Annotated in this window: 58 protein-coding genes and 1 riboswitch (2 of these 59 cut by a window edge); of the genes, 5 read left to right on the forward strand and 53 right to left on the reverse strand. The window is 54.5% G+C overall.

What is annotated here, in order from left to right; translation table 11 throughout:
- The 16 genes from nusB to ACULM0_RS01520 all read right to left on the reverse strand — a co-directional run.
- Positions 1 to 334, reverse strand: the 5' portion of a protein-coding gene (gene nusB / locus ACULM0_RS01445) for a transcription antitermination factor NusB (protein WP_463678681.1). It extends 47 nt beyond the left edge of the window; the window shows 334 of its 381 coding nt (coding positions 1-334); it begins with the start codon at positions 332 to 334; the stop codon falls past the left edge of the window.
- Between the two features lie 61 nt (positions 335 to 395).
- Entirely contained in the window at positions 396 to 782 is a 387-nt protein-coding gene (locus ACULM0_RS01450; RefSeq protein ID WP_463678682.1) for an Asp23/Gls24 family envelope stress response protein, read from the reverse strand.
- 95 nt (positions 783 to 877) lie between these two features.
- Positions 878 to 1,435: an elongation factor P gene (gene efp, locus ACULM0_RS01455; protein ID WP_463678683.1), complete on the reverse strand. Its 558-nt coding sequence runs from the start codon at positions 1,433 to 1,435 to the stop codon at positions 878 to 880.
- A 30-nt stretch (positions 1,436 to 1,465) separates the two neighbouring features.
- Positions 1,466 to 2,527, reverse strand: coding sequence for a M24 family metallopeptidase (locus tag ACULM0_RS01460; protein ID WP_463679839.1), 1,062 nt, complete (start codon positions 2,525 to 2,527; stop codon positions 1,466 to 1,468).
- Positions 2,521 to 2,958: a type II 3-dehydroquinate dehydratase gene (locus tag ACULM0_RS01465; RefSeq protein ID WP_463678684.1), complete on the reverse strand. Its 438-nt coding sequence runs from the start codon at positions 2,956 to 2,958 to the stop codon at positions 2,521 to 2,523. The genes ACULM0_RS01460 and ACULM0_RS01465 overlap by 7 nt, the downstream gene beginning before the upstream one ends.
- A gap of 31 nt (positions 2,959 to 2,989) precedes the next feature.
- Entirely contained in the window at positions 2,990 to 3,487 is a 498-nt protein-coding gene (locus tag ACULM0_RS01470; protein WP_463678685.1) for a shikimate kinase, read from the reverse strand.
- Positions 3,484 to 3,747: a late competence development ComFB family protein gene (locus ACULM0_RS01475; protein WP_463678686.1), complete on the reverse strand. Its 264-nt coding sequence runs from the start codon at positions 3,745 to 3,747 to the stop codon at positions 3,484 to 3,486. Before ACULM0_RS01475 ends, ACULM0_RS01470 begins: the two co-directional genes overlap by 4 nt.
- Positions 3,748 to 3,783: 36 nt before the next feature.
- Positions 3,784 to 4,443 (reverse strand): prepilin peptidase, encoded by a 660-nt coding sequence (locus ACULM0_RS01480; protein WP_463678687.1) that lies wholly within the window; start codon positions 4,441 to 4,443, stop codon positions 3,784 to 3,786.
- Between the two features lie 19 nt (positions 4,444 to 4,462).
- Positions 4,463 to 5,221, reverse strand: coding sequence for a prepilin peptidase (locus tag ACULM0_RS01485; RefSeq protein ID WP_463678688.1), 759 nt, complete (start codon positions 5,219 to 5,221; stop codon positions 4,463 to 4,465).
- 9 nt (positions 5,222 to 5,230) lie between these two features.
- Entirely contained in the window at positions 5,231 to 7,045 is a 1,815-nt protein-coding gene (locus ACULM0_RS01490) for an S-layer homology domain-containing protein (RefSeq protein ID WP_463678689.1), read from the reverse strand.
- Between the two features lie 13 nt (positions 7,046 to 7,058).
- A complete protein-coding gene (locus ACULM0_RS01495) occupies positions 7,059 to 8,243 on the reverse strand; it encodes a hypothetical protein (protein ID WP_463678690.1) in 1,185 nt (394 codons plus the stop codon).
- The gene (locus tag ACULM0_RS01500) at positions 8,240 to 8,794 is read right to left on the reverse strand and encodes a PilN domain-containing protein (protein WP_463678691.1); all 555 of its coding nucleotides are present in this window, start codon (positions 8,792 to 8,794) and stop codon (positions 8,240 to 8,242) included. Before ACULM0_RS01500 ends, ACULM0_RS01495 begins: the two co-directional genes overlap by 4 nt.
- A 9-nt stretch (positions 8,795 to 8,803) precedes the next feature.
- On the reverse strand, positions 8,804 to 9,871 hold the full coding sequence (pilM, locus tag ACULM0_RS01505; RefSeq protein WP_463678692.1) for a type IV pilus assembly protein PilM: 1,068 nt from the start codon (positions 9,869 to 9,871) through the stop codon (positions 8,804 to 8,806).
- A 25-nt stretch (positions 9,872 to 9,896) separates the two neighbouring features.
- Positions 9,897 to 10,949 (reverse strand): type IV pilus twitching motility protein PilT, encoded by a 1,053-nt coding sequence (locus tag ACULM0_RS01510; RefSeq protein WP_463678693.1) that lies wholly within the window; start codon positions 10,947 to 10,949, stop codon positions 9,897 to 9,899.
- A gap of 35 nt (positions 10,950 to 10,984) precedes the next feature.
- Positions 10,985 to 11,452, reverse strand: coding sequence for a PilW family protein (locus tag ACULM0_RS01515; protein ID WP_463678694.1), 468 nt, complete (start codon positions 11,450 to 11,452; stop codon positions 10,985 to 10,987).
- 17 nt (positions 11,453 to 11,469) lie between these two features.
- Positions 11,470 to 12,954 (reverse strand): YCF48-related protein, encoded by a 1,485-nt coding sequence (locus ACULM0_RS01520; protein WP_463678695.1) that lies wholly within the window; start codon positions 12,952 to 12,954, stop codon positions 11,470 to 11,472.
- Between the two features lie 183 nt (positions 12,955 to 13,137).
- Here ACULM0_RS01520 and ACULM0_RS01525 point away from each other — a divergent pair, with 183 nt between their 5' ends.
- On the forward strand, positions 13,138 to 14,607 hold the full coding sequence (locus ACULM0_RS01525) for a DDE-type integrase/transposase/recombinase (RefSeq protein WP_463678696.1): 1,470 nt from the start codon (positions 13,138 to 13,140) through the stop codon (positions 14,605 to 14,607).
- A 157-nt stretch (positions 14,608 to 14,764) separates the two neighbouring features.
- On the opposite strand, the gene ACULM0_RS01530 is transcribed toward ACULM0_RS01525, so the two are convergent.
- The 23 genes from ACULM0_RS01530 to ACULM0_RS01640 all read right to left on the reverse strand — a co-directional run bounded on the left by ACULM0_RS01530 (position 14,765) and on the right by ACULM0_RS01640 (position 37,784).
- The gene (locus ACULM0_RS01530; RefSeq protein ID WP_463678697.1) at positions 14,765 to 15,874 is read right to left on the reverse strand and encodes a DUF7305 domain-containing protein; all 1,110 of its coding nucleotides are present in this window, start codon (positions 15,872 to 15,874) and stop codon (positions 14,765 to 14,767) included.
- A gap of 40 nt (positions 15,875 to 15,914) precedes the next feature.
- The gene (locus ACULM0_RS01535; RefSeq protein ID WP_463678698.1) at positions 15,915 to 16,283 is read right to left on the reverse strand and encodes a type II secretion system protein; all 369 of its coding nucleotides are present in this window, start codon (positions 16,281 to 16,283) and stop codon (positions 15,915 to 15,917) included.
- Positions 16,284 to 16,314: 31 nt separating this feature from the next.
- Positions 16,315 to 18,159 (reverse strand): O-antigen ligase family protein, encoded by a 1,845-nt coding sequence (locus ACULM0_RS01540; protein WP_463678699.1) that lies wholly within the window; start codon positions 18,157 to 18,159, stop codon positions 16,315 to 16,317.
- A 232-nt stretch (positions 18,160 to 18,391) separates the two neighbouring features.
- Entirely contained in the window at positions 18,392 to 18,751 is a 360-nt protein-coding gene (locus tag ACULM0_RS01545; protein WP_463678700.1) for a competence type IV pilus major pilin ComGC, read from the reverse strand.
- Between the two features lie 56 nt (positions 18,752 to 18,807).
- On the reverse strand, positions 18,808 to 20,022 hold the full coding sequence (locus ACULM0_RS01550; protein ID WP_463678701.1) for a type II secretion system F family protein: 1,215 nt from the start codon (positions 20,020 to 20,022) through the stop codon (positions 18,808 to 18,810).
- 15 nt (positions 20,023 to 20,037) lie between these two features.
- A complete protein-coding gene (locus ACULM0_RS01555) occupies positions 20,038 to 21,096 on the reverse strand; it encodes a type IV pilus twitching motility protein PilT (RefSeq protein WP_463679840.1) in 1,059 nt (352 codons plus the stop codon).
- Positions 21,097 to 21,105: 9 nt separating this feature from the next.
- On the reverse strand, positions 21,106 to 22,785 hold the full coding sequence (locus ACULM0_RS01560) for a GspE/PulE family protein (protein ID WP_463678702.1): 1,680 nt from the start codon (positions 22,783 to 22,785) through the stop codon (positions 21,106 to 21,108).
- Between the two features lie 59 nt (positions 22,786 to 22,844).
- Positions 22,845 to 22,934: riboswitch (cyclic di-GMP riboswitch) on the reverse strand.
- A gap of 98 nt (positions 22,935 to 23,032) precedes the next feature.
- Positions 23,033 to 23,857, reverse strand: coding sequence for a shikimate dehydrogenase (gene aroE / locus ACULM0_RS01565; protein WP_463678703.1), 825 nt, complete (start codon positions 23,855 to 23,857; stop codon positions 23,033 to 23,035).
- A gap of 97 nt (positions 23,858 to 23,954) precedes the next feature.
- Complete coding sequence (gene udk, locus ACULM0_RS01570) at positions 23,955 to 24,575, reverse strand: uridine kinase (RefSeq protein WP_463678704.1); 621 nt, start codon at positions 24,573 to 24,575, stop codon at positions 23,955 to 23,957.
- A gap of 3 nt (positions 24,576 to 24,578) precedes the next feature.
- Positions 24,579 to 25,808 carry a peptidase U32 family protein gene (locus tag ACULM0_RS01575; protein ID WP_463678705.1) on the reverse strand — a complete coding sequence of 410 codons (1,230 nt, stop codon included), beginning with the start codon at positions 25,806 to 25,808 and terminating at the stop codon, positions 24,579 to 24,581.
- Complete coding sequence (locus tag ACULM0_RS01580; protein WP_463678706.1) at positions 25,805 to 26,464, reverse strand: O-methyltransferase; 660 nt, start codon at positions 26,462 to 26,464, stop codon at positions 25,805 to 25,807. Before ACULM0_RS01580 ends, ACULM0_RS01575 begins: the two co-directional genes overlap by 4 nt.
- A gap of 14 nt (positions 26,465 to 26,478) precedes the next feature.
- Positions 26,479 to 27,483 carry an endolytic transglycosylase MltG gene (mltG, locus tag ACULM0_RS01585; RefSeq protein WP_463678707.1) on the reverse strand — a complete coding sequence of 335 codons (1,005 nt, stop codon included), beginning with the start codon at positions 27,481 to 27,483 and terminating at the stop codon, positions 26,479 to 26,481.
- 42 nt (positions 27,484 to 27,525) lie between these two features.
- Entirely contained in the window at positions 27,526 to 29,190 is a 1,665-nt protein-coding gene (locus tag ACULM0_RS01590; protein WP_463678708.1) for a ribonuclease J, read from the reverse strand.
- Between the two features lie 39 nt (positions 29,191 to 29,229).
- Positions 29,230 to 29,673, reverse strand: coding sequence for a Fur family transcriptional regulator (locus ACULM0_RS01595; protein WP_463678709.1), 444 nt, complete (start codon positions 29,671 to 29,673; stop codon positions 29,230 to 29,232).
- A gap of 14 nt (positions 29,674 to 29,687) precedes the next feature.
- Positions 29,688 to 29,927 (reverse strand): DUF1292 domain-containing protein, encoded by a 240-nt coding sequence (locus ACULM0_RS01600; protein WP_463679841.1) that lies wholly within the window; start codon positions 29,925 to 29,927, stop codon positions 29,688 to 29,690.
- Positions 29,928 to 29,940: 13 nt separating this feature from the next.
- Positions 29,941 to 30,384, reverse strand: a complete 444-nt coding sequence (gene ruvX, locus ACULM0_RS01605; protein WP_463678710.1) for a Holliday junction resolvase RuvX — start codon at positions 30,382 to 30,384, stop codon at positions 29,941 to 29,943.
- Positions 30,381 to 31,319, reverse strand: a complete 939-nt coding sequence (locus ACULM0_RS01610) for an aldo/keto reductase (RefSeq protein ID WP_463678711.1) — start codon at positions 31,317 to 31,319, stop codon at positions 30,381 to 30,383. The genes ruvX and ACULM0_RS01610 overlap by 4 nt, the downstream gene beginning before the upstream one ends.
- Position 31,320: 1 nt before the next feature.
- Positions 31,321 to 31,569, reverse strand: a complete 249-nt coding sequence (locus ACULM0_RS01615) for an IreB family regulatory phosphoprotein (protein WP_463678712.1) — start codon at positions 31,567 to 31,569, stop codon at positions 31,321 to 31,323.
- A gap of 45 nt (positions 31,570 to 31,614) precedes the next feature.
- Positions 31,615 to 34,248 (reverse strand): alanine--tRNA ligase, encoded by a 2,634-nt coding sequence (gene alaS, locus ACULM0_RS01620; protein WP_463678713.1) that lies wholly within the window; start codon positions 34,246 to 34,248, stop codon positions 31,615 to 31,617.
- Between the two features lie 285 nt (positions 34,249 to 34,533).
- Entirely contained in the window at positions 34,534 to 35,640 is a 1,107-nt protein-coding gene (gene mnmA, locus ACULM0_RS01625; RefSeq protein ID WP_463678714.1) for a tRNA 2-thiouridine(34) synthase MnmA, read from the reverse strand.
- A gap of 62 nt (positions 35,641 to 35,702) precedes the next feature.
- Positions 35,703 to 36,158: a Fe-S cluster assembly scaffold protein NifU gene (gene nifU, locus ACULM0_RS01630; protein WP_463678715.1), complete on the reverse strand. Its 456-nt coding sequence runs from the start codon at positions 36,156 to 36,158 to the stop codon at positions 35,703 to 35,705.
- A gap of 13 nt (positions 36,159 to 36,171) precedes the next feature.
- The gene (gene nifS / locus ACULM0_RS01635) at positions 36,172 to 37,341 is read right to left on the reverse strand and encodes a cysteine desulfurase NifS (protein WP_463678716.1); all 1,170 of its coding nucleotides are present in this window, start codon (positions 37,339 to 37,341) and stop codon (positions 36,172 to 36,174) included.
- A 14-nt stretch (positions 37,342 to 37,355) separates the two neighbouring features.
- Positions 37,356 to 37,784 (reverse strand): RrF2 family transcriptional regulator, encoded by a 429-nt coding sequence (locus ACULM0_RS01640; RefSeq protein ID WP_463678717.1) that lies wholly within the window; start codon positions 37,782 to 37,784, stop codon positions 37,356 to 37,358.
- A gap of 257 nt (positions 37,785 to 38,041) precedes the next feature.
- Between ACULM0_RS01640 and ACULM0_RS01645 the strand changes: the two genes are divergently transcribed.
- A complete protein-coding gene (locus ACULM0_RS01645; RefSeq protein ID WP_463678718.1) occupies positions 38,042 to 38,893 on the forward strand; it encodes a hypothetical protein in 852 nt (283 codons plus the stop codon).
- 86 nt (positions 38,894 to 38,979) lie between these two features.
- Here ACULM0_RS01645 and ltrA read toward each other — a convergent pair whose 3' ends face one another.
- The 3 genes from ltrA to ACULM0_RS01660 form a co-directional block, all read right to left on the reverse strand.
- Positions 38,980 to 40,233, reverse strand: a complete 1,254-nt coding sequence (ltrA, locus tag ACULM0_RS01650; RefSeq protein ID WP_463676975.1) for a group II intron reverse transcriptase/maturase — start codon at positions 40,231 to 40,233, stop codon at positions 38,980 to 38,982.
- Positions 40,234 to 41,013: 780 nt separating this feature from the next.
- Positions 41,014 to 41,244 (reverse strand): YtxH domain-containing protein, encoded by a 231-nt coding sequence (locus tag ACULM0_RS01655; RefSeq protein ID WP_463678719.1) that lies wholly within the window; start codon positions 41,242 to 41,244, stop codon positions 41,014 to 41,016.
- A gap of 103 nt (positions 41,245 to 41,347) precedes the next feature.
- Positions 41,348 to 42,163 (reverse strand): carbon-nitrogen hydrolase family protein, encoded by an 816-nt coding sequence (locus ACULM0_RS01660; RefSeq protein WP_463678720.1) that lies wholly within the window; start codon positions 42,161 to 42,163, stop codon positions 41,348 to 41,350.
- Between the two features lie 106 nt (positions 42,164 to 42,269).
- On the opposite strand from ACULM0_RS01660, the gene ACULM0_RS01665 reads away from it, so the two are divergent.
- The 3 genes from ACULM0_RS01665 to ACULM0_RS01675 all read left to right on the forward strand — a co-directional run bounded on the left by ACULM0_RS01665 (position 42,270) and on the right by ACULM0_RS01675 (position 45,320).
- Positions 42,270 to 43,703, forward strand: coding sequence for an NAD-dependent succinate-semialdehyde dehydrogenase (locus tag ACULM0_RS01665; RefSeq protein ID WP_463678721.1), 1,434 nt, complete (start codon positions 42,270 to 42,272; stop codon positions 43,701 to 43,703).
- Positions 43,704 to 43,764: 61 nt separating this feature from the next.
- Positions 43,765 to 44,310 (forward strand): DJ-1 family glyoxalase III, encoded by a 546-nt coding sequence (locus ACULM0_RS01670; RefSeq protein WP_463678722.1) that lies wholly within the window; start codon positions 43,765 to 43,767, stop codon positions 44,308 to 44,310.
- Positions 44,307 to 45,320, forward strand: a complete 1,014-nt coding sequence (locus ACULM0_RS01675) for an oxidoreductase (RefSeq protein ID WP_463678723.1) — start codon at positions 44,307 to 44,309, stop codon at positions 45,318 to 45,320. The genes ACULM0_RS01670 and ACULM0_RS01675 overlap by 4 nt, the downstream gene beginning before the upstream one ends.
- A gap of 88 nt (positions 45,321 to 45,408) precedes the next feature.
- Here the strand turns inward: ACULM0_RS01675 and ACULM0_RS01680 are convergent, their stop codons facing one another.
- From ACULM0_RS01680 to ACULM0_RS01730, 11 genes are all read right to left on the reverse strand, one after another.
- Complete coding sequence (locus ACULM0_RS01680; protein ID WP_463678724.1) at positions 45,409 to 47,262, reverse strand: copper amine oxidase N-terminal domain-containing protein; 1,854 nt, start codon at positions 47,260 to 47,262, stop codon at positions 45,409 to 45,411.
- A gap of 142 nt (positions 47,263 to 47,404) precedes the next feature.
- Positions 47,405 to 48,739 carry a replication-associated recombination protein A gene (locus tag ACULM0_RS01685; protein ID WP_463678725.1) on the reverse strand — a complete coding sequence of 445 codons (1,335 nt, stop codon included), beginning with the start codon at positions 48,737 to 48,739 and terminating at the stop codon, positions 47,405 to 47,407.
- Positions 48,740 to 48,741: 2 nt separating this feature from the next.
- Positions 48,742 to 49,326 (reverse strand): DNA-3-methyladenine glycosylase, encoded by a 585-nt coding sequence (locus ACULM0_RS01690; RefSeq protein WP_463678726.1) that lies wholly within the window; start codon positions 49,324 to 49,326, stop codon positions 48,742 to 48,744.
- 57 nt (positions 49,327 to 49,383) lie between these two features.
- The gene (locus tag ACULM0_RS01695; RefSeq protein ID WP_463678727.1) at positions 49,384 to 49,836 is read right to left on the reverse strand and encodes a secondary thiamine-phosphate synthase enzyme YjbQ; all 453 of its coding nucleotides are present in this window, start codon (positions 49,834 to 49,836) and stop codon (positions 49,384 to 49,386) included.
- Positions 49,837 to 49,973: 137 nt separating this feature from the next.
- Positions 49,974 to 50,375 (reverse strand): MaoC family dehydratase, encoded by a 402-nt coding sequence (locus tag ACULM0_RS01700; protein ID WP_463678728.1) that lies wholly within the window; start codon positions 50,373 to 50,375, stop codon positions 49,974 to 49,976.
- Between the two features lie 11 nt (positions 50,376 to 50,386).
- Positions 50,387 to 51,394 (reverse strand): electron transfer flavoprotein subunit alpha/FixB family protein, encoded by a 1,008-nt coding sequence (locus ACULM0_RS01705; RefSeq protein WP_463678729.1) that lies wholly within the window; start codon positions 51,392 to 51,394, stop codon positions 50,387 to 50,389.
- Positions 51,395 to 51,409: 15 nt separating this feature from the next.
- Entirely contained in the window at positions 51,410 to 52,192 is a 783-nt protein-coding gene (locus ACULM0_RS01710; protein ID WP_463678730.1) for an electron transfer flavoprotein subunit beta/FixA family protein, read from the reverse strand.
- A 17-nt stretch (positions 52,193 to 52,209) separates the two neighbouring features.
- Positions 52,210 to 53,349, reverse strand: coding sequence for an acyl-CoA dehydrogenase (locus tag ACULM0_RS01715; protein ID WP_463678731.1), 1,140 nt, complete (start codon positions 53,347 to 53,349; stop codon positions 52,210 to 52,212).
- Positions 53,350 to 53,575: 226 nt separating this feature from the next.
- A complete protein-coding gene (locus ACULM0_RS01720; RefSeq protein WP_463678732.1) occupies positions 53,576 to 55,174 on the reverse strand; it encodes a sigma-54 interaction domain-containing protein in 1,599 nt (532 codons plus the stop codon).
- A gap of 186 nt (positions 55,175 to 55,360) precedes the next feature.
- Positions 55,361 to 56,719: a zinc ribbon domain-containing protein gene (locus tag ACULM0_RS01725; protein WP_463678733.1), complete on the reverse strand. Its 1,359-nt coding sequence runs from the start codon at positions 56,717 to 56,719 to the stop codon at positions 55,361 to 55,363.
- 14 nt (positions 56,720 to 56,733) lie between these two features.
- Positions 56,734 to 57,671: the 3' end of a zinc ribbon domain-containing protein gene (locus ACULM0_RS01730; protein ID WP_463678734.1), read on the reverse strand. 2,257 nt of this gene lie beyond the right edge of the window; the window shows 938 of its 3,195 coding nt (coding positions 2,258-3,195); its start codon lies off the right edge, out of view; the stop codon is at positions 56,734 to 56,736.

Raw genomic sequence — 57,671 nt, forward strand, 5'->3', positions numbered from 1 at the left:
CGAACTTGTGCGACTGGTCGTCGGAGTAGTGCTTGGCCAGTTCGACAGCCTCATTGAGGGTCACCTTTGGCGGGATATCGTCGAGATAGAGCATCTCGATAACGGCGAGTCGCATCACCGTGAGGTCGAGCTTCAAGATTCGTTCCAAACGCCAGTCGATGAGCTTTTCCTCGATTTTGCCATCGATCGTCGCCTTGTGGGCGTAGAAAGCGTCGATGACGCGGCGGACGTAGTCCGAGCCCTTGTCCTCGATACGCTCGCGCGGCAGCTCGTCCTGGACGGCGAGTTGGTAGAGCATCTTGAATGCGTGGTCACGTTCTTCTTTGCGGGTCATGTGATTGGTTCCTCCTTTGGTCTTTGCGAGCGGAAAAAACTGACTCCTGAAATGACGGGAGTCAGTCCTTCTTGTCCTCACCTTTTTTGGCCACGTTGATGCCCTGCACGTGAATGTTCACCTCACGTACCTTGAGTCCCGTCATGGTCTCGATGGCACTCTTGACGCCCTCTTGTACTTGCCATGCAATCTCCGGGATCTTGATCCCGTAGTCCACGATGATGTTCAAGTCCACGGCCACGGATTCCTCTTCTAGCGCCACCTGTACACCCTTCTGTAGATTCTTCTTCCCGAAGATCTCTGCCACGTTGTCGGTGAAGCCACCGCTGAGTCCCTCGACGCCGGCGATTTCCGAAGCGGCGATGGAGGTGATGATGCCGATGACCTCGTCGGAGATGTTCACATGTCCGTAGTCCTTGGCCTTCATTGTATGATTTTGATCTGCCATGTCAGATGCCTCCTGTTCATTGTTGTCTTCTCCACCTATTATACCATAAGTCGGGAGAGGGTAAAAAAGGAAAAGAAAGCACAAATCGTGCTTTCTTATACTCTCGAGAGATATTCACCCGTGCGGGTATCGATCTTGATCGTGTCGCCCTCATTGACAAAGAGGGGCACCTGGATCTCAGCTCCGGTTTCCACCACCGCTCGCTTGGTCACGTTGGAGGCGGTATCGCCTTTGATTCCCGGCTCGGATTCCGTCACCTGGAGTTCCACGAAATTCGGGGCTTCGACGTCGAAGACCTTCTCCTTGTAGAACTTGATCGTAGCGCTATCGTTCTCCTTGAGCCATTTGATGGCTTCTTCCACCTGCTCGTAAGAGATCGGTACCTGCTCGTAGGTTTCGTTGTCCATGAAATAGTAGAGGTCACCATCGGAGTAGAGGAACTGCATGTCCTTGCGCTCGATGTGGGCCTTGGGAAATTTCTCGCTGGGGTTAAAGGCATCTTCTCTGGTGGCACCCGTCGTGAGGTTCTTGTACTTGGTGCGCACGAAAGCGGCACCCTTGCCGGGTTTCACGTGTTGGAAGTCGAGAACCACATAGGGCTCTCCGTCCATTTCAAAAGTCATGCCTTTTCTAAAATCGCCTGCACTGATCATATTTTTTCACTCTCCAAATTTATTTTTTTACTAGAGTACAATGAGCTCTTTCGGTGAACGGGATAAGATCTCACACCCCTCATCCGTCACCAGCACCAGATCCTCTATGCGCACGCCGCCGAGATCCGGTACGTAGATGCCCGGTTCATCGGTGACAATCATACCTGCCTCCAGCTTGTCGTCGGCGCCCGGTGCGAGCCTGGGGCTCTCGTGCACCTCGAGTCCCACAGCATGTCCGAGGCCGTGGCCGAAGTGATCGCCGTGCCCGGCCTTCTCGATGATGTCGCGGGCCACCTTGTCCACACTCTCTCCGGTGACGCCGGCCTGGATGGCGGCGAGGGCCGCTTCTTGGGCCCCGAGCACCGTATGGTAGATGTCGCGCATCTCGTCGGAGACCTCACCCACGGCGATGGTACGGGTCATATCGGAGCAGTAACCGTCGTAGACGCAACCGAAGTCAAGGGTGACCAACTCGCCTGCCTCAATCACCTTGTCCGAGGCGATCCCGTGTGGGAGTGCGCCGCGTTTACCGGAGGCCACAATGCTCTCGAAGGATAGTTTGGTAGCCCCGAGTTTTTTCATCTGCATCTCGAGGGCCAGGGCCACTTCCCTTTCGGTGACGCCGGGTTTGATCATGGTCAGGACGTGGTCGAAGGCGCGGTCGGCTATCGATGCCGCCGTTCGGATCGCTTCGATCTCATCGGACCGCTTGATCTGCCGGATCTTTTCGATCCTGTCGCCGATGGGCACGAGGCTTGTGTCCTCGAGTTCGTCGGTGTAGGACCGGTAGTCTTTCACGGTCATGAAGCTGTCCTCGAAGCCGAGGCGCGAGAGCTTGAGCTCGGCAATCAGGTCGATTACCTTTTTCTCACGGTTGTGCAGCAGGATCTCAAAATCCTGGCACTCTTTCGCCGCCTGGTCCTTGTATCTGAAATCCGTGATGAACAGGTTGCGGTCTGCTGTGAGCAGGACGTGCCCGCTCGATCCGGTGAAGCCACTGGTGTATCGTCTGTTCTCGGGCCGCGTGATGAGGAGACCGTTCAGGTTCTCCTCCTTCATGAACGCCCGGAGTTGTTCAATGGTTGTCAAGATTCATCCCACCCCTTCAAATGTTGGATCAGCGCCTGCACACCGAGCACGTAGCTCTGCGCTTTGAAACCGGCGATCTGACCGATGCAGACCCCGGCGATGACGCTCTGTTGACGGAAATGCTCACGACGGTGGATGTTCGAAAGATGGACCTCCACCACCGGTACGGCGGCCATATCGATGGCGTCGCGCAGGGCGATGCTGTAGTGCGTGAAGGCACCGGCGTTGAGGACAACACCCACCTCGCGGTCGATCTCTTGCAAGCGGTCGATGAGATCACCCTCGTGGTTGCTTTGGTAAAAATCAAAGTCCACGGCCGGGAAGGTTTCCTGGAGAAGCCCCTCGATGGCATCGAGGGACAAATCCCCGTAATGCCCAGCATCTCGGAATTCCAAAAGGTTCAAATTCGGCCCGTTGAGCACCAGTATCGTCATGTCCGTTTCCCTCCGTTCATCATACCACAACTCATGCGTTGAGGCTAGTCAGTAGCGCGTCTACAGCCGCTTGGATTTTCATGTCGTCCACGTCGATCACGAGATCAGCACAGGCCTCGTAAAGGGCCGATCGTTCGGCGAGCAAGGGGTCGATGCGGTCGATGCCAGCGGCCAGGAGCGGTCGGTGGGCGGACTCCTTCGCCAGCCTCTTTTTCAGTATCTCGGCCCCCGCCCGTAGGTAGATCACCCGGCCGGTGGTGGCCATGCGGTGTCGATTCTCCTCGGAGAGGACGATGCCCCCTCCGGTGGCGATGACCAGGGGGGCGCCGGCCAGTCTTTGGAGCGCCTGGTGCTCAGCCAAGCGAAATCCCGCTTCTCCCCGCTCGGCAAAGAGCTCGCTGATCTTGCACCCTTCTCTTGCTTCGATCCGCTCGTCGAGATCGACGAACTTCATACCGAGTTTCTCAGCCAGGGGACGTCCCAGGGTGGTCTTGCCCGAACCCATCATGCCGATGAGATAAAGTGTCATGCGTCCTCCCGGGGGTGATTCTTGACCCGCTCGATGGCCCGGTAGAGGACGTTGGTCACGTCCACCTCGGCCTGGGTGGTCAGTTCCTCGAGCTTGGTGAAGAGCTCTCCCATCTCTGTATTCACGTAGTGGGGCTTGAGCTGGTTCAAGGCCAGGGCCTTGATGTCGTCCAGGTCGTGCTCTGAGGGATGGTAGCCGGGGAAATTTTTCAGTACCCTGGGCAGATAATAGTTCACCGTATCTTCCATAAAGTTTTTCATGTCCTATGTACCTCCTGAAAGTGTGTCGTGTCCTGTCTAGAGCAGGGATAGGATTTCCTCGGTAAAGAGGGCGGCGAGCCAGGTGCCGATCCCGAGGAAGGGGCCGAAGGGAATCTTGCTCTTGAGTCCCTTCTTACCCGTGACGAGGGAAAGGAGTCCGTAGAGACCCCCGAGGACGAACCCGATGTAGATGGCCACGAGCACCTGTCCGAGACCGAGCCAGATGCCCATGGCGGCCATGAACTTGATGTCCCCTCCCCCCAGCGGTCCGAAGTAGGCCACGATGAGAAGCAGGATGCCGGCGATGAGAAAGCCGAGGGCCATATCCAGCGGTCCCCTCTGTCGAAAGATCAGCTGGAAGATGAGACCAGTGACCAGCGCTAGGACCACCAGCTCGTTGGGGATGATCATGTGCTTGGCGTCGATAAAGACCATGGTCACCGCGATGCAGGCAAGCGTGCCGTAGAAAACCAGCAAGAATCCACTGATCCCAGCCGTGGCCATGAGCCCGAAGGCCAGGGCCGTAGCGATTTCCACCGTGGGCGTGCGCCATCCGCCGAAGAGGGTCAGGCTCAGCCAGTTCTCCCCGCTGGTCAAGGTCGTCTTGAAAAACGTGCGCTCCTGAGGTAGAAGGCAGATGGGGACGCGCAGGAGCGTGCCGATGAAAAAACCCAGCAGGGTGAGTAGGATCGTCATGTAGCGCCCCCTTCTTTTGTTAGAGAAATGTCTTTATATACCAGTATAACACGTCATGGCCGTACAATGCAGTGAGAAAAGCGGCCGTGGCCATGGCCGGCGCGAAGGGTATCTCCATCTTCCTGCCCACCGCCCCACCAGTAAATTTTTTGACGATCACCAGCACGAGGGCCACGTAGAAGGCTCCGATGCCAGCGAGGAGTGTCAGCGGCCAGCCGAGATAGAGTCCGATGGTGGCCATGAAGAGCACATCACCGAAGCCGAAGACCTCCTCCCCGTAGATGGCCCTGGCGATGAGGAAGATGAGCAGGTAGAGACCAAAACCAGTGAGGCCGCCCCAGATCATGCTACTGATGCCGAGGTGACCGGCGCCTGTGCTGGCTCCTGCCAGGGCGAAAAACAAGAGAACCCTGTCAGCGATGATCTTGTGATCGTGATCGATCAGGGCCGTGATAAAGAGCAGGGAAAAAAGCAGGGCCAGGTGGAGAAAACCGATTATCCCCTCACCATGGTGAAATGCCACGAGGAACAAAACCCCCGTTGCCCATTCCACCAGTGGGTAGCGCCGACTAATGGGCGCACCGCAGGTCCGGCAGCGCCCCTTGAGAAAGAGCCAGCTGAAGACCGGGACCAGGTCACGTGAAGAAAGGGGTCTTTCGCAGGCGGGGCAAAAGGAGCGGCCCCGCGCTATGGAAAGATCCCTTGGAATACGGTAGATCACCACGTTGTAAAAGCTGCCGAAGACCAGACCGTAGAGAAAAACAATAGCACGTATCAAAGCGTTCGCCTACCTCAGGGGTAAGGGGCCGTCGGCCGTCAGCTCGTGGAGCATATAGACGGTCTCGGCTCGGGTGATGGCCTTTTTCTGGCTGGAGAGCCCTGCGGACCGCTCGAACTTGTCGTAGAGCATGTCGCGCGCGAAGGTCGACCAGGTTTGTTTGTCTCGGCTGATATTGGTCATGATCATCATCATCTGTTCGTAGGTGATGGTGGCCCCTGCCCCGAAGGTATCGGTGCCGGTTCCGTTCATGTAGCCACGGCTGGCCACGAAATAGATGGCATCGGCGTGGGTCCCGAAGGTGTTTTCATCGGTGAAGGTCCGCGTCCGGATCACGCTGGGCGCGTAGGCCATCTCATAGAGGATCTGGGCGAATTCACCGCGGCGGATGGCACCGTCGGGATGGAAGCTCGAGCCGCCGGGTAGAAAGCCGCGCCGGAGGAAGGTGTAGAGCTCGTCGAAGGCCCAGTTGTACTGGATGTCCGTGTAGAGCGGGTAGCCTGAATCGATGAAGATAGCATAACGTCCCCCGTCGTAAGCACCTGCGGGGATGGCCATCTCGAGATAACCGTCGCCCTGGCGGGTCCGCTGGTAGAGCCAGCGGGTTCCTTCGAGCTTGTAGATCCCAGCGCGGTAATCGCCGTGGAAGACGAAGCGCAGGGTGATGGGACTACGGAGCGTGGCCGCGCTACCGAAACTGGTGGCGTGGACGCGGTAGACGGGGGTCACTTGTTCGTAGCTACTGGTGTAACGGCCGAGGGAGTTCTGCTCACGGGTGAGACCGAAGGTCGCCTCGCCGTATATGGTCCCCGCTGGGATCTCCAGGCGTACAGGCTGGGTCACGGCAGTGGAGGCGGATCCCCCGCTAAAGTTGGTGGCCACGTCGTCATAGGTTAAGGTGGCCTCGTTCATGGTCACGCGCTGGTAGTTAATGTTCTGGTCTTCCTGCTCGAGGTTGGCCAGCTGGAAGGCGTCTTTGTAGGCCTGGTGGAAGGCCGTGCGGAAGGCCTCGATGAAGTGGACGCGGTAGGCCGGTGCCTCGCGGTAGAGATGGTAACGCGAGAGGAGGTTGCCCTCCTTCTCATAGAGATTCAGCGCCCGGTGGGAGTCGTTGAACTGTCCGAGCTTGATATCGAGAATTGCGTGGAGCTCACCCTGTTTTTCACCCATCTCCGTACCGTGGTCGTTGGCATTGGTACGGTCGGCGTTCTGGTCCTGGGCGTTGGTCAGACGGAAGGCATCGAGATAGGCCTTCTCGTAGTTGATGCGGTAGCTCTTCAAAAAGGCATCCTGGTAGGCGCGGGTATCGTAATTCAGACGGTAGGTCAATACCGTGTCCGTGCGGGCTGGGTAATCCCGCTCCCACTTGGAGATCAGCTTCAAGTTGAAGTCGGCTCGACCGGCGCGGGCGCCGTCGAGGCTCCCGAAGAAGGCGCCGTGGTCTTCTCCGAAGTCGACGCCGGTGGCGCCCTCTTGGATCTCAAGACGTGTATTGGCGTAACCGGCTTCGTAACCCTCTTCAAAACCATCTTTATAGCCGCGCAGGAAGGCCCGGCGGTAGTAGGTGCTTTCGTCCTCTAGGTTGAACTCTTTTTCCACATCCTCTTCCTGGTCTTCATAGGCATCTTCCCAGTCGCTGTCGCGACCGTTGGCGAAGTCTTTGTAGCCCAGGACGTTACCGGTGATCTCTCCCCAGGTGTATCCTTCCTCGTAACCATCTTCATTCTCGATGGACCAGGTGTTCGGGGTGGCCGCGAAGGCCAGGGGTGAAGCCACCACCAGGATCAGTGTGAGTGCGATGAGTGTCGTGGTCAGTCTTTTCATGGTTTCTCCCCCCTTACTCTGCCGACGTAACGGTCTGCAGGCTGTCGATGACGATGTGACCGGTGAGCGCACCTTCGATGCCACCGGAGCCGATGACAATCCGCTGGACTTTCACAGGATAGCTGAGGTCGCCGGGCAGGCCCGTGGACACTTCAGACCAGGCGCCTATTTGACGCTCGCCCGTGAAGGACAGTTCTGTTTGCTTGCCCGTGGCGTCGATCAGAACGACACCAAGGGGATGGTTGCTGCTCTCTCTGGCGTAGACGAAGAGGGAGAGTCTCTCCCCCGCCCGGTCGATCATGACGGGTGACCCGTCGAAGACCAGGTTGATGGAGGCTTCGGGCATGCGCTCGAGGAAGTTATAATCGATATCGAGACCGTAGGCGCCGGTGTGGGCGCGTCCGGTGAAGGAGGTCTTGGCCACGATATTCTCAGGTTTCGGTACTGTGAAGAAAGCCTGGCCTTCGAAGCCGGCGACGGTCCGTCGGATCACGCTCGGTGGCATGGGACCGAGGTCGCCATCGTCCTCGATGACGATAACCTCTGATGCGCTCTGGCCTTGTTGGTAACCGTCGAAGCTATCGAAGGGCGTCTCGCCCTGGAAGGGCGCGTTCGTACGATAGGTCTCGAAGGTAGTGTATGTACCGTTGTAGCCGTTCAGAGTCGGTAGACCGTGAAAGGCCATGTTGATGCTACCGGTGAGGCTGCCGTTCTGGTCCTTCATCAGGCGGAAGCTGTTCATGGCGATAAGCTTGTCCTCCGCTTCGAAGCGTCCGAGGAAGGTCTTGATGGCATCATAGGGACCGACGAAATCCATGGAGAGGCCGTAGGCTTCGTGGAAGATTTCTTCCGTTCTATCGGTCATATCGGTGAACTGATAATTGCGAAATCCAATGACCTCCTGGGGGTTGAAGTGATTGACCATGGCCAGGAGCTCTTCTTGTTCGAGATTGCCATAGTAGTACTCTTTCATGGTGTCCATCTCGTCAGTGTAGTTTGCGATCTCTTCTTCGAGAGTAGGTTTTTCGGCGATGAGCGCGGTGATTCGCGCCTGTTCAACTAGGACCAAATCTCGCTGTGCTTCAAGCTCTTCGAGTCTTTCTTCCTGGGGCACTAGGATAAATTGGTAGTAGGCGAAGAGAAGGAGGGTTACTCCTAGGATCATCAGGAGTTTCTTGTCGCGATTGGTGAGGGTCATCGCGCGTTCCCCCCTTCGATGGACGAGCCGATGGTAAAGTTCACGTAGGGGTCTTCCTCATTGATGCTGGAAAGAAAGACGTTGTAAAAGTCCGTGGACTGGGTGAGGTTGTATTTGAGTTCGGCCACCCTGAGCGGATGGTAGGCCACACCCTGTAGCTGCATACGGTCGGACTGGACATCTAGTGATTTGATAAAGCTGTTGGCAGGCATGCTGTCCTCAACTGCAGCGAGGACCTCTGTGTCGAAAAAGTTGTTCTCCTCGAGCGAAGCTGTGAGCGTGCGGAGCTCTTCCACCTCGGCGGCCTTCTGGTCGCGGTTGGCACGGAGTTCCTCTACCTCGATGATAGCGTTCTGCGTCTTGGCCGAGTTATTGAAGGCTTCCACGCTGGTGATCTGGTCTTCGAGGGTCCTCGTCTTGCTGTAGAGGCTCACCTGGTAGAAGGCAACGATGCCGAGGACCAGGATCAGAAGAACAGGGAGGATCATTTTCTTCAGGTCTGTCTTTTTCCGCTTTTCTTCAAAGGGTTCAAAGAAATTAAAATCTCTCAAGGCATTCACCTACCTTCTGATCAACGCGCCGTAGGCGTTGAGGTACAGGGGGATCTTGTTGATGTCATTGTTGTGTTCTTCAGCGAGGACGCTGAGCTTGAGGATGGTTTCTGCGGGTAGACCCAACTGTTCGGTGAAGAAGGCGTCGAATCCTTTGATCTTGGCGCCACCGCCAGTGAGCAGGACGTGGTCGATGCGGTTGTCGACGGACCGGGAGGTGAAGTACTTTAGGATCTTGCCGATGTCGTCAGCCATGTGCTCCATGTACTCATAGAGGGCGCGTTCTTTCTCGTCGAGCGTCTGGAATGTTTTTTCGTTGAGGAAACGGAGGTCTTCATCGAAGAAGCGGTCGCTCTCCGGTTCGACGACCTTGAAGTTGCCGATGATTTCGATCAATCCCTTGCAACCGTACTGAATCAGGCGGTTGAAGTTAAATTTACCCTTTTCAAAGATCGTAATATTGATCATCTTGTGGCCGATATCCACCACGGCGAGAGAGGTGTGGGTCACGAGGATATGGTCGTTGATCCGGCCGGTGACCTCGAGGAGCTTCTCGAGGGCGTTGGTATGCATGTCGAGGGCCACGGGTTCGAGACGCAGGTTGGCCAAGAGGTTGTGGTAGTCCTTGGCGATCTCGCTGGGCAAGGCACCCACCAGCATCTTGTGCCTGGGGGTCTCGTCCCTCTCCTCGATTTCCTCCATGAGACGGTGTTGCAGTATGTAACTCTCAGTGTCGATGGGCAGGTACTGTTCGATTTCGTAGCTGATAAGACCTTTCTGGTCTTCTTCGGGTACCTTCGGGATGAAGATCTCCCGTTTGATCATGTCGCTGGTCTCAATGGTGACGACTGCCTCTCGGGATTTGACGCCGGTGGTCTCGATGAGCTTGGCGAGGACCTTTTCGGCGGCGTCCATGTCGATGAGGTTGCCGTTTTCCACCACGCCGGGCGGTAACACTTCTTCACCCCTTGTCTGGATCATGAGGGTATTTCCCATCCACTGGCCTTCGACGAGCTTGATGGCCCGACTACCGAAGTCGATGGACAGAAGATTGCCTCGTTTGGTTTTGTTGAACATCCCTACTCTCCCCCTTTTTCTCTGCTTATCGTATCGCTTTGATCACTGTGGCTTTATCGGTGACATGCTCGAGTAAGATTGTTTGGTCGATCAGGTTGTGCTCGTAGAGCGAGATCATATAGTCGTCCATGGTCTGCATGCCCAGTTTCTGTCCGGTTTGGATAAAGGAGTAGAGCTGGTGGACCTTGTTCTCCCTGATGAGGTTGCGGACGGCGGGGGTGACGATCAAGCTCTCTACGGAGGCAACACGGCCCCCACCGTGTTTGCGCGGTAATAGTTTCTGGGCGAAAACGGCCATCAGGGAGTTGGCGAGCTGGATGCGGATCTGCTGTTGGTGGTGGGATGGAAAGACATCGATGATCCGTTCGATGGTCTGGTAAGCGTTTCTCGTATGTAGGGTCGCGAGGACCAGGTGTCCGGTTTCAGCAGCGGTGACAGCTGTGGCGATGGTCTCGAGGTCGCGCATCTCGCCAACCATGATGACATCGGGATCCTGGCGCAGACCGGACCGCAGGGCGTCGTTGAAGCCTATGCAGTCACGCCCCACCTCTCGTTGGGTGATCAGGCACTTATCGTTGTGGTGCATATATTCAATGGGATCCTCGATGGTGAGGATGTGAGCCCTTTTTCGCTTGTTGATGGCGTCGATAATCGACGCGATGGTGGTGGACTTGCCACAACCGGTGGGTCCTGTGACGAGGACCAGGCCGGACTGGAACTCGGAGACATTTCGGATGCTCTCGGGCAGACCGAGTTCTTCGGGTGTGGGGATCACGTCGCTGATAACGCGACAGGCGAGGCCGATGCCCTTGGCGTATTGAAAGACATTGATGCGGAAGACGTTCTTGCCGGGGATCCGGTAGGCCATGTCGACTTGCCCGCTGGCCGTCAAGGTATCGAACTGTTCGTCGTTCAGGATCACGCGGGCAAAGTGATGGGTGTCATCCGCTGTCAGCGCCTGCTGGTCCAGCGGCACCAGCTCTCCGTCACATCGGGCGGTGGGTGGGTCCCCCACGGCCAGGTGCAGATCTGATGCGTTTTTCGAGGCTGCTTCGAGCAGCAGTTGATTGATGTCCATGGGCTCGCCTCCGATGCGTGTTCTTGTTCAAGTAGCTATTTTGAGTAGTAAAGGGTGTTACCGGAGTCTTCTATTGCTGAATTAATATTGTTCAACAGTACTTTAGTCGTGAGGTCGTAATCTACCTCGCCGTCTGAGGAAAGACCTCTGATGGTGTACTCAACAAAGTAACGATCGTCTTGCTGAACGATTGAGAAACTTGCTGATTGTACGAGGGGATAGTCAGAAGATAATGAAGTCTGATCAACCATTTCATCGAGTGTGCTATCAGTGATACTGATCAAGTTTGTATTACGTATAGTTGTAGAAACATAATCATTAGCCATGCGGACATCAAATTGGACTGACGCTAGCGTATCGCCGCGATTAAAGGCAGTTACGTTAAAAATGAAAAACTGTATGATCACAGTTCCTATGATGCCGAGGAGCGCTACTGTTACAATCAACTCGACGAGCGTGAATCCTTTCAGAATCATTTTCCTAGTGCTATGTTTCTTATTCACTCTCGTCACCTCCGCTCTCACTTCCTGGTTAGGGTGCTAAAAGACTCACCTGTGAAGGTATGCTCTACCGTCCATGTGTTTAGGTCGCTTGAAGAAATCAACTCTTCGTGGCTGGCGATCCAGGCGTCACCGGAACTCATAAGTATTGCATCATAGAAATCTGATGTTCCGAAGGTAGATTCATTCCAACTAGTACCGTTGTCTCCAGACGTCAATATCGTTCCTGCGGCTCCTACGATGATGAGTTGACCCGCACGGTAATCAATTGCATGGAGGTCAGAAGTTGTAGTAAGTGGTACCTGTGTCCAGATCTCAGCATCTATATCCACACTACGGTAGAGCGTTCCTCCGGAGCCGAATGCAAGGAAATAAGCCGAGGCACCGTCATCATATCCAAATGTTCCGATGAAGTCAGACATTATCGTGTCACTTTTCTCTACCCACAGCGTTCCATCTGATGAATAAATACGCCCGCCCTCGCTACCAACAGCTAACATGGTGCCAGTGATAGTGCTGGAGATTTCGTGCAATGGTTTTGACCCTGTTCGGGTATAAGCTTGATTCCAGTTCACAGCATCTGAACTCTTGTAAATCTTACCAAGATCGTCCGTCGCATAGAACTGACCAAGTGTGTTGTTCCAGGTTATTCCAGTTAGATTTCCTGCACCTATAATTACTCGCGAGGTCCAGTATTCTTTATCTTGGCCTACGAGCACCTGTCCCATTTCTCCTACAAGCACATAGCGGTTATTCCCAAACACAGAATCGTTGACGGTAAAAGTAGCAGGAAACGGAACTTCGTCCGATCGATTCAACCAATTGGTTCCATCATTTGAAGTATAAACATGGTGAGCACCGGATTCTTCCGTTGTTGCTACGATCTCTGGCAGCGGTACGTTAATTTTTGCTCGAGACACTTCTGTCGGTTCATCTGTGATAGGTGTTAACACCCGGAGAACATACTCAGAACCTGAGTTCAGAAGGTTTTCATCAAGTGGGAAACTTGCTGTCTCAGGATCTACAATCGTCATCTCAGCAGAATCGATGGCTAACACCTGGGAACCAAAGCGGTCGAGCACTTCAGCGTTCGTTTGCGAGGAAAAACTCGTACCATCTCCATTGATTGTGATCGTGAAAGGAATCTCGCTACCTTCAATCCGAACCTTTGGTGTTATTGAAATTGTTGATACCAGCGGAACGAACACCTCCATGCTTGATTGAGCATCTCTCGCGTATTGAGTGGTTTCGACTAGACCACCCGGCACATCATATGTGACCCCATCAAATGTGATGGATAGATCATTTGTCTCGATGGCTTCTCCCCTTGCTATCCGTTCTTCCAAATCTTCCTGTGCTTTTGCGTAAGCTTCGGCTTTATTTCCAGCGCGGTAAACCGTCAACACACCGGTGGTGAACATCGATAGGAAGGAAATCAGTATGAGACTCAGGATCGCTAAGGAAATGATTAGTTCAATCAAAGTCATTCCATTTCGCTTTTTCATCCTACACTCCCCCCCAAAAAAAGCTTAGTGTCAAACGAATACTGTATAAACCAATGCATAAGCACTGGAATTGCTGCAATCTATAATTCAAGAGGCTTCCCTCCCCATTTTAGGTTTCAATACTCCCCAAAATGTGTAGGTGATTAATATCCGACTACCAAGCACCCGAAAGGAGTTGGCCTCTTGAATACGAATTTGGTGACCACGCTACTTTTTATGCTTTGTGCGCAGTCTTCAGTCATTGAGATCCTCATGATTCTCAACTTTGCGATCAATTACAAGAATGCTAAACCTGAAGGTCCATTGAGCCTTAGGTACCAGCAGTTCCAAATCGATCAACCTCCGCTTATTGAAAAGATCGATTACACGAGCTACCACAAGCGGATCAACGACTATTTCCTCGCTACAGGAAAGAAAATCCGTCCTGTTCAGCGTCGAGGTGGTGCGAAGGTCCCGAGTCACGTGAAATGCCCGTACTGCAAGGCGCCTCATAAATATCTTTACCGGAACAACGGAAACAAGGGAAATCAATACCGATGTAAAGTCTGTCATCACAACTTCAACATCATGACCGACCGTGATCGAAAGCCTTTCACCCTAAGATGTCCCCACTGCGCTAAACCGCTAGATAGAATTAAGGAGCGTGACAACTTCAATGTGTACAAATGCAGAAATGATCAGTGCTCTTTTTATCTCAACAATCTTGCGGCCATGTCGGATGCAGACCGCGATCGTTTCGAATGCTATCCCACGCTTTTCAAGGTTCGGTATATCCACCGTGTTTTCAACGGCAACTTTAAGGAACTCTCACGTGAATCGATTGATCTTCCGAAGGTTGATCTCTCGCGCATTCACGCACCACACTATATCCTTGGACTCATTTTGAGCTACCGGATCAACTATGGCCTTACTGCTAGGAAAGTCTCGCAAATCATGCGCGAGGTCCATTGTTACAAGGTTTCTGCCCAAACTGTCCTCAACTACTGCGAGGCTGCAGGCTACATCGTAAAACCCTTTTTGGATACCTACGACTATGACTTGTCCGGTTCCTATGCAGGCGATGAAACCTATATCAAGATCAGGGGTAAGCATGCCTACATCTTTTATTTCATCGACACCGTCAAGAAGATACTGCTCTCGTATTATGTCTCAGAAAGACGAACGTCTACTTGTGCCATGAAGGCACTTGCCTACGTGAGAGAAAAGCTATCTCCCTATGATGGTAAGCCTACTTTCATCACCGATGGAAATCCCATCTACAAGCTGGCTCAATACTTCTACGCAGAGCCCGAAAAGAACGGTGGGACGCCGGAAGATAAGTTTGAGTTCGATCTGGTCACGGTCTATGGGCTCACAAATGCTGATCCGATTTCAACGGAGTACAGACCGCTCAAGCAAATCATCGAACGTTTGAACAGAACCTTTCGGGCTTCTTATCGATTGACCAATGGCTACCATGCTTATCACGGATCCGTTAGCCATGTGAACCTGTTTGCCGTTCACTTCAACTTTCTCAGAACCCACAGAAGCCTGGGGAACAAGGTGCCCGTTCCGATTCCAGAGATTGAAAAGCAGAAAGACATGCCCAACAAATGGGTGAAATTACTCCACCTTTCGCAAGAAAAAATCCTGGAGCTCCAAAGGGTAGCTTGACCCTGTCGAAGTTGATAGATACTACCAGCGGTAGCGCACTACCGCTACTTCTTGTGCTCAAATTTCTCGTCCGTTGCCTTTTCCCATAGCTGTCGGGAGGCCTCGAGCCGACCTATGGTTTTCATAGATCTTTAGACACTACCAAAAAAAGATCGATTTAATCCTGCCATCTGTAGTTAACGTAAGAAACGCCTACATTAGAATCTTCTACTTCAGAATAATTTGCCATATCCGGGTTGTAAGTGATTGTTGTATGGTTAAAAAGATGAACTGTTTCACCTACGATTCCACCATTCAATTCACCATGTTGGGCATTGTTCCATTCCACTGTGGATTCCGGGGCGTAGATGAACACGTTGTTTACTGCTCCTGCACCTTTGAATGTTACTGTATGGTCTCCCTTAACGTAAATGTAAAGGTAACTATCACTAGAACCGGTTAGTACCCCGTTTGTCTCAATCGATACATCACCTTCTACGTAGAGATGAGTGATAGTACTCGGGCCTTCACCGGTCCATGAAGGATTGGGTACAGCAACTAGCCCACCATTTTTAACAGAGATCGAATCAGCTTGATAAATGTATTCGTTATCGCTATTGGTCAAAGCTATGGGTAGATTAACGGTTGTCCCATTAATATCCTGAACCGTAGAAGTAATGTCAATAGCCCCGGCCGGGATGTTTACCAGAGGAATCTCCATTGTTGTATCTGTGATTTCATCTCCAGTGACAGTTACTTTGTTCGGATCTATCCCAATGCCGCCTGTAGTTTTTGTAGCAATACTCCCTGTAATCGTAGCCCCATTAGCATTTCCATTGTTTGGACCAATATAATGATCTCCAACGATCGCATGGTTCAAAACTTCAGGCGTGCCTGTTGTTCCTTTAGTGAGGAGTAAGCTCGCATCTTGTGTTACTCCGTTGTGTGTTGCGGTAGACGTGATGTGAATAAGAGTGGCATTCGAAGGATCCTGCTCGACTGACACAATAAAATTTCCATTCCCAATCTGATTGTTACTATCAGAAGTCTTTCCAATCAAATTGTCTGCATCGCCATCATCATCAGCCACCATGTAATCCGCGATAGCCTGAGCACCTGATCGAGCGATGTAATAAGCTTGAAGTTTATCTTCATTCCGATTAGTGAATCGATTCTCGGCCACGCTCAAATTTAGAAGCGCAGTACCCAGGATCATGAGAACTACCATAACGATCAACGTCATAATAAGCGTATAACCGCTCTGCTCATTTCTCAGTTTCTTTAACATCTTCATCACCTCTGTGATTCTGATTGAAGGACGTACCTAACTACTCAGTTACCCCAGGTAGTACCGATACAACACCATCACTATCAATTCTCACAATATACTGCTCTCCAGGTGAAGGTTCTCCAGCCCCCACAGTCACCCCACTAGGCACTTCCGGCCATCCATCAATATAGCCTGAGAGAAGGTCTCGATCGTTTGTTTCATCTACTACCACATTGGGGTTTTCTGAACGAAAGATCTCAGCAGATTCCATAAGAACTCTCACGTTGTGTTCATGAGCAACAGCGCCAGCTTCTCTTGGAAACATCCCAAGGCTGAGCATTGCAATGGTGGCCAGGATTCCCATAATCCCGATGACGACAATCAACTCAACCAAGGTAAATCCTTTGTGATCTTTCTCTTGATTCATTGTCAGTCACCTCCATGGGTACCAATGAAATCTACTTCATGTATGTCTGCGAAAGATAAGTTATTCTTTCCTTGTGGTATGAGATTTCCTCATCACTCGAGAAGCCAGTGGATAATTTCATCCTCAAATCATGCAACACGATCAGTTCAAAAACACGTGTTTCGAGGTCTGTTTGTGAAGCTCTCTTCAATGCAGGTTCTTCTAGTGACAAGGCTTGATCGACGAATGCCAAAGCTTCTTCTCTTCGATTAGTCTCCAAATACAACGTAATCAAATCAAAGTATCTGCTAAAGATAAAGGTATTATATTCAACACCTAATCGAAGGTGTTTTTCTGCTAAATCAAGCTTCCCTTGTTGTCTATATAGATTACCCAATTGTTGGTGCATACGACCATCTAACTGTACGATGTCTACAGCTTTTCTCATCTCTTGAATAGCTAGGCTCAAAGTTTCGGGTTTTTTGTCAGTTTCATATAAAGCTCTATAGTTATCACTATTCAGCATGTACCCCATACCGTTAATTGGGTAAAATCGATTCACTCGATCGAACAACGCTATGGATCTTCCGTATTGTTCGTGAGCTGTTAATTGCATCGCGTCTTGATAATAATGTGTAGCAGCAAGATGCCACGCCGAGAGTGAAATACCCAACATCAGAAAAAAGCTTAATCCTAATTTCTTGAGAAGCGAGGACTCTTTACTCACCTCTATTGGCAAAAGTCTACCTAGCACTGCAAAGAATAAGATAGTAACAGCTGGAAAAGTAAAGGAAAAATCCATTCCAATGTGCAATAGAAATGCTATGATCGGTGCGATCAAGTGCTTACTATCACTGACCACTCTGCTGTTAGAAATCTTCTTGACTACCGATACGAAAAAAGCGAAGGCTAATGTAAGTCCTACGAGTCCTAATTCTGCTGCAAACTGCAGATACTGATTATGTGCAAATCGCGAGTACCATTCATTGGAACCGTACTCTGTGAAGTAGGTTAAGAAATAAGTCCCTAGTCCGTGTCCAACAATGAGTTTACCTTTGAATACATCGTAAGCGACTCTCCAGAACTCCAAACGACCCGATGAAGAAGACTCAAAGGATGAAGTGCGGAGCAAAGACTGCGTGATATCAAATCTAACAAAACCCATTTCTTGTAAAATAGCTCCTGTCCACATGATTCCTTGGGTCAGGATAAGCGCAGAAATAATTATGATTACTGTGTTTCTAAGTCGCTTGAAAGTTTCTTTGGAATCCCGGTTAAAAACCAACATGAGCAATCCAATTGAACTAGCAATAAGGGAACCGCGTGAACCGGTTAAGAAAAGTGCGCTCATCAAGATCAATGACGCGATCCATAAACTCCGCTTACCGTCTGTAGAATACCTTCCCCAGGATACTAAGAAAAGCATCCCCAAATAGATTCCAAAAGGATTGGGATTCGTAAAGGTACCCATGATCCGCATCGGTTGAACGAATACATACTCTAGGATTCCGAAGATTGCGATGGCACATCCGGTAAAGATCACTAGCTTGCCAAGAGAGTAAGTCTCATCATAGGTCAGACCTCTAGCGAGAAGAAAAACCAATACATAGAGAGATAATTGAAGTCCTTCAATAAGTGTTCTCGTGGGCTGAATCGACCAAAAGATACTGATAAGTCCATATCCAACAAATATCGAAGCTATTGCTGTTGTCCGATCAAACGACCATCGCCGAGACTCTTGAGAAATCCCAATCAAAGAGAGAAGTCCCCCGATTATCAACACCCAGAAAACAATACTATGGTCAAATCCGGCATTAAAAAGTGGAACCAGTAAAACAATAACCCCTAATGCGACGACGTGTATCCGGTTCTCGAACTGACTGATCACTTCCCCCACGTATCATCGCTCCTATAATGTGTTCATGCCATACAACGAAAGGACGATTCCTTCATCCCCTCGTTGGATGGCACGAGCCATCCAATGTTCTTTCATTTCTTCCTTATCGGGGTCAGGCCCCTTAATGGAAGAAACTTTTCCGTCAAATCGTGCCAAGTACTTGAATAACATCTTCTCAGCAAATCAGCCGAAAAGTTGCTTCACCAAAAGTGCCAGTCTCTGAGATCAGATGCTAGTTTTCAAAATCATACTCCCAAGTGTCTCCATCAAATGATGTAGTTAATACTCCACCAGCTATACTATATGTAGCTGTAGCTGGAGTTGTTGGTACCCCACCATCCAAATATCCCGTAAGATTATTGACGGCGGTAGGCCAAGTGCCCGCTTCAGAAAAATACATTTGAGCAGCAGACACTAGAACTCTATGGTTGGATTCTGCAGCGCGAGACTCAGCTGAATCACCGAACTCACCCAACCTTGGCACAGCAATCGCTGCCAAAATCCCCAAAATAGCAATCACCACAATCAGCTCGATCAGTGTGAAGCCTTTCCTCTTCTTGTTCTTTCTCCCGAATACTTTGTACATGTTCATCTCTTTTCCTCCCTTTCAAGTTATAGGTGTAATTTTGTATATCTTAACGTTATCTGTTAGATGGTCTGCAGCATATCAAAGAGCGGCAGCATCATGGAGATAACGATAAAACCAACGATGAGTCCCATGACGATGATCATGAGGGGCTCGAGTAGTGTGACCATGCGCTGGAGGGATGCCTCCAGCTCGTCGTCGTAAAAATCTGCGGTCTTGCCCAGCATCTCCTCAAGTGCACCGGACTCTTCCCCGATCCCCACCATGGAAATCATCATGGGTGGGAAAATGTCCATGCGCTTGAGCAGTTTGCTCAGGCTCGTCCCCTTCTTAATATCCTCCGTCACCCGCTCCAAGCGCTTGATGACCACCATGTTGCCGGTCACCGTGCCCGAGGCTTCAATGGCCTCCACGATCGGGATCCCGCTACCGATCAGCGTCGACAATGTTCTCGTGAACCGCGAGGTCGCGATTTTCTTCAAGGAAGACCCGATAATGGGGAGTTTCAGAAGGATTGAATCCACCCGGAGCTTACCCTCCGGCGTCTTTATGTAGTTCCGTACAGCATAGACGATCCCTCCGATCGCCAAAATATAGAGGCACCAAAAACGCTGGATCGAATCGCTGATTGCGATCAGCACCCGCGTAGGCGCCGGAAGCGGTACCCCTGACCCCTCGAACATACCGATAAAGGTCGGCATCACGAAGGTTAAAAGGAAGATCACCACGGTAATCGCAAAGATGCTGAGGACCGCCGGATAGACCAGCGCACCCTTGATCTTGGCATTGATCTTGGTCTCCTTGTCATAGTGGGCCGACATCTTGTCCAGCACACCATCCAGGTTACCCGTCATCTCACCGGAGGCCACCATACTGATGAGCAGCGGCGGGAACACTTTCTTGTGCTTTTCCATGGCAATGGATAGCACCTCACCCGTCCGGACATCATTGGCCATCTCATCAAGGGATTCACTCAGCGTCTTGTTCTCCGACTGCTCCTCCAACACTTCAAGAGACGTGAGGAGCGGCATACCGGCATTGAGCATCGTGTACAGCTGCTTGGTGAATACCGCCAGGTCCTTGGACTTGACCTTAGGAAGGAACAGCGTCATTTCCGCCACATCCATACCCTCTTGTTCTACACTTTGGACCCTGACCGGTGTATGTCCCCGAGAACGGAGGAGACTGAGCACCTCATCCTTCGTCTCGGCCACCTGGTGGCCTTCTACCACCTCGCCTCCTAGGTCCACTGCCTTGTACTTGAACTTAAACGGCAAATCATCACCCCCTTATCACTGGTAGCCGACCTGACGCAGGATCATATCGCGGTCGATCGCAAACTTGTGGAGCGTATCCCGATCGATGGTCCGTGATCGGTAGAGATCGATGAGCGAAGCATCCATCGACTGCATCCCGTACTTGGACCCCGTTTGGATCGCCGTGTCCATCTGATGGCTCTTGTTGTCTCGGATCAAATTCTTGATGGCCGTTGAGCCGATCATAACTTCAAAGGCCGCCACACGACCGCTCCCATCCGCCTTCGGGATAATCTGCTGGCTCACCACCGCCTCGATCACACTGCCCAGCTGGACGCGAATCTGCTGTTGCTGGGCCGGTGGGAAGACATCGATAATCCGGTCGATCGTCTTAGCCGCCCCCAGGGTGTGCAGGGTACTGAGCACCAGGTGACCTGTCTCCGCCGCCGTGATCGCCGTCGAAATCGTCTCCAGGTCCCTCATCTCACCCACCAGGATCACATCGGGATCTTGACGAAGTGCCGCTCGTAGAGCCTCGGCAAAACTATCGGTATCCGTCCCGATCTCCCGCTGGTTCACGATGGACCGGTTGTGCTTGTGCAGGAACTCGATGGGATCCTCGATGGTGATCACATGCTCGTTCCGGTGTTCGTTCATGTAATTGATCATGGCTGCCAGTGTCGTGGACTTACCACTGCCCGTTGGCCCTGTCACCAAGATCAGCCCCCGCCTTTTCATGCACAGGTCCTTGATCACCGGCGGCAGGTGAAGGTCCTCCATCTTGGGGACCTCGAGCCCCACGATGCGAAGCACCATAGAATAGCTTGCCCGCTGCTTGTAGACATTCACCCGGAAGCGACCGATATTCTGGATTGCAAAAGAAAAGTCAAGCTCTCCCTTTCTTTCGAACTCTTCAATCTGCTCCCTCGTCATGATCGAGAGGACCAGATCCTTCGTCTGGATTGGAATCAACTTCTCTTCGTTCATTCGGACCAACTGTCCGTCCACCCGCATCACCGGTGGTGAGGCCACCGTGATGTGCACATCCGAAGCCCCCGCGTTGATGGCCTGTTGTAGAATCTCCTGGATCGTCATTGCTGGCACCTACCCTTCCATCTGGTACGTTACTTTGACCATTTCCTCCACCGTCGTGACACCTTTCATCACCAAATCCCTGGCCGATTCCTGTAGCGTCTTCATCCCCCGCTTGATGGCATGATCCTGTAGCTCATCCACACCGGCGTTCCGGTTGACCAGCGACCGGATCTCCCGATCGATGTGCATGATCTCGTGGATCGCCGTCCGCCCGAGATAACCCGTTTGGTTGCAGGCATTACAACCCTTGCCCCTCCGTACGGTCACCGGTTTATCGATCTTGAGGATCTTCATCTCCTCTTCCGTGGTGGCATGCTTCTCACCGCACTTGGGACAGACCATCTTGACGAGACGCTGGGCGACCACGCCCACCACTGCCGAGGAGACCATGTAGTTCTCGATCCCCATGTCCACCAATCTCGATACCGTGCTAGCCGTATCATTGGTGTGGACCGTGCTCAGCACCACGTGACCGGTGATGGCCGCCCGTATGGCGATCTCCGCCGTCTCCGTGTCCCGGATTTCCCCCACCATGACGATGTCGGGGTCCTGGCGGAGGATCGACCGGAGGCCACTGGCGAAGGTAAGCCCCGCCTTGGTGTTCACCTGCACCTGGTTCACCCCGTCGAGCCGGTACTCCACCGGATCTTCCACCGTGATGATGTTCTTCTCTATTTGATTGAGTTCCTTCAGCACTGCGTAGAGGGTCGTCGTCTTCCCACTCCCCGTGGGCCCCGTCACCAGGATCAGTCCCTCGGGGGACTTGATGATCTTATCGAAGCGCTCGAGGTTGTACTCGGTAAATCCCAACTCCCGCTTGTCCACCACGATCCCGCTTCTGTCGAGCAGGCGGATCACCACCTTCTCCCCGTAAACCGTGGGAAGCACGCTGATTCGCATGTCGATAAAATTATTGTCAATGATCGTCTCGATCCGCCCATCCTGCGGGATGCGGCGCTCCGAGATATCCATCTTACCCATGATCTTGATCCGCGTCACCAGCGCCGAGTGTGTCGCCTTGGCGGGACTCATGACCTCGCGTAGTTCCCCGTCCACCCGGTAGCGGATGCGCACGTGCTTCTCGAATGGTTCGATATGTATATCCGAGGCTTTCACCTTCACCGCCTGGCTGATGACCGTGTTCACAAGCCGCACCATGGGCGCGTTCGTCACATCGTCATCCTCCAGTTCCTCCTCGTCCTGGAAGATCTGGTGCTGGGCCTTGAAGTCCTCTACCGCCTTCTCCGCCGCGTCGCTGGCATCGTAATAGCGATTGATCGCGCGGATGATATCACCCTTGGCACTGATGGCCACCTCTACCTCCATGCCCGTGGTGATCCTGAGGTCGTCGATGGCGATCATGTCCAGAGGATCGGCCATGGCCACCATCAGCTTCCCGCGCTTGATAGCCACGGGGATTACCGTGTGCTTTGAAGCCAGTGATTCCGAAATGAGCTTCGGCGCCTTGGCATCTAAAATAAACCTGTTGAGATTAATGTGGGGAATCCCCAGCTGAAACTCCAGCACCTCCAGGATCTTTTCCTCCGTGATGGCATTGTCCTCGATCAGCTGTTCACCGAGCTTGAGACCTGAGATTTTCTGCGCAGCAAGAGAAGCTTTCAGTTCCTCTTCTGTGATCAGCCCGTGATCCACCAGGAGATCGCCCAATCGTAGTTTTTTCTTCGCCATGACGCCCACCCCATTGATTACCGTTTACATTAAGATAACGAAAAAAGCCGCAGAAAAAAATCCGCAGCAGAACCATCGTAGTCGAGCATTTCGACCGTAGACTTCGAGCTTTGCGTCGCCGCCTTTCGACGGTTTTGCCAAATTTGGTAAGAATGAAATTAAGGTTTCTTAATACTTATCATTATAAGCCGATTACCAGTTAGTGTAAAGATATTATGTCAATATAATGGAATGCGTTCAAAATAATTTAAATAAACGCAAGATAAGACTCCAGGGGGACTGAGGTGTCCGTCCAGATGCCCATACCGGCCGCCGCCTGACCCACCAGCATGTGGAGTCCGTTCGCCACAGGATGACCACTTGCGGCCGCTTCTTTTAAAAGCAGGGTACGCTCCGGATGGTAGATCAGATCCACCACCATGGCCCCTGCCTTCAAGTCATCGATTGAAACGGGTATCTGGTCTTCCATTTTGCCCATTCCCACCGGAGTGGCGTTCAGGAGCAGATCCACCTCAGGGGCGTAGTCACCAAAGGACGTCAGATCCCATCCTGTGACCGCCTGATCAGCAAAACGTTCCAGCATGTGCCGGCGCTTCTCTTCCGTGCGACTGAAGACCCGGACTTCTGCGGCGTCAAGCTGTAAGAGCGCCAGCACAGCGCTTTTCGCCGCACCACCAGATCCAAGGACCGCTACCTTCTTCCCCCGCACTGTAAAACCGTGAGAGGTCATTAGGTTTTTGATACCCACTGTATCTGTATTGAAACCAATCAAACGACCCTCTTCCCAGCGGATTGTGTTCACACTCCCGAGCAAGGCCGCGTCGCCTCGAATCTCGTCGAGGTAGGCGATGACCCGCTCCTTGTGAGGTGAAGTGACATTGAGACCACCTATGCCGATCGCCCGAAATCCCGCGATCGCCTGTGACAATTTCTCAGGTTGCACCTCGAAGGCCAGGTAGATGCCGGAAAGGTTAGCTGCTTTCAAATAGCCATTATGTAACTGCGGGCTGATCGAATGGGCCACAGGGCTTCCGATGAGTCCGTAGAGTGGTGTGCTGCCGTTAATCTGCATAACGATCTCCCTTCTGCTCTATTTCTCCTCGCTCTCTGCTTGCATCATACCACAATCACAAGTAAAGCTGGGTTAAAAAAAAGCCAAAGACTGAAGATCAGTCTTTGACTATAGATCGAACCTTGGCCACCATGATATCGATGGCCACCTTGTTGTAACCGCCCTCTGGTATGATCAGGTCGGCGAATTTTTTCGTGGGCTCTACGAACTGCTCATGCGCCGGTTTCACCGTGGCCAGGTACTGGCCGATGACGGACTCCAGCGTACGCCCGCGTTCGTTGATATCGCGCGTGATCCTGCGGATAATGCGCACGTCGGCATCCGTCTCCACGAAGATCTTGATATCCATTAGATCGCGCAGGTCCTCGTCCTCCAGAATCATGATCCCCTCCAGGATGATGATATCCCGGGGGTAGATTCGCTTGGTCCGCTTCTCGCGGTTGTGCTCGGAGAAGTTGTAGATGGGAGCTTCAACGGGGTGGCCCGCGAGGAGCTCTTTCAAATGCTGGACCAGAAGCTGGGTGTCGAAGGCCAGGGGATGGTCGTAATTCGTCTTGATGCGGTCTCCATAGTCCAGATGGCTCTGGTCATTGTAATAAGCATCCTGCTGGATGATGGAAATGTTGGTCTCCGGTAGGGACTCGAAGATAGCTCGCGCCACCGTACTCTTACCGGAACCCGTCCCACCAGCAATACCGATCAATAGGGGTCTACTCATCCGCTAGTCCTCCCTTTTCATCCGAAGCAGATCCATGGGGGCCACGGGCTGGTCCATGGCCATCTCAAAGATCATCTGGGGATGGGGCACCGACTCGATCGCCGTGCCCTTGTCGTCGTAAAGTGCCGTCACCACCTGCTCGAAGCCCCGGTAGTCCGGTCCGATGACCTCCACCGTGTCGCCCACGAAAAAGCGGTTTCGCTGTTCGATGGTCGCCACACCGCGCTCGGCATCGTAGGCCTTCACCACGCCCAGGAAGTCGTAGTCCCGGATGTAGCTCGAGGTATCGTAGTGCTGGTCCTCTTCATCAGGGCGTTTGAAGTAAAAGCCCGTGGTGAACTTCCTGTGTGAGACCTTGGCAATCTCCGCCAGCCAGTTGGGCTTGGTCTCGAAGGCATCTGGATCCGCAAAGTAGGTATCAAGAGCCTCCCGGTAGACCCGCACCACGGCCGCCACGTAGTAGAGGCTCTTCATGCGACCCTCAATTTTGAGGCTGTCGAGGCCGCTCTCCATGAGCTCCTTCACGTGGTTGATCATGCACAGGTCCTTGGAATTGAAGAAGTAGGTCCCCTTGTCGTCCTCCACCACTTCGTAGGCTTCACCGGGCCGCTGCTTCTCCACCAGTGCGTACTCCCAACGACAGGGGTGAGCACAGGCGCCCTTGTTGGCGTCTCGACCGGCCATGTAGTTGGAGAGCAGGCACCGTCCGCTATAAGCGATGCACATGGCCCCGTGGATGAAGGCCTCCAGTTCCAGGCTCTCCGGGGTCTTGTCCCGGATCTCCCAGATCTCGGTCAGGCTCATCTCCCGCGCCAAGATCACGCGCTCGATCCCCTGCTTGTGCCAGAACTCCGCCGACTTGTAGTTGGTATTGTTGGCCTGGGTCGACAGGTGGAGGGTCAGGTGGGGGGCTTTTTCCTTGACGTACAGCAGGGTCCCCGGATCCGACAGGATCACGGCATCAAAGGGAATGTCCTGGATCTCATCGATATAGGACTCCAGCGCTTCGATATCCTCGTTGTGGGGGATGATGTTGAGCACCAGGTAGACCTTGCGCCCTAGCTCGTGAGCGTAGGCCACGCCCTCGGCCATCTCGTCGAGGGAGAAGTTCTTGGCGCTGGCGCGCAGACCAAAGATCTCACCGCCGATATAAACAGCATCCGCACCGTAGTGCAGCGCCACCTTTAGTTTTTCGAGATCGCCCGCCGGAGCGAGCAGTTCAGGTTTTGTCACGTTGCGTCACCGCTTTCTCTTTGTCTATGGGAAATCGCCACCCCATCGCCCATGGGTAGCACCGTGGTGGTGAGCTCGGGGTGAGCGTAGAGATAATCCAAATAGCGTCGCATGCGCTTGACGATGGTCTTCTTGCGCCGGACCACGTAGGCATCCGATGCGATCATCCCTTTGTAGAGCACATTGTCCGACAGGATCAGGCCGCCGGGTGCCAGGTGGGGATAGGCCCGGTCGAAGAACTTCCGGTAGTGGCCCTTGGCCGCGTCGATAAAGATCATATCGAACTGGCCCTCCAGGGCCTCCAAGTGGTCGAGGGCCTCCCCTTCGAGCTGGGTGATCTGGACCGGTCCGTCGTAGGCCGCCACATTGGCCTTGGCCCGCTCCAGGTAGGGGGCGTAACGCTCGATGGTCACGATCTCCCCTTCTGGCATATTGTGGGCCATGACCAGGGTGGAATAGGCCACCGCCGTGCCGATCTCCAGGATCCGCCTAGGGCGGTGCAGGGCAAGGAGAAACCGGAGGAGCCCCGCTACCTCCGGTTCCACGATGGGGACCCTATCTTCTTCTGCTCGCGCCCTCAGGGACGCGAGAAAAGGCTCCTCGTCGGGTAGAAGCCCGTCGAGGTAAGCCGTGATCTCCGGGGCCACCATCGTCATCGAGGGTGCCCCCATCACTCGTTCACCCGTGCCTTGGCCCGGTTGTGATCCGCCAGATTCGTCGTGAAGACGTGGGAACCATCGTCCTCGCCCGAAACCACGAAGTAGAGGTAGTCCGTCTCCTCCGGGTAGAGGGCCGCACGGATCGAGGCTTCCCCGGGAGACGCGATGGGCGCCGGGGGAAGACCCGCGTGCTGATAGGTGTTGTAGATCGAATCGATCTCAAGGTCCGCGTAGAGGAGCCGTTCCTTCCGCTCGCCCAAGGCGTACTGGATGGTCGCGCAGGACTGCAGGGGCATACCGATCGCGATCCGGTTGTAGAAAACGCTGGCGATCGTGGCACGCTCATCGTCACGCTTGGCCTCGCGTTCCACGACAGAAGCCATGGTGATAAGTTCGCCCAGGGTCATCTCCCGCTCGTCGAGCACCGCCCAATCTTCAGGGGCAAAGACCTCGCCGAAACGCTTCAGCATCCGGGTGAGAACCTCTTTCTCGTCCGTCCCCACCTCAAAGGTGTAGGTGGCCGGGAAGAGGTAGCCCTCGAGCAGGTGGTCCCTATCGAGACGATAGAGATAGTCGATCCCCTCGAAGGTCGCCGTGGCCAATAGGTCACGGTAAACCTCGGCCGAACCAAGGCCCGCCTTCTCGAGGCGGGTCAAGATTTCCTCGAGCTCAAGGCCCTCGGGAATGGTCACCTTCACGGTTTCCACGTAGACGTCGCCCTCCACGAGGGTCTCCAGGATTCTTCTGTTGTCCATGGCGCGGGACAGACGGTAGGTACCCGCCTGCATCTTGCCATCGGCCTCGAGTTCCTTGGCCTTCATCTTGAAGATCTGCATGCTCTTGATCAGACCAGCCGATTTGAGATCCTCGGCGATACGTGTCGTCGAAGCGCCCGCGGGCACCTCGAAGGTCACCAGCGAATCGTCGGTCGGATCCACAGGGGCGGCCGCTTCATCCACGGCCGAACACCCTGTCAGGGTCAACAGGAGCACCAGCATCAGGAGCCACTTTCTCACCGTATCATCCTCTCTTGCTTATCGATCCTTGGATGCGGGTCCTCAGACCTGCATCACGATGGGCAGGATCATGGGATTCCTGCGCGTCTTCTTATAGAGATAATCGCTCAGGGCACGCTTGGTCACGTGCTTGAGCTGAGACCATTCCTTGTTGTTCTTGGCCAGGCTGTCCTTGATCGCCTTGTCCACCACGGCGCGAGCACCCTCCATCAGGTCCTCGGACTCCCGTACGTAGACGAAACCGCGGCTGATGATATCGGGACCGGAAGAAAGTCTTCCCTTCTTGTCCATGGCGAAGACCACGATCATGAGACCATCTTCGGAGAGGTGCTTACGGTCGCGGAGCACGATGTTGCCCACGTCGCCCACGCCGAGACCGTCGACCATGGTGATGCCGCTCGGTACCGAACCTGCGATCTGCGCACGATTTTCATCGAACTCGAGCACGTCACCGTTGTTCAGGATAAAGATGTTATCGGGATCCATGCCCATGTTCTCCGCCAGCTTGGCGTGGTGCTTGAGCATAGAGTATTCACCGTGCCCCGGGATAAAGTACTTAGGCTTCACGAGGGCGTGGATGATCTTAAGTTCTTCCTGGCAGGCGTGGCCGGATACGTGCACATCGGCCAGGGACTCGTAGATGACCTCGGCGCCAGCGGCCATGAGGCGGTCGATATTCTGCTTGACAGGTTTCTCGTTGCCGGGGATCGCAGAAGCCGACAGGATCACGAGATCCCCGGGTCTGAGGTCCAGCTGACGGTGCTCCGCACGCGTCATGCGGCTGAGGGCGGCCATGGGCTCACCCTGTGAACCCGTTAGCACCACGACGATTTCGTTGTCGGGGTACTTGTCGATATCGTTGACATCGATCACCAGGTCGCGGGGGAATTTGAGGTAGCCGAGCTCTGTGGCCACGCCCGTCACGTTGAGCATGGAACGACCGGAGAAGGCCACCTTACGGTTGTTGGCCAGGGCGGCGTTCATCACCTGCTGTACGCGGTGGACGTTCGAGGCAAAGGATGCCACGAAGATCCGGGCTTCCGTGTGACGGAAGATATTCTCGAAGGTCTCGCCCACGGTGGACTCGCTCATGGTAAAACCAGGGCGCTCGACGTTCGTACTATCGGCAAAGAGCGCCAGGACGCCCCGGTTGCCGAGCTCTGCAAATTTACCCAGTTCGATCATCTGACCGTCGATGGGGGTGTAGTCGATCTTGAAGTCACCTGTGTGGATCACGGTACCCACTGGCGTGTGGATGGCCACGGAAACCGCATCCGGAATGGAGTGGCTCACGCGGATAAACTCAAATTGGAATTTCCCGATCTGCATGTGGTCCCCAGGCTTGATCACCTGTGTGCGCACATTCTTGATATCTCTGAATTCCGTGAGCTTGCGATCGAGCAGGCCGATCGTCAGGCGCGTACCGTAGATCGGCACGTTCACCTCGCGCAGGAAGTAAGGGATACCACCGAGGTGGTCCTCGTGTCCGTGCGTCAGGATGATCCCGCGGATTTTTTTCTTGTTCTCGATCAGATAGGTGTAGTCCGGGATGACCACGTCGATGCCCAGCATCTCGTCATCCGGGAAGGTCATTCCACAGTCGATCAGGATAATTTCATTGTCGTACTCATAGGCCGTCATGTTCTTTCCGACCTCTTGTAGGCCCCCGATGGGCACTAATTTTAACTTCGATTTTTTCTTAGACATAATGTCTCCTTTCGTGCTTAAAAAGAAACCCTGTAAAGATCACAAGGTTTGTTGACAGGATTGGCAGATACCATAGAATTTTAGTTTATGATTGGTGATCAAAAACGCAAACTGCGTTTCGATCTCATTTTCTAATTCATCTAATAGATCGAGGTCAACCTCGATGATCTTGCCGCACTTGGTGCAAATCAAGTGGTGGTGATGGTGATCTTCATCATCATTTTTTAATTCGTAGCGAATGCAACCGTCCTCGAGATCGAGCTTGGTGATCACATCGAGCTCATTGTAAAGGATCAGCGTGCGATAAACAGTGGCGAGTCCGATATCCGAAAAATTACGTTTGACGATATGATACACATCTTCCGTACTGAGGTGCTCGTCCGCATGCTCGACGATCACATCGTAAATGGCGATGCGCTGTGGTGTTAATTTATAACCGCGGTCGCGTAGTTTGTTCTTCAGTTCTTCGAGTCGCTCGTGCATAGTCATCTCCGCTCCTAGCTTCTTTTTTCGATCAGGTCGTAGTAGGCATCTAGAACGCGTTCGATTTCCATTTCATCGTCCACACCCTCGAAAAGATACTCCTCGTCGGATTCCTCTAGGCGGAAAATCACAACGCTATCGTCGTCTTCCTCATCTACCGGTGTGACGATCGCATAATCCTCGCCATCCACATCAAAAGTGGCCAGCACCTTAAAGACGACCTTTTCGTCATGCTCATTGTATAGTTCGATCATTTCCAAAGTTCGTTCACCCCTTCTGGGTACGTCGGTCGAGATAGGTTTGCAGAATAATTTGGGCGGCTATCCGGTCGATCAGGGTCTTCCTTCGGTCCCGCCGGAGATTCCCCTCCAGCATCAACCGGTTCGCCTGCATGGACGTCAGCCGCTCATCGATGGTCTCGATCGCAACATCGTGATCGATGCGATCGGTATGACGGAGCTTTTTCTCCAGCAAACGTAAAAAGGACATGGTCTTCTCATGTTGAGGACCCTTCGATCCGTTCATGTTGATCGGCTCACCGGCCACCACAATCTGCACGTCGTGCTCGGCAATCAGCGTCACCAGGTAGTCGATGTCTTGCTTGTTGGATACACGCCGGTAGGTCTCTAGGCCCTGGGCCATGATCTGGAGTGTATCGGAGAGTGCGATGCCAATGGTGGCATCACCTATATCGAGGCCCATGAGTTTCATGCGTCCACGACCTTAATGCAAAATTCAGGGCAGACCGGTGCGCAGTAACCGCAGAGCACACAGCGCGATGGGTCGACCTTCATTTGATTTTCATGCATAACGAGCGCCTCCTGACCACAGACCTTTGCACACGCACCACAGCCCGTGCACCAGTCGTGGATGAGGAGCTTACGCCGCCTCGTCGACAGGGTCGCGAAGGCGGGGTGGGACAAATCTTGATGGCTAGCAAAATGTACATTCGCATTGATCTCCTCTACCGAACCCATACCGATAGCCACAGCATCGAGCACATCGAGATCCAGGCAGTAGCGAAAGCTCTCCGCGTACTCCCCGATCAAATGGCCTCCACCGAGCGGTTTCATCCCATAGAGATAAATCCCCCGCTCCTTCGCCTGACGAAGCAGCGGCAGTAGCTCTTCCATGGTCCCGTCGGCCAGACCCAGACCCCTCCTGTTGACAATGGGGTGGATCACCTCGATCATCGGCTCGTCGAGCGCAGCGCGCACAGCAGCCACATGGTGGGTGGAAAGCCCCGTCTTGCGAACGAGTCCCTCCCCTTTCATGGCATAGAGTGTCTCCAGGGCCTCACGATGGCCCCTCAGGGTGTGTTCGGACTCCTGCTCGTGCAGGAGGAAAAAATCGAGATAGTCCGTGCCGAGTGCATTGAGCGCATGCTCCACACTTCGCTCGGCGCCGGCTCGATCGTAGGCATAGCTCTTCGTCGCTAGGACGAGACTCGCGCGGTCCACATCGGCCAAAAACAGCCGGAGGGCCGCATAGTTGTCATAAAGCTCCGCGGTGTCAAAAAATCGTATGCCACGATCATAAGCATAGCGCATGAGCCTAGCCCCTTCAGCGGGAGATAGTCCGCGCTGGAGGGGGCTGAGGGTCAGCGTACCGAAGCAAAGCTTCGAAAGGTTGTTTCCCGTTATCATCCTACTTCAGATAGGCCTTGAGTAACTCTTCAAAGATATCATCCCGATCAACCTCGCGGATGCGCTTTCTGGCTTCCTTGTGCGTGGTGATGTACGTGGGATCACCGGTGATCAGGTAACCGATCAACTGGTTGTATGGATTATACCCGCGCTCTTCGAGGGCACCGTAGACATAGGCCAGTGTTTCTTTGACCTTTTCTGAGATGTTTTCTTCGTTGTAACCAGGATACTTCACTGTATGATTCTCCATCGATATCCCTCCTCGTTACCTCTATCATACCCTATATGAGAAATATTATCTATCTTTTATTCTAGATTTTACCGCCGCAAAGGCCTCGGGTAGTTTCGAGGCATCCCGTCCCCCCGCCTGTGCCATCTGGGGTTTTCCACCACCACCGCCGCCGGTGATCTTGGCGGCCTCGCGGATCAGGTTGCCCGCGTGCACGCCTTCCTTCACCGCTTCGTCGGAGGCCATGGCCATGAGCACGACCTTGTCGCCGTCTACATTGGCCAGAAGGGCGAAACTCTTGGGGAAGAGACCGCGGATCTGATCGCCCAGGTTTCTCAGGGTATTCACATCCACACCGTCCAAGATCCCGGTGATCACCTTGATGCCGTCGACTTCCTCCGATGAAGCGAGTAACTCGTCCAGCGTGCTGTTGGCCAGCTTCTGCTTGAGGCTATCGTTCTCCCGCTCCACGGTCTTCAATTCCTCGAGGAGACTGCTCACGCGGTCCACCAGGTGATCGGAATCGGTCTTCAGGGTTTGGATCAGTAAGCCCACGCGCTCTTCGAGACCACTGAGATAGTTGATCGCGTTCTCACCGGTGACGGCCTCGATCCGGCGGATGCCGGCGGCGATGCCCGTTTCCGAAAGAATTTTGAACAGTCCCGCCTCACTGGTGCGCTCCAGGTGGGTGCCACCACAAAGTTCCTTCGAGAAACCGCCCATACTGACAACGCGGACCCTTTCCTCGTACTTTTCACCAAAGAGGGCCATGGCGCCACCGGCGACTGCCTCTGTCATCGTCAGCACTTCCGTTTGCACCGGCAGGCTCCTCAGGATCTCGCGGTTCACGATACGCTCGATCTCCTCGATTTCCTCGCGGCCCAAGGCCTCAAAGTGGCTGAAGTCAAAACGCAGTCGCCTTTCGTCTACGTAAGAGCCGGCCTGTTCCACGTGGTCGCCGAGCACAAGGCGCAGGGCGCGGTGTAAAAGGTGGGTCACGCTGTGGTTGCGCGCAGTGGCCATGCGCAGCTTCTCATCCACCTTGGCCTGGACGAACTCGTCCTCGTAGAAGGTGCCCGTAAGCACCTGGCCACGGTGGATGGTCGTCCCGTAGGGACCCTTGACCGTTTCTGTCACATCAATGCACATATCGGGCTTGGACAAGACGCCGCGATCGCCCACCTGGCCACCGCCCTCAGCGTAGAAGGGCGTTTCCTCCAAGAAGACCTCCGCCACGTCCCCCTTGTCGATCCGGTTGACGAAAACGCCATTTTTTATGATGGCCAGAATCTTGGTTTCCTTCTTCAACTGATCGTAACCGACGAAGGTCGTCTTCAGCGTATCCTTGCGCTCCACGATGGCCGTCTCTTCCCAGCCCACGTGGTCGCCGTCTTCCCTGGCCTTGCGGGCCCGCTCACGCTGGCGCTCCATGGCCAGGTAGAAGCTCTCCTCATCCACATCGAGCCCCTTCTCTTCTAAAATTTCCTTCACCAGATCGATGGGGAAACCGTAGGTGTCATAGAGTTTGAAGGCCAGCTCGCCATCCAGGATCCGCTCTTTTTGCGCCATGAGCTCACGGATGTACTCCTCGAGAATCTGCGTCCCTTGGTCGATGGTCTCATCGAAACGCGCTTCCTCGAGCGCGATGATCTTCTTGATATAGTCCGCACGGTCTTTCAGGTTAGGATAAGCATCACCGGAGGTCTCGATGACGATGTCCACGAGGTCTGTCAAGAAGGATTTCTTGATCCCGAGGAGCTTGCCGTGACGGGCGGCCCGGCGAAGCAGACGACGGAGCACGTAACCGCGACCCTCGTTATTGGGCATCACGCCATCGGAGACCAGGAAGGTCACCGAGCGGATGTGATCGGTGATGATCCGGATCGAAATGTCCTGCTGCTTGTCTTTCCCGTATTGTTTGCCGGAGATACGCACCACCTCATCGAGGACGGCCTTGATGGTATCCACCTCGAAGATGGACTCCACACCTTGCATGATCATAGCGATACGCTCTAGGCCCATGCCCGTGTCGATGTTGGGCTTGGCCAGCAGATGGTACTCGCCGGCCTCGTCCTTGTCAAACTGGGTGAAGACGTGGTTCCAGAACTCGATAAAACGATCACCATCATCACCGGGTTCGCATGTATCGGAGACGCAAGGGTACTTTTCCCCGCGGTCGTAATAGATCTCAGAACAGGGGCCGCAAGGACCCGTGCCGATTTCCCAGAAATTATCTTCCTTGCCCAGGCGTACGATCCTGTCCTCGGGAATCTTGATGTTGTCTTTCCAGAGTGCATAGGCTTCGTCGTCCTCGAAGTAAACCGTGGCCCAGAGCTTGTCCACCGGCAGGTCCAGGACCTCGGTGCAAAATTCCCAACCCCACTCGAGCGATTCTCTTTTAAAATAATCGCCGAAGGAGAAGTTGCCGAGCATTTCGAAGAAGGTACCGTGGCGGTCGGTCTTGCCCACATTGTCGATACCCCCCGTACGGATGCACTTCTGACATGTGGCCATACGCTTGGACGGTGGCTCTTCCGTGCCCATGAAATAGGACTTGAGCGGTGCCATGCCGGCGTTGATGAGGAGCAAGCTCTTGTCATTTTGAGGGACCAGCGGGTAGCTGTTCACCACATGGTGTTCTTTTTCCTCGAAGAACTCGAGAAACTTCTCTCGGATGGTATTCAAACTCATTTTTTCCACGGTGGATCCTCCTTTTTCTCACAAAAAGAATGAAACCTCAAAAACAAGATGTAGGGACGAAGAACTCGCGGTACCACCCTACTTACCGCCCCGCTAAGGGACGATCGCTCATTTTAGAGGTTTCTCATCTAACGCATGATCTACGCTGTCCTTTCGGACAGGGCCATCAGCCGGGTAGCTTCGGATCCGCGGTCGTCTCTCAGCAGTACACTGACGCCCTCTCTGTGGTTGCTTCCTACTCATCCCGGTCGGCCGTACATAATATTCGTTTTCATCTAAAGGATATTATACCACACCGTCTCTCTTTCGCAAAACACTTTCGATCGTACCTCCGCCCAGGATCTTATCGCCCTCGTAGAGGACCACGGCCTGGCCGGGGGTGATGGCCCGCTGGTCTTCATCAAAGAGAATCGTTACGCCCTCGCCGGTGATATGAACCTGGGCAGGAGCCTCTCTGTGATTGTAGCGGATCTTGGCTTTGCAGCGCAGCATCCCTTCTGGCGCCTCGATGGCCATCCAGTTGAAATCTCCGGCCACGAGGCCCGGTGCGTAGGTCTCCGGGTTATCGCCCAAGCGGATGTTCCCGCTGTGGGCATCCATATCGGCCACGTACATGGGCTTGCCAAAGCTGACGCCGAGCCCCTTGCGCTGACCGATGGTGTAGTAGCGCAGGCCCTTGTGTTCGGCCAGGGCCCGGCCCATTTCGTCAACGAAATGCCCTTTGGTCACGGGATGGGGAGAGTGTTCGTCGAGAAAGCGGTGGTAGTCATTGTCCGGGATAAAGCAAATTTCCTGGCTGTCGCGTTTTCTCGAGATCACGGCATCGAGGGATGCCGCCACCTCACGCACTTTTTCCTTATCCGTGAAATCGGCCAGTGGCATCAGGGTATGGGAGAGCTGCTCCTGGGTTAGATTATACAGGACATAGGACTGGTCCTTGTCCGAGGGCAGGCGCTCAATGTAGTAGCGTCCTGTGTCGGGATCTGTCTTCACGGCCGCGTAATGTCCCGTGGCCACGTAGTGGGCGTCGAGCTCTAGGGCCTTGGCGAGGAGCTCGTCGAACTTGAGCACGCGGTTGCACAGGATGCAGGGATTGGGCGTCCTGCCCTTGGCGTACTCGGCCATGAAATCTGCCACCACAGTCTTCTTGAAGACATCGGTGAAATTCAACACGTAAAAGGGGATGCCCAAGCGGTCGGCCACGCGCCGCGCGTCGTTGGCCGCCGAGAGCGTACAGCATTCTTTACCCGTCTCCGGGAAGTCTTCCGTCTCTTCCCAGAGTTTCATCATCACGCCGATGACCTCGTAGCCTTGCTCTTTCAATAGGTGCGCGGCTACAGTGGAGTCCACGCCCCCGCTCATACCGATGACCACGCGGTTCTTGTTCGCCATGGTGATTCTCCTTTCCATCCGTCCGTAAAAAAGCCCGTGGCGAGCACGGGCCGAGTCTTTGCTTAAGCGTCGAGGGACACGAGGCCCTCGTCATGGTGGTGATCGTCCGTCTTGTTGGGATCAAAGCCCTCCAGACCTTCGTAGTGCTTGTCGTTCTTCTGTGCGTAGTCGTAGACCGCGGCCTTGATCGCCTCTTCGGCGAGTACCGAACAGTGGATTTTCACGGCGGGCAGGCCGCCCAGGGCCTCGACGACCTCGCTATTTTTCAACGCCAGCGCCTCTTCCACAGTCTTGCCCTTGACGAGGACCGTGGCGATACTGGAGCTGGCGATAGCAGAACCGCAACCGAAGGTCTTGAACTTGATGTCGGTGATCACGTCGTCCTCATCGATCTTGAGGTACATGCGCATGATATCACCGCACTTGACGTTGCCCACCTCGCCCACTCCGTCGGCGTCCTCGATGACACCCACGTTTTGGGGGTTCATAAAATGTTCCATCACTTTTTCAGTATACATATCCTTCGGCCTCCTATCCGTTGTAAAGCGGTGACATCTGTCTCAGTCGATCGACGATGGTCACCAGGTTCTCGATAACAAAATCTACATCTTCTTCTGTGGTGAAATCCCCGACGGTCAGGCGGAGCGATCCGTGGGCGATCTCGTGTGTCAGGCCGATCGACATGAGCACGTGCGAGGGATCGAGCGAGCCCGATGTGCAGGCTGAACCGCTCGAAGCGGCGACACCCAAGAGATCGAGGCTGAGGAGCAAGGATTCTCCCTCGATGTATTTGAAACAAACGTTGACGTTGCCGGGATGACGCTTCTCGGGATGGCCGTTGTACTTGGCCTCGGGGATCCGGTCGATAATGCCGTGGGCCAGTCTATCCCTCAGTTTCGAGAGTTCCTCGATATGATAGTCGAGGGTGGCCGTGGCCATCTCGGCGGCTTTTCCAAAGCCCACGATGCCGGGCAGGTTCTCCGTACCGGCGCGGCGCTTGCGCTCCTGAGCCCCTCCCTCGATCAAATTCTGAAGGCGGATGCCCTTGCGGATGTAGAGCACACCCACGCCCTTGGGTCCGTAAATTTTGTGGGCCGAGAGGCTCATCATGTCCACACCCAGGGCCTTCACATCGACGTGCAGATTTCCGAGCGCCTGGACGCCGTCGGTATGAAAGGCCACGCCGGCCTCCCGGGTCACAGCGGCGATTTCCTCGATGGGTTCGACGGTACCGATTTCGTTGTTCACGTACATGATCGTCACGAGAATGGTCTCTGGACGGATGGCGGCCTTGACCTGGTCTGCTGTCACGAGGCCATAGTCATCCACATCGAGATAGGTCACCTCGAAGCCTTCCTTCTCCAGGGCCTGACAGGTGTGCAGGATGGCGTGGTGCTCGATCTTCGTCGTGATGATATGGTTTCCCTTGTTCTTGTGCTGTCTGGCGTAACCCTTCAGCGCCCAGTTGTCCGCTTCCGATCCCCCACCGGTGAAGAAGACTTCATCGGGTGAAGAGCCGATGGCATCGGCCACCTGGTTCCTGGCCTTGTCGATCACGACCTTGGCCTCGCGACCAAAACTGTGCACGCTCGACGCGTTTCCATAATGCTCTGTGAAGTAGGGGAGCATGGCGTCCAGGACTTCTTTTTTGACTGGCGTGGTTGCCGCGTAATCGAAATATCTTTTCTTCGTTGCCGTCATCCCTCATCAACCTTTCATGATTTGATTTGCACGAGTTCCGTCTGTTCGTCCAGCATATCCTGCAGGGTGATGTTCTCCACCACATCGTCGATGCTGGCCTTGATCTTCTTGTACACCACCCGCGTGACACAGAGGTCCGCATTCGAACAGTTATCGTCCTCCAAAATACACTCAGAAGGCGATAGCGGCCCCTCCAGTATGGTGAGCACGCGACCGATGCTGATGGCCTGCGGCGCATCCGTGAGCATGTAGCCCCCCTGCGCCCCCCGTACGCTCTTCACGAGCCCCGATTTTCTAAGGGGAGCGATCAGTTGCTCGAGGTAGTTCAGGGAGATGTTCTGTCTCTCTGCGATGGTCCCCAGTGAAATGGGCCCGTCACCGTAGTGCTGTGCCAGGTCGAACATGGCCTTGAGCCCGTACCTACCTTTTGTGGATAATATCATTGGTCTCTAACCCCAATCCTTAGTATTCTTGTCGGAATTCATTCTGAGTATAATATATCCGATTATTCCTGTCAAGATTTTCACTGGTTTCATTATAGCAAAATCCCCCCGGGAGATAAACGACTTCTTCGTGCTAAGATGTTAAAATTATATCATATGGTCTCTCTCTTCAAACAAAGAGGCTACAGTCACCTCTCTCCCCTGCCGATAATATACTGTACATAGATGAGGCACCCGCGCTGACCAGGAGGAACGCTATGGCCAACGACCTGAAAAAACTCTACGAACTACAAGAGAAAGCCAAGACCTTCGAGCGCATCGGTTCCGAGGACCGCGCACTGGAGCTCTATCTGGAAATACACGAAACCTGCAACCCCAACACCTCGAACCTCTTCGACCGGCCCATGATCCTGCTAGAAAAGAAAGGACGGATCGCAGAAGCCCTCGCCCTGTGCGAAAAAGCCATGGTTCTCATCGATGAGGACAAGATGAACGCCGTCCGGTCCCATTACGAGGAGAAAGAGGGACGGCTGAGGCGAAAGCTCTCCTCGGAAAATAAGTCGAGCGGTCAGGACAAGGGGAAAGGCAATCTCCGCCTACGCTGGATCCTTCCCCTGATCCCCCTTTTCCTTGGCCTCGGGCTCCTCTTCTTCCTCTTTTCCCCCAAGCCCTCGGTTTACGACGGGCTGGAAGTCGACCTGTCCGAAGTGAACACAGGGTCCGTCGGCGATCTCGCCGATCTTTTCGGCGAGGGTGAAGATGTGGATTACATCACGGACCGGATGATCCGTGGCACGCGGGCCGCCGCCCTCTCCTACCGCGAGGTGATCGACATCGCCATCGTCCCCGAGGAATCGAGCCTGGGCATCGGTATCTTTTTTGAAGCGGGAACATCCTCCGACGACGCCCAGTCCATCCTGGGGGAGATGGCCAGGACCCTGGGCGGTCTAGCCGCCGCAGAGTTCTCCGAGCTCAGGAAGCCCACCCCGCTGACCCTCGGTGAACTCTACCGACACTACGATCTCTACCTGCTGGGTTTCGACAACCAGGAGGTGCTGGCCAAGGGCTCAAAGGGCCGGGCCTCCATGAGCATCTACTGGCGGGACTAGGGATAAAATTAAGTAGGCGCATTCGCTTAAGAATGCGCCTCTTACAGATCCGGACGTGCGGGTCATCGCATCCGGCTCCTCCACAACTATCCCCCTTGGGGGTGGTAATCATCGTAAATTTTCACAAGGTCCACAAGACCTAGGGAGTCAAACCATTCATTCGGCATGGCCATATGCGCTTGCTTTGATAGCGAGTTATGCCATCGGCTCATGGCCAGCGGAATGATTCTTCCCCTCCAGCCATTGCGACGCATAGCCTTGTACATTTTCTTTGGTTTTCTCCAGCTCCTCATCTGCACCATGCGTAGGCGCCTTCTTATCCAGCTCATAGCATTGGTAAGAAGGGTCTTGATATTTGCGATTGCATAGTAGTTAGCCCAGCCTCTAAGCACTGGATTTAACCGTTCCTTAATGAGGTTTCCTATGTTCACCGTCTGGTTCCTACGGGTGATTTTCTTAACCTTGGCTTTGAAGGTTTTCACCTTCCTTTCCGGCACTCGAATCGTTCCCCACGGGGTAAATTCAAATCCCAGAAAGACGAAACTCTCTGTGTAGCTATCCACGATTTTAGTCTTCTCCGGATGTACCTGGAGTCTATAGGTACCTTCTAGGAATTTATTAATTCCTTGCAGTACGCGTTCCGCTCCCTTTTGAGATTTATGAAACACAATGAAGTCATCCGCATACCTTACCATCTTATGACCTCGTTGGGCCATCAACTCGTCAAATGCATGGAGATAGATATTAGCGAGCAAGGGGCTAAGCACTCCGCCCTGCGTCGTTCCCTTTTCCGTCTCGTGAAAATATCCGTATTCAAGCACTCCTGATTTTAATGTTTTCCTGATAAGATCGAGTACCTCCGGGGCCTCGATTTCTTTTTGGACTTCCTTCATCAAAAGCTCTTGATCTATGGTGTCAAAGTACGATTTCAGGTCTGCGTCTATGACATATCGGTAACCCGATCGTAGGACTTTCTTGATTTCATCCACTGCCATATGCGCACTCCTGTTCGGTCTAAATCCATAACTACACTCAAGAAATTTCCGCTCAAACCGCGGTTCAATCACCAGCCGGATGGCCTGTTGAACAATCCGGTCTTCTACGGTTGGTATGCCTAGGGGCCGTTTCTTCCCGTCCGGTTTATCGATGTACACTCGTTTGACAGGCTTTGGTCTGTAGCTTCCCTGCTTTAGCTTTGCCTGAAGGACTTCTAGATTGTTCTCCAGGTTCTCCTTATAGTCAGAGAGCGTAATACCATCCACCCCAGCGCTACCTCGATTCCGTTTGACTTTCTTAAACGACTCCTTGAGATTCTCCATCTCATAGATTTTCTCATACACGGCTTTACCACCTGTTTTCCTTTGTGTCCTCTTACTCTTACTCGCAGACTGCTTCTTCCTTGTTTCCCATGCTACGTACCGGAAGATATTTATCCGTGTATCGCTTTTCTTTAAGCGTCCTCTGGATTTTCCCCCATAGCAAACGGTGTACCCTTCTGTTCCACCCCGGGTCTTTAGGTCTTTCACCTCGCCGGCTTCTGCTCGCTCGTATCGGTCTCTAGGATTGCCTTGTCTGTCTTATTGTGGGTGCATAGGCCTTCGCGCGCATCCATGGGCCTTTTGGGTCCCATGTGCCCCCGCATTCTGTTGATGCAGGTCATCTATGTGCTGCCCTCCACTTGTCGCCAAGCTTCATTGCATAGACTTCTTCACTACTATACCGCACTCTGACTCCTCACCAGCCATCTAAATCCTCTCCTGCTTTCGCCTTTGATGATTTATACCCTTTCAGGAACCGATGAGGTCTCCATGGGTCACGTCAATATACTTTCCCACTGCCCCAGCCCTCTTAACATCATGTGGATCTGCTTATGGTATTGGAGTCTCCCACACTTTACAAGGTTCTCCTCCAGCATCATGCTACCATGGGTTTTAGTTGCAGCTCTGTGCAGTGGTTTGCCTTACGATCCTCCGCACCCCTTTTCGCAAAGACGCACTATCGCTCAGCTATCTGCTTCCGCCATATCGGTGCATTCGGGACTTTCACCCTTTAGTATATTGCGCTGCCACGCGCACAAAGATGGAACCGGGATTCTCCCTGTTCCATCTTTTTTGTCATCCCTATTCTTCATCAAAAGCCATCTCGTCAACATCATCACAGCAACAGCCGAACAGCCCCTTGCACTTGTCCTTCAACTCGCTAAAAAGCTCATTGCCGGGTTTCGGCGCAAAGAACAGGCCCACGACCAGTCCCGCCAGGATCCCCAGGAGAAGCCCCGTGACCATGGCCTGCCGGGCCGCCGATTTGCGCTTGGCCTCCAGTTGGAAAAATTTTTCTTTTGTGATCATCATCCACTGCCTCCTTCATCTAGTCCATCTCTACTGCATACATACCCAAAGGAGGCGGCGGTCAAAACGGGAAAATGTAGATCCTCACCAAATGCCCCCGACCACTCTAGAGATGGTAGAGTTCTTTTCGCCGGCTCTTGAGGAGAGGAAGTTCCTCACGGATCCGCCTCTGCTCATCGAGATCGATGGCTTCGACGATCAGACCCTCCCAGGCATCGAGCTCCGTCATGACCTCACCCCAGGGGTTGGTCACGAGGCTGTGACCGTAGGCCACGTAGCTACCGTCGACATTCCGGGCCGGCGAGCAGAAGACGAAGTAGACCTGGTTGTCCAGGGCACGCGCCCTGGCCGTGAGGTGCCAGTGGGCTGGACCCGTGGTCATGTTGAAGGCCGAGGGCACCGCCAGGATCTCCGCACCCTGGAGGACCATGTTGCGCGCCAGTTCTGGAAAGCGGCTGTCAAAACAGATCATCACGCCGACCTTTCCCACCGGCGTCTCCACCACTGTGGTCTCATTTCCAGCGGAAAGAACCGCCGACTCCTGGAAGGTCATCTTGCCCTTCACGTCAATATCAAAGAGATGCATCTTGCGGTGTTTTCCCAAGATTTCACCGCGCGGCGATAGGATATATGCGGTGTTGTACAGATCCTCACCATCGCGCTCGGGGATCGAACCCATGACCAGGGTCACGCCCGTTCGTTTCACCACATCTTGCATGAACCGCAGGCTCTTTCCTTCCCCCTCTTCGGCGAACAGGGGAAAGTAGTCGTTGTCGTAGGGGCAGTTGAACATCTCTGGGAGTACCACCAGAGAGGCTCCCCGCTCCGCCGCCTGCTCGATGAATCCGGCGGCTTTCTCCAAGTTGTGCTGTTTGTCCTCTGTCACCATCATCTGAACAACACCCACATGTATCTTTTCCACTTAAAAGACCTCCTCATCCCTACTTCTATCGTTTCTTCCATTGTATCAGAGGGTACCTTTAAATAGAAGCCCACGACGAATCGAACACGAGAAAGGAGCATCACCCATGCAAGGAAAACTCTATATCGACGGTGCCTTTACCGACGCCTCAGACGGCGCCACCTTCACCGTACAGGATCCCTTCAGCCTGGAGACCATCGGGACCCAGGCCGCTGCCACGTCCACGGACCTCGATAAGGCCATCGCGACCTCGGAGAATGCCTTCGGTCTCTGGCGCAAGAAAACCGCATCCGAGCGAGCGGCCCTGCTCAGGGCCTTCGGCCAGAAGCTCGACAAAGCCCAGGAAGAGATCGCACAGATCATGACCAGAGAGCAGGGAAAGCCCCTCTCCGAGGCGCGGGGTGAGATCGCCTATGCCCGCAGTTACGTGACCTGGTACGCCGAGGAGGCCCTGCGGGTCAATGGCGACCTGATCCCTTCTTCCGCCACCAACACCCGCCTGAAGGTCCTCAAGGAACCCGTGGGACCCGTCGGCATCATTACCCCCTGGAACTTCCCCATTGCCATGTTCGTCAGGAAACTGGCGCCCGCCCTGGCCGCAGGCTGTACGGCCATCGTAAAACCGCCGCGCGTCACCCCCTTCACCGCTGTGAAGGTCTTCGAACTCCTCCATGAGGTGGGCTTTCCCAAGGGCGTCGTCCAGCTCGTCACCGGCGACTCTGCCCTCATCGGCGATCATTTCCTCGACGCACCCGGCATCAGGAAGATCTCCTTCACTGGATCGACAGAAGTGGGCGTCGAGCTCATGGCAGGCGCTGCAAAAACCCTGAAGAAATTATCCCTAGAACTCGGCGGACACGCTCCCTTCCTCGTCTTCGACGACGCGGACATTGCCGTGGCCGTGGAGGGTACCATCAACGCCAAGTTCAGAAACTGTGGCCAGGTCTGCATCGCGGCCAACCGTGCCTACGTCCAGGAATCGATCCTCCCCGACTACCTCGATGCCCTGGTGCCCGCCGTGATGGGGCTCACACAGGGTAGCGGTCTAGAGACCGTGGACATGGGGCCGATCATCGATGAGAAGGCCTTCCGCAAGATTGAAGGCCATGTGGCCGATGCCCTGGCCAAGGGAGCCACCCTCGTCACTGGTGGCAAGGGTCAACGGGCGCTCGAGGGACGCGGCGGATACTTCTACGCCCCTACGATCCTCACGGACGTCACGCCCGACATGCGCATCATGCAGGAGGAAACCTTCGGTCCTGTTCTGCCCATCTCTACCTTCACAACGGAGGAAGAGGCCATCGCCCTGGCCAATGACACGCCCTATGGTCTGGCCGCCTACTTCTTTGCCGGCGGACTCTCCCGCGTGACGCGCGTGGAGGAAGAACTCGCCTACGGGATGGTGGGTGTGAACACGGGTCGGATCAGCTCTGCCCAAGCACCCTTCGGAGGGATCAAGATGAGTGGTTTCGGACGGGAGGGTGGCTCCTACGGCATCGAGGAGTACCTGCAGACCAAATATATCGCCACTCGGATCTAGCGAGAATTACTGGGCCTCTTTTCGATAAGAGCCCTCTGTATTGTATAGGAGTGATTGTCTTATGATTTACCTGATGTTAGCCGAGGGGTTCGAAGAGATCGAAGCCCTCACCACACTCGATGTACTCCGACGAGCCAATCTGCCCGTTGAGTCCGTCTCCATCGAAGAGACCCTCACGGTCAAGGGTGGACACGGGATCACGGTCAGTGCGGACCGGATGCTCTCCGACGTCGCCTTTGATTCTATCCGGATGATCATCCTACCCGGCGGCCAGCCAGGCACTCGGAATCTCAAGGCTTCGGAGAGGCTGAAGGACCTGCTCTTTTTTGCGAAGAACCAGGGCGCCTTGATGGCGGCCATCTGTGCCGCTCCTACCGTCTACGGTAGCCTGGGTTTTCTGAGCGGAAAACGCGCCACCTGCTATCCCGGGAACGAATCCGAGCTGATCGGCGCCAAGCACGAGGAGGCCGATGTCGTGGTGGACCTGCCTTTTATCACCGGTAAAGCGGCAGGTGTGGCCGTGGACTTCGCCCTGGAGCTCGTCAAAGAACTGATCGATGAAAAGACCGCCGAAGAGGTTCGAAAGCGCCTCTACTACCGCGTATGAAAAGCGGACTCTTTTCGTCGCTAGAGCTGGGTAGGCATGTGATCCGCAATCGGATCGTCATGCCGCCCATGTGCATGTACGCCGCCGCAAAGGACGGTCGCGTGATCCCCTTCCACGTGATCCATTACGGGGCCAGGGCCCTCGGCGGTAGCGGTGTCCTCATCACCGAAGCCACCGCTGTGGAACCGGTGGGCCGGATCACCGATGGCGATCTCGGCCTCTGGTCCGATGGGCAGATCGCAGGACACCAGTTGATTGTCGGTGCCGTTCGCGATGGCGGGGCCCTACCGATTTTGCAGATCGCCCACGCCGGTAGGAAGAGCCAGGTGCCCGATGCATTACCGGTGGCTCCCAGCGCCCTCCCCTTCTCAGAGGATGACCGGACGCCCATCGCCATGGGGGAAGAACGCATCGAAGAAGCCATTGCGGCCTTTGTGACCACTGCAGAGCGTGCCATGCGCGCAGGCTACGCCGGTGTCGAGGTACATGCCGCCCACGGCTACCTGCTCAACAGCTTCCTCTCGCCTCTCACCAACCAGCGCGAGGACCGCTGGGCCGATCCCACGGAAGTCCTCTCCAGGGTGGTCCGTGGTGTTCGGAAAGCCATCGGTAAAGAGGCGCTGCTCTTTCTCAGGGTCTCTGCCGAGGAGTATCACGCCGGGGGCAACCATCCCGAGGACATTGCCGCCATCGTCAACCAGGTCAAGGATCTCGGTCTCGACGTGATCCACGTGAGTTCCGGTGGGGTCGTCGACGTGGCACCGCCCAGTTACCCGGGCTACCAGGTGGCCTTCGCTGAAACGATCAAGAAGAAAACCGGACTACCCACCATCGCCGGGGGTCTCATCACCACGGCGGAACTGGCCGACGAGATCATCCAGAACGGACGGGCCGATATGGTCTACTTGGGCCGGGAGCTCCTCCGTCACCCCCAGTTCCCGCTCGAGGCTGCTAAGAAACTCCGTCAGGAAATTCCCGTCCCCAAGCCCTACGAGCGGGCCTACCGCTGACGACAAGAATCCCTCTCGAGATCAATCGATCTCGAGAGGGATTCTCTTTTTGTTCCTATTCGACAGTCGATCAGAATCCGATCAACGATCATTCACCACTGATGGTCACGCTCTTTTCAGCTGCGTTCCAGTCCACGCGGTAGCCCAGGGTCTCACTGATCACCCGTACGGGGACCAAGGTGCGGCCGTCGCGGAGCATGGGGGCCGAGTCGAGGGTGATTTCCTCACCGTTGACCATTCCCATGTTTTGATCGATAAAGAGGGAGATGGAAACGTCGCCCAGTTGATAGGAGACGCGCTTCTCGCTGCCTTCCCAACCGATCTGAGCCCCTAGGGCTTCACCGATGAAGCGGAAGGGTACCATGGTGCGGCCGCCGGTGATCATCGGCGGTACATCCAGCATCTCGGCTTCAGAATCGACGGATGCCTCTTCCTCGTCGATCACCAGACGGATCTGGCGCTGGACGGGCTCGGGCATCGGATCGATCATCGGCGGAATGATACTGGCGCTCCAGTAGTCCATGGAGTGGATCAGCACATCGGCATAGATCGATGCGTAGAGGATATCCAGGGGTTTGCCCTCGGCTTCGAGTCTTGCGCGCATCCCATCAAAGTCCTCGGGGCTGACGATCTCAGCCTCCACATCACTGGCTGTCGCGGCGTAGTCGAGCAGACTCTCCGCAGACATTTCGACCAGATCATCGATCCCATCACCATCAGAATCCGGATCGCCATCTAGGATGGCCATGGCGCCTTCTAGGGCTCCGAAGAAACCAGAGGATACGCCAGCGTCGCTAGCACCCAGTGCCTCTTCGAGCCACTTGAAGAATTCTTCAGAAAGTGGATCGAGACCTGAGGCCAGTGCCTCGCGGGCTCCCTCTTCATAACCGGCTTCTGCTAAGAAGCTCAGGATGGCCGCGTCCATGTCATCGTCATCGATGGCTGCATCGACGCCCAGGTTATGGAGGAGACCGATGCTCATCTCGGCTTCTGGGGCTGTCCATCCGCCACCGGAGTCATCAGACGCCTGACCGGCGATAATGGATCCGCCGATACCGCCGGCAAGTCCCCCACCGATACTACCGGTGTAGGCGAAACCACCGAGGGCTCCGTTCACGTCTGCCTTCACGATGCGCTTGAGCTTTTGCCACCAACCGGGTCCAGCCTTGGGTTCTGGCATGGGTTCTTCGTCATCAGCATCGATCGCACGGCTTTCCCAATATTCGTAGCTGTGCATCAACACATCGGCTACGATGGCGGCTGCCACGGCGTCAGTCGGCATGTCACTGGCCATGAGTTCTCTGGCCACAGCTTCGAGCTCGGCGAAATCGATCTCGTCCGGTTCAATCCCGCTCATCTTGGCGGCACGTGTCTTCAGGCTCATGGCCGCTTTCTCCACCAGTTCGCCGGGATCGTCGGCGTCTTCTTCTAGGATGGCCATGGCTTCTTCGAGAGCCAGGACAAAGTCATCGGAGAGGCCGCGATCCGACCGTAGTACGCGAACCAAGATCTCTTCTTCGCTACGGACCTCCCACTCTGAGGCCATGAGCTCGCCTTCGATACCCGCGATCTTCATGTAAGCGTCGATAGCCGCATCGATCTCGGCCTCCGACTGGACGGTCAGCGGTTGGTCACCACTGATGGTTCCGAGGGCCAGGTTGTGGTGGAGGCCCACGCTGGCTTCCGCGTCAGCAGGCGGTGTGTATCCTCCGCCGCCCTCGCCGTTCTCCAGGGCCTCGCCGATGGATCCCTTGAGGCCACCGATGATGGCGCCGCTACCGGTGCCCGTGTCTAGGTAACCGTCGAGCGCACCCAGTGCGTCGGCCTTCACAATCTCTTTAAACCGTCCCCACCAGCGCGGGGCCGCTTCCGCGGGCATGGGCATGACCATCACCGCGAGTAATACCAGTACCATTGATAGTGCGATCCTTCGTTTTCTCATGATCTCACACTCCTCGTGTAGGTTCTTATTTCTCTCTACGTTACAAGTTAATGATACCCGGTATCAATATTGCTCAACCATGTTTCGTCCCACGAAAAAGATCGTCCCTAAGAAAACTAAGGACGATCTTTTTTGTATCGATTTACTTTTTCCCGAGCTTCGGGTGGTTGATCTTGGCGAAATACGCCAGCAGCCTCTGCTCCTCCCCCTGCCCAGTGGGCCGATAGTATCGCTTGTGGGCCTGTGCATCGGGAAGATACTGTTGATCGAGATAGTGGTCCGGTGCATCGTGGGGATAGCGGTAGGTACGCAGGGTCTGCCCCTGCTTCTTCTCCTCCATGGCCAGGCTCGTCCCGTCCTTGAGGTAGGTGGGCATGGGTCCAATCTCCTCGGACTCCAGATCCGCCAGGGCCTGGTTGATCCCCAGGTAGGAGGCATTGGACTTGGGCGCCGAGGCCACGTAGGTAGCCGCCTGGGCCAGGAGGATCCGGCCCTCAGGCATCCCGACCTTGTGAACTCCATCGAAGGCGCTCTGCGCGAGCACCAGGGCCATGGGGTCGGCATTGCCCACATCCTCCGAGGCGCAGATCAGGATCCTGCGAGCGATGAAGAGGGGGTCCTCCCCTGAGGCAATGAGCCGGGCCAGGTAGTGAAGGGTCGCGTCGGGATCCGATCCGCGCATGCTCTTGATAAAGGCCGATATAATGTCGTAGTGCTGGTCCCCCGACTTATCGAAACGCTGGACCTTCTGGCCCGTCAGCTCCGATAGCATCTCCTCGGTGATCGTCACCTGACCCTCGTCTTCGGCGAGTACGGCCATCTCCAAATAATTGAGCAGTCTGCGTGCATCACCCGATGCCATATGGTAGAGCCACTGCCGGGCGTCTTCACTCACGGTAATCGCACGTGTACCGAAACCTTTTTCCGCGTCGCGCAGCGCCCGTTCTAAGACCTCTGCTAACTCTTCTCGGGAGAGTTCGGTGAGGCGGAAAACGTGCGACCGGGAAAGGAGGGCACTATTGACCTCATAATAGGGATTCTCGGTAGTGGCACCAATAAGGGTCACCCGTCCCTTCTCCACGTAGGGAAGGAGCGCATCCTGTTGGGATTTGTTGAAGCGATGGATCTCATCGATAAATAGGATCGTCCGGGTTTTCGAGAAGGCCAGCCGTTCCTTGGCCTCCGCCACCACCCTGCGGATGTCCTTCACGCCCGAGGTCACAGCGTTGAGCTTCTCAAAATGACTGGACGTCGTCTCGGCGATGATCTGGGCCAGCGAGGTCTTTCCTGTGCCCGGTGGCCCGTGCAAGATCACCGACCGAAGCTGATCCTTCTCAATGAGACGCCGCAGGGGTTTGCCAGGGCCCACGACGGCCGATTGCCCGAAGAACTCATCAAAGGCCACCGGCTTCAATCGTTCGGCCAGTGGCGCTTCCTTGGTCTCGGCTTTTTCTGATAACAAGTCAAAGAAATCCATGTCTATCGTCCTTTCGAAACATCAGGGTGCCCCTCGATAAAAAAACGCCAGAGCTTATCCTTGTCCTCACCGGCATAATCGATGCCGACGCGGGGTGCAGCCACGATCTGAGGCGTCGTATCCCCTTCCTCAATCCAGAGCCTGTCACTCCTCACGAGATCCATGCCGTTGTGGCCGAGGTCAATGGCCATGGCACGGGCCAACTTTCCCGGGCCACTGGTCAGCTCCGAACGCTTCTTCCCCTGTCGATTCTTCTGAAAAAGCGACAGGTCACCCAGGGGCTCTACCGCTCGGATGAGCACGGCCTCGGGTACATCCTTCACAGAGGCCACGACGTTGAAGAGATGATACATACCGTAGATCAAGTAGACATAGACGGTACCGCCGTCGGCGTAAAGGGTTTCCGTCCGGTCTGTACGCCGGTTGCCGTAGGCATGGCTACCGCGATCGACTGCACCCATGTAGGCCTCTGTCTCCACGATCTTGGCGCAATAATGACCGTGGTCGGTCTTGTGATGCAGTGTACAACCGAGCAGCCCGCGGGCCACGGTGATACCATCCTGTCTGTAAAAGCTTCGATCGAGCATGAGCCAGCTCTCCTCTCCATTCTAGTGCAAAAAAACGAAAAAGGCAAACAGATATTCCTATTCGCCCATGAGTTGAAAATATACTTCCCGCTGTCGGTCCCGGGTGTCGAATTCCACGAGCATGATCGACTGAAAGGGGCCGAGCACCAGTTTCGAACGATAGATCGGTACGACAACAGTGGGACTGATCATCGCCGCCTTTAGATGAGAGGAGGCATTATCGTCCTGGAAGGTGTCGTGGTGGGCATAGGAGACCAAACGTCCCGAGTCATCTCGATAGGGAATGTAGCGGTTCATCAGCTCGCGAAAGTCAATATCCACCAGCCGCCGTTCGTCCTCCATGATCAACATACCACAAGCCGACCCCGTGGTAAAAACCGTCAGAAGTCCGGCGCGCAAGCCATACTTCTCTATGGTTTCACTTAAGAATTCCTGGGCTAGATCCGTGACGTTGGACACACCGAAGTGGGCTGTGGTCGCAATGATCTCGCGCTTGTGGTAAATCGGCATGGTGGACGTCCTCCTTTTCCTCATTATACCAAACTAGCGGTGCAAAGGGGAACTGAATGCACGCACAAAAATCAGAAAAGAATCCGATGGCCTCGGATTCTTCTCTAGGGGGTTGTGTTGGGTGCCCTGAGGGCAACTTAAGAGGATTTTGGGGGCATGACTGTGGCTTCACCCTCCAGAACGACCAAACCGTCCTGGTTGGTGCAAACCGTCTCGAGCGTCATGATATTCTTATCTTCGCGGTAGGTCGCCACAGTGACTTTGGCTTCAATGGTATCACCGATCATCACCGGCGCCTTGAACTTCAGATTCTGACCAAGGTAGATGGTGCCCGGCCCCGGGAGGTCCGTGCCCAGAATGGCCGAAATGAAACCGGCCGTCAGCATACCGTGTGCGATGCGTGTTTTGAAGCGTGTTCCCTGTGCGTAGCGCTCGTTGATGTGTGCCGGATTAAAGTCCCCGGTCACACCGGCATAGGTATAGACATCGTATTCTGTGATGGTCTTTTCGAATTTTGCCTGATCGCCGATTTGGAACATACTCTGGCCTCCTATTTGTTCGCGAGTGCTTGGTTCAATTGTGTGACGAGCTCTGGTACGATCTTGTGGATATCTCCGACGATCCCGACATCGGCCACCTCAAAGATCGGCGCACCTTCGTCCTTGTTGATCGCCACGATGAAGTCGGCTTCCTCCATACCGGCCACGTGCTGGATGGCACCGGAGATTCCGAGGGCGAAGTACAGGTTGGGTCGTACGGTTTGACCCGTTTGTCCCACCTGGCGGTCCTTGGCGATCCAACCGGAGTCGACAGCAGCACGGGAAGCGGATACAGTGGCACCCAAGGTTGAGGCCAGTTCCTCGAGGAGTACGAAGCGCTCGGCTCCGCCGACACCACGTCCACCGGAGATCAGGATCTCTGCTTCTTGGATGTTGATGCGCTCTTCTTCATCGGCGAGCACTTCCAAGATCTCCACGTCAGCGGCATTCTTCTCGAAGGCCACGTTCATGACTTCGATGGTCCCTTTTCGTGCTTCGTCATAAGCGATTTTCTCCATGACGCCGGGGCGAACGGTGGCCATCTGCGGACGGTTCTCCGTACAGATGATCGTCGCCATGATGTTACCACCAAAGGCCGGGCGCGTCATGAGCAGGTCGCGCTCTTCGGAAATCTCGAGCTTGGTACAGTCGGCAGTGAGACCCGTTTTCAGACGAGCTGAAACACGGGGACCCAGATCGCGGCCGATAGAAGTGGCTCCGATCATCACGATCTCTGGCTTCTTCTCTTCGATTGCAGCCACGAGTGCTTGGGTATACTTCTCTGTCGTGTAGTGGTGCAGTGACTCGTCTTCAATCACGATGACCTTGTCGGCACCGTGGTGCGTCAGCAATTCCGCCTTGTCCATGACCTCGTCTCCGATGATCACGGCCGTTACTTTTTCTCCCAGCTCGTCGGCCAGCGATTTGGCCTTGCCGATCAGCTCGAGGGAGACGTTCTGGATCTCCCCGTAACGTTGTTCAACGAAAACGCAGATCCCTTTGTATGCTTTCAAATCCATATTGATCTCCCCTCGTTATATAATGTACTTTTCTCTGAGTTTGTCGATGATAACCTTAACCGATTCGTTGGCCGACAGGTTAAAGACCTCGCCCTTGCCCTTGGCACCCTTGGTGAAGGAAGCTTTGACCTTCGTGGGACTACCGCCCAGGCCCAGGACTTCATCGGCGATATCCAGATCGGCACGCGTGATGGTCTTGATCTCCAGATCTCGGTTGGAAGCAACGATACCCGAAACTGTCATGTAGCGTGGCGTGTTCATCTCTGCGAGCGTCGTGATCAGGCAGGGGTAGTTGACTTTCACGCGGTAGTGACCACCCTCGAACTTACGATCGACGATCGCGTGATCGCCCTTGTGCTCGTAACCGTTGGCGTAGGTCACCTGGGGCAGGCCAAGGTGCTCGGCAATCTGAGGGCCCACCTGAGCGGTGTCACCGTCGATAGCCTGGCGGCCAGCGATAATCAGGTCGTACTCCATATCGCGCAGGGCTGCGGCCAGTGTCAGTGAGGTGGCCAGTGTATCGGAACCGGCAAAAGCCCGATCCGTGAGGAGCACAACATCATCCACACCCATAGCGTAGGCTTCTTTCAAAGCATTCTCCGCCTGCGGGGGACCCATGGTCACAACAGTGATGTGTGCGTCGTGTTCTTCTTTGATTTGAAGAGCGAGCTCGATACCGCCCTTATCATCGGGATTGATGATGCTCTCCACGCCATCGCGGATGAGCGTTCCCTTGACGGGATCGATACGCACTTCCGTGGTATCGGGTACTTGTTTGATACAAACAACGATTTTCATGTGCTGGTCGCCTCCCTTTATCGTAAGATGCTGCCTGCGATGACCATTTTTTGGACTTCGCTGGTACCTTCGTAGATTTCCGTGATCTTTGCGTCACGCATCATGCGCTCGACGGGATACTCTCTCGTGTACCCGTAGCCACCGTGGAGCTGAACGGCTTTCGTCGTGACCTCCATAGCTGCTTCCGATGCAAAGAGCTTGGCCATGGCCGCCTCTTTTGAATAGCTGAATTTCTTGGCCTTTCGATCTGCCGCCTGGTACACCAGCAGTCGAGCAGCGTCCATGCGCGTGGCCATGTCGGCGAGCTGGAACTGCGTGTTCTGGAATTTAGAGATCGGTCGTCCGAACTGCTTTCGTTCTTTCACGTAGTTGACTGTCTCGTCGATGGCACCTTGGCCGAGGCCCAGTGCCTGGGCTGCGATACCGATACGCCCGCCATCGAGGGTCTTCATGGCAATCTTGAAGCCGAAGCCTTCTCTTCCAAGGAGGTTTTCCTTTGGTACGCGGACATTTTCGAAGATCAGTTCGCTCGTGGCCGAACCACGGATTCCCATCTTCTTTTCTTTCTTACCGATAGAGAAACCTTCGCGATCGGCTTCTACGATAAAGGCGCTGATGCCCTTGACACCCTTAGCCTTGTCTGTCATGGCCATCACGATGTATACGTCGGCATAGCCGGCATTGGTGATGAAAATCTTGTTGCCAGTGATGATGTAGTCATCGCCATCGGGAATCGCTGTGGTCTGCTGCATCCCTGCATCCGTACCGGCGTTCGGCTCAGTGAGGCCGAAGGCTCCGAGTTTTTCCCCGGAGAGGAGATCGGGCAGGAACTTTTTCTTTTGCTCTTCTGTACCAAACTCGTAGATCGGCGCGCAGCAGAGCGACGTATGAGCGGACAGTACCACGGAAGTGGTACCGCAGACGCGACCGAGTTCTTCTACGGCCATAACGTACTGGAGGTAGGTTCCTCCCTGTCCACCGTACTCCTTGGGGTAGCAAATCCCCATCATGCCCATTTTAGCCATCTTCTTGACGGTCTCTAATGGGAATTCCTCGTTCTCGTCCACATCCTGTGCCATTGGTTTGACTTCGTTCTCGCAGAAGTTGCGGAACATCTTCTGCATCATCAGATCTTCAGTCGTCAGATTAAAATCCATTGTTAGCTCCCCTTTCTTTTTTGTTCTCACCCTACTATGTCGCAAAGCTCGTGCCAACTTTGTTAATCTATAGACAAAATAATTTTGGGCCTATTACTGGCTTTCAGCGATTGAGTCCAGGAGTCCATTTGCATCTAGTTGCGTTTTTGCAACGTTCATTGTTAACATTTTAACGCAAACCCGCCAAATTACAGCCGTTGCGTTTATGCAACGGCTGTTTGCAAAATCACAACAAGTTTAATTTCTCGTACTTCGAACGTTTTCTCACGAAGGTCGACGCGTCGATACCCAGGGCCCTAGCAGCGTCGCGTACATTCCCGTGCTCCTCATAGGCCTTGTCCAGCATCTCGGCCTCCAATTGGCCCACGGCCTTGCGGATATCCATGATCTGGACGCCCCGCGGCTCCTCGATCTCCAAATCGTCGGGCAGATCGTCGGCGCCGATGAGCGACGAAGGGCTGATGACGAAGAGTCGTTCCACGATATTCTGGATCTGGCGAACGTTGCCGGGCCAGTCGTAGTTGCAGAGCAGGTCCATACAGCGGCTCGAGATGATCTTGTTCTCACTGTAGCGCCGGTTGAGTCCATCGAGAAAGTGTTGGACAAGCGGGTAGACATCCTTTTTTCGCTCCCGGATCGGTGGGACTTCAATGGGAATGATGTGGAGTCGATAGTAGAGGTCTTCCCGGAAGTGGCCGGCCTTGACCTGACCCTCTAGGTCCCTGTGGGTCGCCGCTAGGACGCGCACGTCCACAGCTTCGGTTTTCGTGGCACCGATGGGTTTGATCTCCCCCTCCTGGAGAACCCGGAGGAGTTTCACCTGCAAGTTCAGCGGGAGCTCGGCGATTTCATCGAGGAAGATGGTACCGCCGTCGGCGATCTTGAAAAGGCCCTCTTTCCCCTCCTCATTGGCACCGGTAAAAGAGCCCTTCACATAGCCGAAGAGTTCCGACTCGATCAGGTTCTCAGGCAGTGCCCCGCAGTTCACTTTGATGAAGGGGGCTTTCTTGCGGTCGGAGTGGAAGTGGACGAACTTGGCGATCTCTTCTTTTCCCACGCCGGTTTCACCCAGGATCAGTACTGTAGAAGAGACGGGCGCCACGCGCTTGGCTAGGCGGAGGACGTCGGCCATCTTGGGGTCGTTGTAAATGATGTTCTTGGATTTCGTGGCCTCGAGGTTCACGGCCTCGAGGCCCTCCTGGTAGCGCAGGTTCACAGGACCCAGCCGCTCGAGGGAGGCCTTGGTCTTCTCGAAGCTATCCTCCTTGTTCGATTGGACGTAGATGAACTTGAGCCGTCCGTCGTCATCGAAAATCGGTTTTCCCGTTGTGATGATGGTCTCCCCACTCTGCAGGGTCTGCTCGATGCTGGTGGTGGACCGCTTCTTCTGGATCTCCAGAAAGACCGACCGGTTGATGATGTTGGACTTGAGCATCCGCTGGACCGTCCAGGGTTCGCTTCCTTCGAGACCGAAGAGCTTCTGGTAGGCCTGGCTCATGAAGAGGAAGTTACCCTCCACATCCACCAGGGCGATGGGGTCGGACCCGCGCCGGATGGCCTCGAGATGCATCCCGGCCTCCAGACCGCCGTCGCTCTTGAGCACGAGCTCATAATACTGATCGTAGCGCCGAATCGAGGCCATGAACCGCTCGCCCTTGTAGACTAGGGTCGAAAGATCCTCCTCATAGGCCAGTCGGTCCACACAAGCTTTATCGAAATACTCGAGGAGGGAGTAACCGGAAGCCAGATCATCGAACCCGGTCTTCTCGTGGATCTCCTCGATTCTATAGTCGTAGTTAAAGGTCAGTTTAAGGGCCTTTCGCACATGAATCACCTCTCAGGTGCTATTGTACCATGCATTTGATAAAAGTTTAACTATTTCGCAGAAGTTTCACATTCAAAGCGCAAGATCACACCATCGCGCGTCCTACTTGTGAATAGGACCGCTCCTAGTACAAATCGAATGCACCGCCTAGGCGGGAAGAACCCCTCCTCTGGCGGTGCATTCGATTTAGTCTTTCACCAGCTGGAAGACCACGTACATCATGACCTTCTCTCCGGAAGGTGTCGGCAGTCCGAACTCGAACTGTCCATCGATCATGGGACCAGCGGGGTGCTCCTTGACTACGGCCTCGAGGGCAAAGGTTGCCATCGCGCCTTCCATTTCTTCGCTCATGGACATGGTGAGCACACCCTCCTCGAGCATCAGCGGAGGCAATCCATCGAGCGTTTCTTCACTTCCGAGTAAGAGCATCGTGAGCTCGAACTCACCGTTCTCGATCACAGCCGTGGCCGTGGTTTCCTCGCCGATGACCTGGCGAATTTTGTCCTTCTCCTCCTCGGAAATATCAGCAGCCAGCGCCTCCATGTTGGTGATCTCCGTATACATCAGGGTGCCCGAATAGGTCCCGTTCAATGCTTCCATGGTGATCTCGCTCATCACGCCCTCGCGGCTGATCGATTCTGATACTTCCACTTCCGAAAGGGTGCCCGTCCAGATTCCCTGCATCTCCCAGACACTTCCGGAATAGGCATCCTGGTAGGTCACGCGGTAATCGCCCTCTAGGGCCAGGTGGTCCTTCTCTTCGGTGATTGTCGCTTCGTAGAGTAGGCTCGTGCCCGATTCATCCTCTTCCATTTCGATTGTCAATTGGTCGCCCTCAAGCTTAGCGGGATAGCCTTGGTCAAAATCGTAGCCTAGAGAAGCTCCGGAGATCCTGGCTGATCCCTCCCCGTTTTCGGCGAGTGCCAACTGCACGTTAGCGCTGGTCGAACGACCGATGCCCACGTTAAAGCTGGGATCAGTCTTTCCATCGAGGGTGATCTTGATCGTGGTGAACTCCGTGTTCCAGTTACCGCTGACGCGCTCTGCGTCGATGCCACCACCACCGATGGAGGGCAGCGATACATCCGGAAGACTGGGAGCATTGAAATCGAAGCCAAAAGTGCTGATCAGCGCGACCACCACCAGGAGCAGGATCACGCCCAAGAAACCGAGCAGCACCCCTTTTCCCCTCCCCTTCTTTTTCTGGGGTGGCTCTTTTCCGAAATCTCTCGAAAATTCTTTGAAGGCATTGGCAGATGCGGGCGGACCCGGTCTGCGGTTGGGAATCGGCGTTTTTTTCGACGGACGCGGAAGAGACGTCTGCTCTTTGGGACCTCTCGGGGGCGATTTTTCCTCCTCCCTTGGCGCCGGTGTCGCCTTTGCAGCGGGCGCTTCCACCTCGTGCTCGGTTTGGGGAGGAACCACCGGTTCCACCGCAGCCTTTGGTCGGTCGGCTTCTGGCTCGATCGGCTGCCAACCGCACTGTCCGCAAAACTTTGCACCGGGTTTCATAGGACTACCGCATTGACCACAGAACTTTGCCATCTCGAATCCCTCCTCTATTGTCGTTTAAGTACAATCGGTGGTGCCGTGAGATAGATTTCATCCTTGCTGTTGATCACGATCATGGCCGCATGGGATGCTTCGTCGGCGGAGATCGATTCGACGGTATAGTAGAGGCCCACGGTGCCATTTCCCAGGTCTTTGCCGTAGAAGTCCACCTCGTCACCATATATGCTGTTTTCGATCTTGTAATCATAGCCGGAGCCGCCGGCAGCAATCGTCAGCGTGGCCTTTTGACCCGACATCTGAACGGATCCGGACCAAGTTCCCACCAGGTCGATACCGGCGGTCTTCGCCCCCTCGACCTCGAGGACAGCTCCATCGCTCTCGGGTCCGTAGACCGGTTGTTCCGCCTCGATCATCTCACGGTAGGTCACCCGGTAGGTGAGTTTTTGGCCGGGATTCTCCAGAACCTCCGCAGCCCGTCCGAGGGCGCCCAAATCGAATTCCAGATCGCCGATCCCTTCGATCCCCTTCTGGAGATTCTCCTCTCCGTATTCATCGACAAGCTGCTGTCGGTACTCGGGATCTTGGGCGAGGTATTTGATCGCCGCCTGCTGCATCATGGACTTCATCTGGGGATCATCGTAGTCCACCAGGTCACCCGATGCGTTGAGTTCGAGTCTATACACATCCCCTTCCATCTCGAATAGCAACACCTGACCCTTGGGATCGGTCAGGGTGACAAGGTGTCTGGTCACGGTCCCCGACTCGACGAGCGGCGACGGATTCGGAATCCTCAAGACCAGTTCATCTTCCTCTTTCTCGAGCTCCATGGGATCCGGCTCCACCATCAAGAACACATGATAGGGGGCTTCGAATCGGTCGAGCCAGGAATCATTGTACAGGTGCATCTCCTGCAGGTAGAAGAAACTCTCCCCGCCGAAGTTTTCGAACAGTTGCAAGCGTTCTGCCGTGAAAGCTTCGAAACGCT

Source organism: Halotolerantifilum yawarlongkerapense (assembly GCF_054506745.1).

Bases quoted from the DNA above. Each gene is read 5' to 3' on its own strand.
- ACULM0_RS01450 (WP_463678682.1), bottom strand. From the start codon at position 782: ATGGCAGATCAAAATCATACAATGAAGGCCAAGGACTACGGACATGTG.
- efp (WP_463678683.1), bottom strand. From the start codon at position 1,435: ATGATCAGTGCAGGCGATTTTAGAAAAGGCATGACTTTTGAAATGGAC.
- ACULM0_RS01465 (WP_463678684.1), bottom strand. From the start codon at position 2,958: ATGACGATACTGGTGCTCAACGGGCCGAATTTGAACCTTTTGGAATTC.
- ACULM0_RS01470 (WP_463678685.1), bottom strand. From the start codon at position 3,487: ATGACACTTTATCTCATCGGCATGATGGGTTCGGGCAAGACCACCCTG.
- ACULM0_RS01475 (WP_463678686.1), bottom strand. From the start codon at position 3,747: ATGAAAAACTTTATGGAAGATACGGTGAACTATTATCTGCCCAGGGTA.
- ACULM0_RS01480 (WP_463678687.1), bottom strand. From the start codon at position 4,443: ATGACGATCCTACTCACCCTGCTGGGTTTTTTCATCGGCACGCTCCTG.
- ACULM0_RS01490 (WP_463678689.1), bottom strand. From the start codon at position 7,045: ATGAAAAGACTGACCACGACACTCATCGCACTCACACTGATCCTGGTG.
- ACULM0_RS01495 (WP_463678690.1), bottom strand. From the start codon at position 8,243: ATGACCCTCACCAATCGCGACAAGAAACTCCTGATGATCCTAGGAGTA.
- pilM (WP_463678692.1), bottom strand. From the start codon at position 9,871: ATGTTCAACAAAACCAAACGAGGCAATCTTCTGTCCATCGACTTCGGT.
- ACULM0_RS01510 (WP_463678693.1), bottom strand. From the start codon at position 10,949: ATGGACATCAATCAACTGCTGCTCGAAGCAGCCTCGAAAAACGCATCA.
- ACULM0_RS01520 (WP_463678695.1), bottom strand. From the start codon at position 12,954: ATGAAAAAGCGAAATGGAATGACTTTGATTGAACTAATCATTTCCTTA.
- ACULM0_RS01530 (WP_463678697.1), bottom strand. From the start codon at position 15,874: ATGTTAAAGAAACTGAGAAATGAGCAGAGCGGTTATACGCTTATTATG.
- ACULM0_RS01535 (WP_463678698.1), bottom strand. From the start codon at position 16,283: ATGAATCAAGAGAAAGATCACAAAGGATTTACCTTGGTTGAGTTGATT.
- ACULM0_RS01545 (WP_463678700.1), bottom strand. From the start codon at position 18,751: ATGAACATGTACAAAGTATTCGGGAGAAAGAACAAGAAGAGGAAAGGC.
- ACULM0_RS01555 (WP_463679840.1), bottom strand. From the start codon at position 21,096: ATGACGATCCAGGAGATTCTACAACAGGCCATCAACGCGGGGGCTTCG.
- ACULM0_RS01560 (WP_463678702.1), bottom strand. From the start codon at position 22,785: ATGGCGAAGAAAAAACTACGATTGGGCGATCTCCTGGTGGATCACGGG.
- aroE (WP_463678703.1), bottom strand. From the start codon at position 23,857: ATGCAGATTAACGGCAGCACACCACTCTACGGACTCATCGGAAGCCCT.
- udk (WP_463678704.1), bottom strand. From the start codon at position 24,575: ATGAGTAGACCCCTATTGATCGGTATTGCTGGTGGGACGGGTTCCGGT.
- ACULM0_RS01580 (WP_463678706.1), bottom strand. From the start codon at position 26,464: ATGACGATGGTGGCCCCGGAGATCACGGCTTACCTCGACGGGCTTCTA.
- ACULM0_RS01590 (WP_463678708.1), bottom strand. From the start codon at position 29,190: ATGTCTAAGAAAAAATCGAAGTTAAAATTAGTGCCCATCGGGGGCCTA.
- ACULM0_RS01595 (WP_463678709.1), bottom strand. From the start codon at position 29,673: ATGCACGAGCGACTCGAAGAACTGAAGAACAAACTACGCGACCGCGGT.
- ACULM0_RS01600 (WP_463679841.1), bottom strand. From the start codon at position 29,927: ATGATCGAACTATACAATGAGCATGACGAAAAGGTCGTCTTTAAGGTG.
- ruvX (WP_463678710.1), bottom strand. From the start codon at position 30,384: ATGAAACTCATGGGCCTCGATATAGGTGATGCCACCATTGGCATCGCA.
- ACULM0_RS01610 (WP_463678711.1), bottom strand. From the start codon at position 31,319: ATGATAACGGGAAACAACCTTTCGAAGCTTTGCTTCGGTACGCTGACC.
- ACULM0_RS01615 (WP_463678712.1), bottom strand. From the start codon at position 31,569: ATGGAGAATCATACAGTGAAGTATCCTGGTTACAACGAAGAAAACATC.
- mnmA (WP_463678714.1), bottom strand. From the start codon at position 35,640: ATGGCGAACAAGAACCGCGTGGTCATCGGTATGAGCGGGGGCGTGGAC.
- nifU (WP_463678715.1), bottom strand. From the start codon at position 36,158: ATGTATACTGAAAAAGTGATGGAACATTTTATGAACCCCCAAAACGTG.
- nifS (WP_463678716.1), bottom strand. From the start codon at position 37,341: ATGACGGCAACGAAGAAAAGATATTTCGATTACGCGGCAACCACGCCA.
- ACULM0_RS01640 (WP_463678717.1), bottom strand. From the start codon at position 37,784: ATGATATTATCCACAAAAGGTAGGTACGGGCTCAAGGCCATGTTCGAC.
- ACULM0_RS01645 (WP_463678718.1), top strand. From the start codon at position 38,042: ATGGCCAACGACCTGAAAAAACTCTACGAACTACAAGAGAAAGCCAAG.
- ACULM0_RS01655 (WP_463678719.1), bottom strand. From the start codon at position 41,244: ATGATGATCACAAAAGAAAAATTTTTCCAACTGGAGGCCAAGCGCAAA.
- ACULM0_RS01665 (WP_463678721.1), top strand. From the start codon at position 42,270: ATGCAAGGAAAACTCTATATCGACGGTGCCTTTACCGACGCCTCAGAC.
- ACULM0_RS01670 (WP_463678722.1), top strand. From the start codon at position 43,765: ATGATTTACCTGATGTTAGCCGAGGGGTTCGAAGAGATCGAAGCCCTC.
- ACULM0_RS01675 (WP_463678723.1), top strand. From the start codon at position 44,307: ATGAAAAGCGGACTCTTTTCGTCGCTAGAGCTGGGTAGGCATGTGATC.
- ACULM0_RS01680 (WP_463678724.1), bottom strand. From the start codon at position 47,262: ATGAGAAAACGAAGGATCGCACTATCAATGGTACTGGTATTACTCGCG.
- ACULM0_RS01685 (WP_463678725.1), bottom strand. From the start codon at position 48,739: ATGGATTTCTTTGACTTGTTATCAGAAAAAGCCGAGACCAAGGAAGCG.
- ACULM0_RS01690 (WP_463678726.1), bottom strand. From the start codon at position 49,326: ATGCTCGATCGAAGCTTTTACAGACAGGATGGTATCACCGTGGCCCGC.
- ACULM0_RS01695 (WP_463678727.1), bottom strand. From the start codon at position 49,836: ATGCCGATTTACCACAAGCGCGAGATCATTGCGACCACAGCCCACTTC.
- ACULM0_RS01700 (WP_463678728.1), bottom strand. From the start codon at position 50,375: ATGTTCCAAATCGGCGATCAGGCAAAATTCGAAAAGACCATCACAGAA.
- ACULM0_RS01705 (WP_463678729.1), bottom strand. From the start codon at position 51,394: ATGGATTTGAAAGCATACAAAGGGATCTGCGTTTTCGTTGAACAACGT.
- ACULM0_RS01710 (WP_463678730.1), bottom strand. From the start codon at position 52,192: ATGAAAATCGTTGTTTGTATCAAACAAGTACCCGATACCACGGAAGTG.
- ACULM0_RS01715 (WP_463678731.1), bottom strand. From the start codon at position 53,349: ATGGATTTTAATCTGACGACTGAAGATCTGATGATGCAGAAGATGTTC.
- ACULM0_RS01725 (WP_463678733.1), bottom strand. From the start codon at position 56,719: ATGGCAAAGTTCTGTGGTCAATGCGGTAGTCCTATGAAACCCGGTGCA.